The organism is Streptomyces sp. NPDC001514 (assembly GCF_053597075.1).
Genome location: NZ_JBSFHO010000003.1, coordinates 57,672 through 114,932 on the forward strand (window position 1 = coordinate 57,672; position 57,261 = coordinate 114,932).

General features: G+C 68.9%; 48 protein-coding genes, 1 tRNA gene and 5 pseudogenes (2 of these 54 running past the window's edge). 32 read left to right on the top strand and 22 right to left on the bottom strand.

Features of this window, described 5'->3' with window-relative positions:
* From ACWCXB_RS04830 to ACWCXB_RS04860, 7 genes are all read left to right on the top strand, one after another.
* Positions 1-918, top strand: the end of a protein-coding gene (locus ACWCXB_RS04830) for an anthranilate synthase family protein (RefSeq protein WP_450719039.1). It extends 948 nt beyond the left edge of the window; the window shows 918 of its 1,866 coding nt (coding positions 949-1,866); its start codon lies beyond the left edge, outside the window; the stop codon is at positions 916-918.
* Positions 915-1,268 carry a hypothetical protein gene (locus ACWCXB_RS04835; protein WP_450719041.1) on the top strand — a complete coding sequence of 118 codons (354 nt, stop codon included), beginning with the start codon at positions 915-917 and terminating at the stop codon, positions 1,266-1,268. The genes ACWCXB_RS04830 and ACWCXB_RS04835 overlap by 4 nt, the downstream gene beginning before the upstream one ends.
* Positions 1,269-1,279: 11 nt before the next feature.
* A complete protein-coding gene (locus ACWCXB_RS04840; RefSeq protein WP_450719043.1) occupies positions 1,280-2,101 on the top strand; it encodes a PhzF family phenazine biosynthesis protein in 822 nt (273 codons plus the stop codon).
* Positions 2,102-2,114: 13 nt separating this feature from the next.
* Positions 2,115-2,762 carry a phenazine biosynthesis FMN-dependent oxidase PhzG gene (gene phzG, locus ACWCXB_RS04845; RefSeq protein WP_450719045.1) on the top strand — a complete coding sequence of 216 codons (648 nt, stop codon included), beginning with the start codon at positions 2,115-2,117 and terminating at the stop codon, positions 2,760-2,762.
* 107 nt (positions 2,763-2,869) lie between these two features.
* The gene (locus ACWCXB_RS04850; protein WP_450719047.1) at positions 2,870-3,970 is read left to right on the top strand and encodes a phenazine antibiotic biosynthesis protein; all 1,101 of its coding nucleotides are present in this window, start codon (positions 2,870-2,872) and stop codon (positions 3,968-3,970) included.
* On the top strand, positions 3,970-5,334 hold the full coding sequence (locus tag ACWCXB_RS04855) for an aldehyde dehydrogenase family protein (RefSeq protein ID WP_450719049.1): 1,365 nt from the start codon (positions 3,970-3,972) through the stop codon (positions 5,332-5,334). The genes ACWCXB_RS04850 and ACWCXB_RS04855 overlap by 1 nt, the downstream gene beginning before the upstream one ends.
* Before the next feature lie 114 nt (positions 5,335-5,448).
* Complete coding sequence (locus ACWCXB_RS04860) at positions 5,449-6,963, top strand: GMC family oxidoreductase (RefSeq protein ID WP_450719051.1); 1,515 nt, start codon at positions 5,449-5,451, stop codon at positions 6,961-6,963.
* Positions 6,964-7,305: 342 nt separating this feature from the next.
* Here the strand turns inward: ACWCXB_RS04860 and ACWCXB_RS04865 are convergent, their stop codons facing one another.
* Positions 7,306-8,286 (bottom strand): Lrp/AsnC family transcriptional regulator, encoded by a 981-nt coding sequence (locus tag ACWCXB_RS04865; RefSeq protein WP_450719053.1) that lies wholly within the window; start codon positions 8,284-8,286, stop codon positions 7,306-7,308.
* Positions 8,287-8,563: 277 nt separating this feature from the next.
* Here ACWCXB_RS04865 and ACWCXB_RS04870 point away from each other — a divergent pair, with 277 nt between their 5' ends.
* Both ACWCXB_RS04870 and ACWCXB_RS04875 read left to right on the top strand, forming a co-directional pair.
* Positions 8,564-8,794, top strand: a complete 231-nt coding sequence (locus ACWCXB_RS04870; RefSeq protein WP_450719055.1) for a hypothetical protein — start codon at positions 8,564-8,566, stop codon at positions 8,792-8,794.
* A gap of 161 nt (positions 8,795-8,955) precedes the next feature.
* Entirely contained in the window at positions 8,956-10,614 is a 1,659-nt protein-coding gene (locus ACWCXB_RS04875) for an ISAzo13 family transposase (RefSeq protein ID WP_450719057.1), read from the top strand.
* 837 nt (positions 10,615-11,451) lie between these two features.
* Here ACWCXB_RS04875 and ACWCXB_RS04880 read toward each other — a convergent pair.
* Positions 11,452-12,006, bottom strand: a complete 555-nt coding sequence (locus ACWCXB_RS04880; RefSeq protein WP_450719059.1) for an NAD(P)H-dependent oxidoreductase — start codon at positions 12,004-12,006, stop codon at positions 11,452-11,454.
* A gap of 400 nt (positions 12,007-12,406) precedes the next feature.
* On the opposite strand from ACWCXB_RS04880, the gene ACWCXB_RS04885 reads away from it, so the two are divergent.
* Complete coding sequence (locus ACWCXB_RS04885) at positions 12,407-13,009, top strand: transposase family protein (RefSeq protein ID WP_450719061.1); 603 nt, start codon at positions 12,407-12,409, stop codon at positions 13,007-13,009.
* 33 nt (positions 13,010-13,042) lie between these two features.
* Here ACWCXB_RS04885 and ACWCXB_RS04890 read toward each other — a convergent pair whose 3' ends face one another.
* Complete coding sequence (locus ACWCXB_RS04890) at positions 13,043-13,573, bottom strand: SMI1/KNR4 family protein (protein ID WP_450719063.1); 531 nt, start codon at positions 13,571-13,573, stop codon at positions 13,043-13,045.
* Positions 13,574-13,901: 328 nt separating this feature from the next.
* Entirely contained in the window at positions 13,902-15,062 is a 1,161-nt protein-coding gene (locus ACWCXB_RS04895) for a magnesium and cobalt transport protein CorA (RefSeq protein WP_450719065.1), read from the bottom strand.
* 224 nt (positions 15,063-15,286) lie between these two features.
* Here ACWCXB_RS04895 and ACWCXB_RS04900 point away from each other — a divergent pair, with 224 nt between their 5' ends.
* A complete protein-coding gene (locus tag ACWCXB_RS04900) occupies positions 15,287-16,405 on the top strand; it encodes a winged helix DNA-binding domain-containing protein (RefSeq protein WP_450719067.1) in 1,119 nt (372 codons plus the stop codon).
* A gap of 30 nt (positions 16,406-16,435) precedes the next feature.
* Here ACWCXB_RS04900 and ACWCXB_RS04905 read toward each other — a convergent pair whose 3' ends face one another.
* The gene (locus ACWCXB_RS04905; protein ID WP_450719069.1) at positions 16,436-17,092 is read right to left on the bottom strand and encodes a LysE family translocator; all 657 of its coding nucleotides are present in this window, start codon (positions 17,090-17,092) and stop codon (positions 16,436-16,438) included.
* Between the two features lie 95 nt (positions 17,093-17,187).
* Complete coding sequence (locus ACWCXB_RS04910) at positions 17,188-18,021, bottom strand: response regulator transcription factor (protein WP_450719071.1); 834 nt, start codon at positions 18,019-18,021, stop codon at positions 17,188-17,190.
* A gap of 286 nt (positions 18,022-18,307) precedes the next feature.
* On the opposite strand from ACWCXB_RS04910, the gene ACWCXB_RS04915 reads away from it, so the two are divergent.
* A complete protein-coding gene (locus ACWCXB_RS04915; protein WP_450719073.1) occupies positions 18,308-19,849 on the top strand; it encodes an AMP-binding protein in 1,542 nt (513 codons plus the stop codon).
* A gap of 354 nt (positions 19,850-20,203) precedes the next feature.
* Here the strand turns inward: ACWCXB_RS04915 and ACWCXB_RS04920 are convergent, their stop codons facing one another.
* The 3 genes and pseudogenes from ACWCXB_RS04920 to ACWCXB_RS04930 form a co-directional block, all read right to left on the bottom strand.
* Positions 20,204-20,908, bottom strand: a complete 705-nt coding sequence (locus tag ACWCXB_RS04920; protein ID WP_450719513.1) for an MSCRAMM family protein — start codon at positions 20,906-20,908, stop codon at positions 20,204-20,206.
* Between the two features lie 3 nt (positions 20,909-20,911).
* Positions 20,912-23,128, bottom strand: a pseudogene (locus ACWCXB_RS04925) (MMPL family transporter); the annotation flags it as partial.
* Between the two features lie 111 nt (positions 23,129-23,239).
* Positions 23,240-23,830: a TetR/AcrR family transcriptional regulator gene (locus tag ACWCXB_RS04930; protein WP_450719075.1), complete on the bottom strand. Its 591-nt coding sequence runs from the start codon at positions 23,828-23,830 to the stop codon at positions 23,240-23,242.
* A 460-nt stretch (positions 23,831-24,290) separates the two neighbouring features.
* Here ACWCXB_RS04930 and ACWCXB_RS04935 point away from each other — a divergent pair, with 460 nt between their 5' ends.
* From ACWCXB_RS04935 to phaZ, 4 genes are all read left to right on the top strand, one after another.
* Positions 24,291-24,581, top strand: a complete 291-nt coding sequence (locus ACWCXB_RS04935; protein WP_450719077.1) for a hypothetical protein — start codon at positions 24,291-24,293, stop codon at positions 24,579-24,581.
* A gap of 268 nt (positions 24,582-24,849) precedes the next feature.
* The gene (locus tag ACWCXB_RS04940; RefSeq protein ID WP_450719079.1) at positions 24,850-25,302 is read left to right on the top strand and encodes an acyl-CoA dehydrogenase family protein; all 453 of its coding nucleotides are present in this window, start codon (positions 24,850-24,852) and stop codon (positions 25,300-25,302) included.
* Between the two features lie 27 nt (positions 25,303-25,329).
* Positions 25,330-27,051, top strand: coding sequence for a PHA/PHB synthase family protein (locus ACWCXB_RS04945; RefSeq protein WP_450719081.1), 1,722 nt, complete (start codon positions 25,330-25,332; stop codon positions 27,049-27,051).
* On the top strand, positions 27,051-27,914 hold the full coding sequence (gene phaZ / locus ACWCXB_RS04950; RefSeq protein ID WP_450719083.1) for a poly(3-hydroxyalkanoate) depolymerase: 864 nt from the start codon (positions 27,051-27,053) through the stop codon (positions 27,912-27,914). The genes ACWCXB_RS04945 and phaZ overlap by 1 nt, the downstream gene beginning before the upstream one ends.
* On the opposite strand, the gene ACWCXB_RS04955 is transcribed toward phaZ, so the two are convergent.
* Entirely contained in the window at positions 27,893-28,999 is a 1,107-nt protein-coding gene (locus ACWCXB_RS04955) for an AraC family transcriptional regulator (protein ID WP_450719085.1), read from the bottom strand. The genes phaZ and ACWCXB_RS04955 overlap by 22 nt on opposite strands.
* A gap of 221 nt (positions 29,000-29,220) precedes the next feature.
* On the opposite strand from ACWCXB_RS04955, the pseudogene ACWCXB_RS04960 reads away from it, so the two are divergent.
* The 3 genes and pseudogenes from ACWCXB_RS04960 to ACWCXB_RS04970 form a co-directional block, all read left to right on the top strand.
* A pseudogene (locus ACWCXB_RS04960) lies at positions 29,221-29,511 on the top strand (transposase); the annotation flags it as partial.
* Positions 29,512-29,646: 135 nt separating this feature from the next.
* A pseudogene (locus tag ACWCXB_RS04965) lies at positions 29,647-29,997 on the top strand (AMP-binding enzyme); the annotation flags it as partial.
* The gene (locus tag ACWCXB_RS04970; protein WP_450719087.1) at positions 29,994-31,607 is read left to right on the top strand and encodes an AMP-binding protein; all 1,614 of its coding nucleotides are present in this window, start codon (positions 29,994-29,996) and stop codon (positions 31,605-31,607) included. The pseudogene ACWCXB_RS04965 and the gene ACWCXB_RS04970, both read left to right, overlap by 4 nt.
* Here the strand turns inward: ACWCXB_RS04970 and ACWCXB_RS04975 are convergent.
* The 4 genes from ACWCXB_RS04975 to ACWCXB_RS04990 all read right to left on the bottom strand — a co-directional run bounded on the left by ACWCXB_RS04975 (position 31,598) and on the right by ACWCXB_RS04990 (position 34,866).
* Positions 31,598-32,113 (bottom strand): GNAT family N-acetyltransferase, encoded by a 516-nt coding sequence (locus ACWCXB_RS04975; protein ID WP_450719089.1) that lies wholly within the window; start codon positions 32,111-32,113, stop codon positions 31,598-31,600. The two genes, ACWCXB_RS04970 and ACWCXB_RS04975, sit on opposite strands and share 10 nt — an antisense overlap.
* 14 nt (positions 32,114-32,127) lie before the next feature.
* Positions 32,128-32,913: a TIGR04222 domain-containing membrane protein gene (locus ACWCXB_RS04980; RefSeq protein WP_450719091.1), complete on the bottom strand. Its 786-nt coding sequence runs from the start codon at positions 32,911-32,913 to the stop codon at positions 32,128-32,130.
* A gap of 64 nt (positions 32,914-32,977) precedes the next feature.
* On the bottom strand, positions 32,978-33,964 hold the full coding sequence (locus tag ACWCXB_RS04985; RefSeq protein ID WP_450719093.1) for a hypothetical protein: 987 nt from the start codon (positions 33,962-33,964) through the stop codon (positions 32,978-32,980).
* Between the two features lie 2 nt (positions 33,965-33,966).
* Positions 33,967-34,866, bottom strand: a complete 900-nt coding sequence (locus tag ACWCXB_RS04990; protein ID WP_450719095.1) for a hypothetical protein — start codon at positions 34,864-34,866, stop codon at positions 33,967-33,969.
* A gap of 248 nt (positions 34,867-35,114) precedes the next feature.
* On the opposite strand from ACWCXB_RS04990, the gene gcl reads away from it, so the two are divergent.
* A complete protein-coding gene (gene gcl, locus ACWCXB_RS04995) occupies positions 35,115-36,902 on the top strand; it encodes a glyoxylate carboligase (RefSeq protein ID WP_450719097.1) in 1,788 nt (595 codons plus the stop codon).
* Between the two features lie 201 nt (positions 36,903-37,103).
* Here gcl and ACWCXB_RS05000 read toward each other — a convergent pair whose 3' ends face one another.
* The 4 genes from ACWCXB_RS05000 to ACWCXB_RS05015 form a co-directional block, all read right to left on the bottom strand.
* Positions 37,104-38,732, bottom strand: a complete 1,629-nt coding sequence (locus tag ACWCXB_RS05000) for a TROVE domain-containing protein (RefSeq protein ID WP_450719099.1) — start codon at positions 38,730-38,732, stop codon at positions 37,104-37,106.
* A gap of 105 nt (positions 38,733-38,837) precedes the next feature.
* A tRNA-OTHER gene (locus ACWCXB_RS05005) sits at positions 38,838-38,907 on the bottom strand.
* A 659-nt stretch (positions 38,908-39,566) separates the two neighbouring features.
* Positions 39,567-39,938: a hypothetical protein gene (locus tag ACWCXB_RS05010; RefSeq protein WP_450719101.1), complete on the bottom strand. Its 372-nt coding sequence runs from the start codon at positions 39,936-39,938 to the stop codon at positions 39,567-39,569.
* A 304-nt stretch (positions 39,939-40,242) separates the two neighbouring features.
* Positions 40,243-40,851: a TetR/AcrR family transcriptional regulator gene (locus ACWCXB_RS05015; RefSeq protein WP_450719103.1), complete on the bottom strand. Its 609-nt coding sequence runs from the start codon at positions 40,849-40,851 to the stop codon at positions 40,243-40,245.
* 49 nt (positions 40,852-40,900) lie between these two features.
* Between ACWCXB_RS05015 and ACWCXB_RS05020 the strand changes: the two genes are divergently transcribed.
* The 4 genes from ACWCXB_RS05020 to ACWCXB_RS05035 all read left to right on the top strand — a co-directional run bounded on the left by ACWCXB_RS05020 (position 40,901) and on the right by ACWCXB_RS05035 (position 45,154).
* Complete coding sequence (locus ACWCXB_RS05020) at positions 40,901-41,548, top strand: DUF2867 domain-containing protein (protein WP_450719105.1); 648 nt, start codon at positions 40,901-40,903, stop codon at positions 41,546-41,548.
* A complete protein-coding gene (locus ACWCXB_RS05025; protein ID WP_450719107.1) occupies positions 41,545-42,000 on the top strand; it encodes a DUF6463 family protein in 456 nt (151 codons plus the stop codon). Before ACWCXB_RS05020 ends, ACWCXB_RS05025 begins: the two co-directional genes overlap by 4 nt.
* Before the next feature lie 81 nt (positions 42,001-42,081).
* Positions 42,082-42,282, top strand: coding sequence for a hypothetical protein (locus tag ACWCXB_RS05030; RefSeq protein ID WP_450719109.1), 201 nt, complete (start codon positions 42,082-42,084; stop codon positions 42,280-42,282).
* A gap of 283 nt (positions 42,283-42,565) precedes the next feature.
* Positions 42,566-45,154 carry a Pls/PosA family non-ribosomal peptide synthetase gene (locus ACWCXB_RS05035; RefSeq protein WP_450719111.1) on the top strand — a complete coding sequence of 863 codons (2,589 nt, stop codon included), beginning with the start codon at positions 42,566-42,568 and terminating at the stop codon, positions 45,152-45,154.
* Positions 45,155-45,212: 58 nt separating this feature from the next.
* Here ACWCXB_RS05035 and ACWCXB_RS05040 read toward each other — a convergent pair whose 3' ends face one another.
* Entirely contained in the window at positions 45,213-45,548 is a 336-nt protein-coding gene (locus ACWCXB_RS05040) for a hypothetical protein (RefSeq protein ID WP_450719113.1), read from the bottom strand.
* A gap of 635 nt (positions 45,549-46,183) precedes the next feature.
* Here ACWCXB_RS05040 and ACWCXB_RS05045 point away from each other — a divergent pair.
* From ACWCXB_RS05045 to ACWCXB_RS05060, 4 genes are all read left to right on the top strand, one after another.
* Complete coding sequence (locus ACWCXB_RS05045; RefSeq protein ID WP_450719115.1) at positions 46,184-48,247, top strand: CHAT domain-containing protein; 2,064 nt, start codon at positions 46,184-46,186, stop codon at positions 48,245-48,247.
* A gap of 11 nt (positions 48,248-48,258) precedes the next feature.
* Entirely contained in the window at positions 48,259-49,680 is a 1,422-nt protein-coding gene (locus ACWCXB_RS05050; RefSeq protein ID WP_450719117.1) for an alpha/beta fold hydrolase, read from the top strand.
* A gap of 239 nt (positions 49,681-49,919) precedes the next feature.
* Positions 49,920-51,254 (top strand): S8 family peptidase, encoded by a 1,335-nt coding sequence (locus ACWCXB_RS05055; protein WP_450719119.1) that lies wholly within the window; start codon positions 49,920-49,922, stop codon positions 51,252-51,254.
* Complete coding sequence (locus ACWCXB_RS05060; protein ID WP_450719121.1) at positions 51,251-51,499, top strand: hypothetical protein; 249 nt, start codon at positions 51,251-51,253, stop codon at positions 51,497-51,499. The genes ACWCXB_RS05055 and ACWCXB_RS05060 overlap by 4 nt, the downstream gene beginning before the upstream one ends.
* 267 nt (positions 51,500-51,766) lie before the next feature.
* On the opposite strand, the pseudogene ACWCXB_RS05065 reads toward ACWCXB_RS05060, so the two are convergent.
* Together ACWCXB_RS05065 and ACWCXB_RS05070 are read right to left on the bottom strand one after the other, a co-directional pair.
* Positions 51,767-51,955, bottom strand: a pseudogene (locus tag ACWCXB_RS05065) (hypothetical protein); the annotation flags it as partial.
* A 305-nt stretch (positions 51,956-52,260) separates the two neighbouring features.
* Positions 52,261-52,635: pseudogene (locus tag ACWCXB_RS05070) on the bottom strand (alcohol dehydrogenase catalytic domain-containing protein); the annotation flags it as partial.
* Between the two features lie 89 nt (positions 52,636-52,724).
* Between ACWCXB_RS05070 and ACWCXB_RS05075 the strand changes: the two are divergent.
* A complete protein-coding gene (locus ACWCXB_RS05075) occupies positions 52,725-53,660 on the top strand; it encodes a LysR family transcriptional regulator (protein ID WP_450719123.1) in 936 nt (311 codons plus the stop codon).
* 860 nt (positions 53,661-54,520) lie between these two features.
* Here ACWCXB_RS05075 and ACWCXB_RS05080 read toward each other — a convergent pair.
* A complete protein-coding gene (locus ACWCXB_RS05080) occupies positions 54,521-55,114 on the bottom strand; it encodes a TetR/AcrR family transcriptional regulator (RefSeq protein ID WP_450719125.1) in 594 nt (197 codons plus the stop codon).
* Positions 55,115-55,371: 257 nt separating this feature from the next.
* Here ACWCXB_RS05080 and ACWCXB_RS05085 point away from each other — a divergent pair, with 257 nt between their 5' ends.
* The 3 genes from ACWCXB_RS05085 to ACWCXB_RS05095 form a co-directional block, all read left to right on the top strand.
* On the top strand, positions 55,372-56,193 hold the full coding sequence (locus ACWCXB_RS05085) for a crotonase/enoyl-CoA hydratase family protein (RefSeq protein ID WP_450719127.1): 822 nt from the start codon (positions 55,372-55,374) through the stop codon (positions 56,191-56,193).
* 176 nt (positions 56,194-56,369) lie between these two features.
* On the top strand, positions 56,370-56,549 hold the full coding sequence (locus tag ACWCXB_RS05090) for a hypothetical protein (protein ID WP_450719129.1): 180 nt from the start codon (positions 56,370-56,372) through the stop codon (positions 56,547-56,549).
* Between the two features lie 20 nt (positions 56,550-56,569).
* Positions 56,570-57,261 carry the 5' portion of an SDR family NAD(P)-dependent oxidoreductase gene (locus ACWCXB_RS05095; protein WP_450719131.1) on the top strand. The gene runs 133 nt beyond the window's last position, so only the first 692 of its 825 coding nucleotides appear in the window; it begins with the start codon at positions 56,570-56,572; its stop codon lies off the right edge, out of view.

Sequence of the window (57,261 nt, forward strand, 5' to 3'; positions counted from 1 at the left end):
CGCGGCTACTACAGCGGGGTCGCCGCGCTGATCGGACGGGACGCGGCCGGACTGCAGACACTCGACTCGGCGATCTTGATCCGGACGGCCGACATCGATCCCGGCGGTCGGATGAACATTTCCGTGGGGGCCACACTGGTGCGCCACTCCGACCCGATGGCTGAGGCCGCCGAGACCCACATCAAGCTGGCGACCCTGCTCAACGCGCTCAAGTCCGACCGTTCGTCCGGCTACGCCGCCGACCCGGAGGTCCGCGCCGCCCTGGAGCGCCGCAACGAGGGGATCGCGGACTTCTGGCTCCGGGACAAGGACGACCGCCCGTCGGCCGGGGCCTCGCTGGACGGCATGACGGCACTGGTCGTGGACGCGGAGGACACCTTCACCGCGATGCTCGACCAGCAGTTGCGGTCTCTGGGGTTGTCCGTGGAGGTCCGCCGCTTCGACGAGCCGTACGACGTGGCGGCCTACGACCTGACGGTCTTCGGTCCCGGTCCGGGAGATCCGCGGATGACCTCCCACCCCAAGATCGCCAAGCTGCGGCAGTCGATCGACACCGCGCTGGCGACTGGCCGGCCGATGCTGGCCGTGTGCCTGAGCCATCAGGTGCTCAGCACGAAGCTCGGCTTCGAGCTGCACCGCCGCGAGGTGCCCAACCAGGGCATACAGCGTGAGGTCGAGCTGTTCGGCGTGCCCGAACGCGTGGGCTTCTACAACACGTTCGCCGCGCACAGCACGGTGAGCGAGCGAACCATCGAAGGGATCGGCGTGGTCCAGGTGAGCCGGGACCAGGAGACCGGCGAGGTGAACGCGCTGCGCGGGCCGGGCTTCGCCTCGATGCAGTTCCACGCCGAGTCGGTGCTCACCGTCGACGGCCCGCGCATCATCAGAGAGGCGATACAGGGGGTGCTCGGCCGATGAGAGTGGATGTCGTCTGGTGGGACCTGGCCAGGTCCCAGCAGACCATCGAATCCCTGGAGGAGGATCTTCGTGACGGCTCCGTCGAGCCGTGGCACGAGGTCAAGGGACTGCGCCTGAAGCTGTGGATCGCCGACCGTGAACGCGGCCGTTGGGGCGCGGTCATGTGGTGGGACTCGGACGTTCCGGCAGATCAGCAGCTGCCCCCCAACCGGGCGGCCGAGCTGATCGGGTACGCACCCGACCACCGCACCAGCTTCGACGTCGCAGCGGTGGCCGAGGGGATCGACTCGCTCGGCCTCGCCTTCTCCGCCGGGCCCTCGGTACCGGCACAAGCCCTGGAGCGCCGATAATGCGCCGATACATGGTCGTAGACGCCTTCGCCAGCGAGCCGCTGCTGGGCAACCCGGTCGCCGTCTTCTTCGACAGCGAGGACCTGACCGGTGAGACGATGCAACGCATCGCGAAGGAGATGAACCTCTCCGAGGTCACCTTCGTGCTGCCGGCCGAGCAAGGCGGCGACGCACGGATCAGGATCTTCACCCCGGTGAACGAACTGCCGTTCGCCGGGCACCCGATGCTCGGCACGGCCTTCGCGCTCGGTCGGACCTGGAGCCGCGACAGGCTGCAGCTGGAGACCGCGATGGGTGTCATCCCGTTCGAGCTGGGCACCCGCGACGGTGCCGCGTGGGTCCAGATGGAGCAGCCGGTTCCCACGTCGAAGCCCTACGATTTCGCCACGGAGCTCCTGGCCGCACTCGGGGTCGAGTCATCGACGGCCCCGGTCGAGATTTACCGCAACGGGCCGCGTCACGTGTTCGTGGGGTTGAGCGACGTCGAGGCGCTTTCCGCTCTCCACCCGGATCATCGCGCCCTCTCGCGCTTCCCCGACATGGCCGCCAACTGCTTCGCCCCGGCAGACGGGGGGTGGCGGACGCGGATGTTCTCCCCCGCCTACGGCGTGGTCGAGGACGCGGCGACCGGTTCCGCTGCCGGGCCTCTCGCGATCCACCTGGCCAGGCACGGGTTCGCCGAGTACGGGCAGGAGATCAAAATCACCCAGGGCGTGGAAATGGGACGCCCGTCGGTCATGAGGGCGACCGCCGAGGGGGTCGGCGAGTCAGTCCGCTCGGTCCACGTCGGCGGGCACGCCGTCATGGTCGCCGAGGGAACGATCAATGTCTAGCAAGGAGTCTTCCGTGGACCCAAGTGGATTCGAGTCCCTCAGCGGGAAGGTCGACCTCCCCTTCCCCGAGTACGACCAGCCGCCGGCGGAGCCTCTCAAGCTGGTGAGCAGCTGGCTTTCCCAGGCACGGGAAAGCGGAGTCCGCGAGCCCAGCGCGCTGGCGCTGGCCACTGCGGACTCCCGCGGCCGCGCCTCCAACCGGATAGTCGCCATCACCGATGTCACTGACCTGGGTCTGGTGTTCAGCAGCCACAGCTGCAGCCAGAAGGGACGTGAGATCGCCGCTACGGGTTGGGCGTCGGGCTTGCTGTACTGGAGGGAGACCGGTCAGCAGATCATTCTCTCCGGTCCAATCGCGCCACTGTCCGACGCCGAGTCGGACGCCCTGTGGTCCGCCCGGCCGATTCCGTTGCACGCCATGTCGACGGTCACCGAGCAGAGTGAGCCGCTGGAGGACCTGGAGCACGTCGAGGCTCTGCGCGCCAGGGCACGCGGCCTGGAACTGACCGGGGAGCCCCAGCCACGGCCGGAGTTCTTCGTCGGCTACCGGCTGCAGCCCGACGTCGTCGAATTCTGGTCCGCGAGCTCGAACCGGCTGCACCGCAGGCTGCGCTATGACCGCGACTCGCTCGAGTGGCGTACGAGCCGGCTGCAGCCGTAGTCCCCGCCTCCTTCGAGGAACCCTCCCGGCGCTCACCGCCTTTCACCGCTCCGGCGGCATCGTCGTCGTGCCCGGATACACCCGACCCTTCCCATGAGGGAGAGACAATGACTTTTACCGCAGAACAGATCCTGGATCTTCCGTTCGACGTCCAGCCCGACCCGGACGAGTTCATCCGCGCCGCCATGGAGTGGCACTTCAACCCCGAGACCGGCTGCAAGTTCTGGCTGGACCGGGCCGCTACCCTCGGCTTCGATCCGCGAGCCGATGTCAAGACGCACGAGGACCTCCGGCTTTTCCCGAACGTGGCCGCGGAGCTTCGCGACGTCCGTGGCGAGGACCTGATTCCCCGGGGATACGGAGACCAGCCCGACGTGGTCGGGTTCTTCGAAAGCGGCGGCACCACCGGCGCTCCGAAGCGGGTCGTTCTGATGCGGGACTGGCTTGACCGCATGGTGAGCTGGAGCAACGCGAACCTGGACCGCCACGGTGTGCCGCGCGGAGGGAACTGGCTGGGAGTCATCCCGACCGGGCCGCACGTCGTGGGCACCCTGTTCCGGCAGCACGCCGTGACGCACGGCCGCCATGGCTTCACGATCGACCTCGATCCGCGCTGGGTGAAGCGGCTCGTCGCCGAGGGTCAGTTCGGGCAGGTCGACGCCTACGCCCAGCACCTCATCGACCAGGCCGCCGACGTCCTGCGGACGCAGGACATCGGCCTGCTCACCATCACGCCCCCGCTGCTGGAACGGCTGGCCAGGGACGAGAAGCTGGTCGCCCTGGTGAACGAGCGGGTGAAGTGCATCAGGTGGGGAGGCACTCAGATGGACGCCGACTCCCGGCACCTGTTCAAGACCGAGGTGTTCCCCGAGGTCGCGCTGTGCGGCGAGTACGGAAGCACGATGATCATCGGGGTCGCGGGCGAGCGCGCCGGGATCTCCGTCGACGATCCGTGTGTCTTCGACTCGTTCTCCCCCTACGTGACCTTCACGGTCGTCGATCCGAAGAGCCTTGAGCCGGTGCCCTACGGAGAGCGGGGCCGGGTGCTGGTCAACCACGTCAGCAAGTCCTTCCTGCTGCCCAGCAACCTGGAACGTGACCTCGCCACTCGGATTCCTCAGGTGAACGGCTTGGTCGGGGACTCGGTCGCCGACATCTCCACGGTCGCGGTCTTCGAGGACGAGGACGTCATCGAGGGGGTTTACTGATGATCGACCTGCCCGCGCTCGGTGCAACGGGTGCCTACCGCTCCAGGAACATACAGACGGTCACCGATGTGGCAGGCACTGCCCTCGCGGAACTGAGCCTCGTGCCGCCGTTGTACGTCAACCGCACCATGGCGGCGCTGCGCCGGAGCAGCATCATGCCGGCCGACGAACGGGCCGACGCGATGATCCGTGCGGCCAAGCTCTTCGCGACCGCGACGATCGACGGCCTGACTGTCGAGGAGTACCAACACGCTGTCAGCAGGGTCGGTGGCGTCCCGATCTCCTCCGTCGTCACGGCGACCACGACGGTCGCCGAGCGGGTGGCGAAGGCTCATTCGAGCGTCCAGTACGCGCGCCCACAGGGGGCGGTCGACAACTGGCGCGATCCGCTGACGCGGACCGGGCGTTCGGTGTGGACACGGCGCGGAGACGTGTTCGCCGTGCACGCCGCGGGCAATCACCCCGGCACCCACAGCATCTGGCCGGAGGCACTGGCGCTGGGCTACCGCGTCGCGGTCCGCCCGTCGAGCCGCGATCCCTTCACCCCGCACCGGCTCGTGGCGGCACTGCGGAGCGCGGGATTCGCCGACGACCAGGTGGTGCTCCTGCCCACCGACCACGCCGGTGCCGACGCCATCCTGCACGGCGCCGACCTGGGGATGGTGTACGGCGGCGAAGAGGTGACCCGCAAGTACGGCGAGGCCGCGACGGTGCTGCCGCAGGGGCCGGGTCGGTCGAAGGTCCTCATCACGGCCGACGTGGACTGGCGCGACCACCTGGACGTGATCGTCTCATCCGTGAGCGGCCACGGCGGGACCGGATGCGTGAACACGACAGCCATCTTCGTGGAGGGCGACCCGACTCCGCTCGCCGAGGCGGTCGCGGCGCGGTTGTCCGCCGCGACCCCCTTGCCGCCCGAGGATGACAAGGCCGTACTCCCCGTACAGCCGGTCGCGGTCGCCAAGGCGATCGAAACGCACCTGCTCAAGAAGGCGGCCGGCGCCCGGCCCTGGCTCGGCGGCGACGGCGTCGTGGGCGAACTCGGGGACGGGAGCGCCGCGCTGCTGCCCGCCGTCTTCCAACTCGACGATCCGGCCGCTCCGCAGGCAGGCGTGGAACTACCGTTCCCTTGCGTGTGGATCGCGCCGTGGACACCCGAGGCCGGCACGGAACCGCTGAAGAACACGCTCGTGCTCAACGCGATGACCCACGACACCCAGCTCATCGACCGCCTGCTCGGCGAGCCGACCATCAGCAACCTGTACCTGGGAAGCCAGCACACCCACTGGATGGATCCCTCGGTACCGCACGACGGCTACCTGGCCGACTTCCTCATGCGGAACAAGGGTGTCATCCGGAACTGAAAGTGGTTCTGGCAACGCTCACGTTCGCACCGTGAGCGCGGTTCCGATGTCGCCCGCGGCAGCTCGCCACCGGGACGCTCCCTCCAACTCCAACGAGATCGAAAGGGTCCTACCTTGTCCCACTCCGTCGAACCGGCCGACGTCCTGATCGTCGGCGGCGGGTCGGCCGGCGCAGTGCTCGCCGCGCGCCTGAGCGAGAACCCCGCCCGGCGCGTCGTGCTGCTCGAGGCCGGGCCGGACTACGGCCCCACCCAGTTCCCCGACGCGCTGCTCGACGCCAACCGCATCGCCGATCTCGATCACGACTGGGGATACACCTCGCGGGGCGGGCGACTGAGCCCCTCGATGGTCGCCCTGCGCGGCAAGGTGATGGGCGGGAGTTCCGCCGTCAACGCCGGCGCCGCCCTCCGCGCCCGCGCCCGCGACTTCGCCTGCTGGGCCGAGAACGGGCTCGACGACTGGAGCTTCGCCGACGTCCTGCCGTACTTCCGCGCCCTGGAAAACACCCCCACCGGCGAGGACGAGTTTCACGGGCGAAGCGGGCCGATGCCCGTGCGCCAACTGACCGACTCCGAGCTGACCCCCGCGCATCGTGGCTTCATCGACGCCGCAGTCGCCCTTGGCCACAAGCGGATCACCGACTTCAACGGTGCCGAGCAGGACGGCGTCGGAGCCTTCGCGGTCAACGTCCTCGATGGGATCCGACAGAACACCGCACTGGTCTACCTCACCGCTGAGGTGCGCGCTCGCCCGAATCTCACGGTGCACGGTGCCGTCACCGTCGACCGGGTCCTGTTCCGCGGTGGCAGTGCGACCGGAGTGGTCACCGCCGACGGGACCGTGCACAATGCCGACGAGGTGATCCTCTCTGCCGGGACCTACGGAAGCGCGGCGATCCTGCTGCGCTCCGGCATCGGCCCCGCCGGCGAACTGGCGTCGCTCGGCATCGAGCCCCTCGCCGACCTACCCGTCGGACAACACCTGCAAGACCACCCTTTCTGCCCCGCGGTCTATGCACTCGGCCCGGGGCGAGGGGAGATGGCTCCGGCCCTCGGCGCACTGCTGTGGACCGCCTCCAGCGAGGCCGCGGACGGTGAACTCGACCTGAACGTCGTCGCCGTGCATCCCAACGGGGCTCCGTTCATGCCCGCCGGCGGCGTCATCGCCCTGTCCACGGCTCTCGTGCTCCCCGAGGCGCAGGGCACGGTGCGCCTCGCCAGCCGCGATCCGCTTGCCCAGCCCTTGATCGACCACAACTACCTCGGCACCGAGCGCGACCGCCGACGCATGCTCGAAGGCGTACGAATCGCCCGTGATCTGGCCCGTGACCCGGCACTCGCGCCGTCGCTCGCCGGGCTTCTGATGCCGCGCGAACTGCCCGACGACGCCGAGGAACTGATGCGGGTGATCGAATCCAGCCTCTCCATCTACGGTCACCCCACCTCCACCGCCCCCATGGGTGCCGCCGACTCGCCTCAGGCCGTCGTCGACTCCCGCGGAGCCGTGCACGGAATCGCCGCCCTGCGTGTCGTGGACGCCTCGATCATTCCGTACGTGCCCTCCAGCGTCACCAACCTCACCACGATCATGATCGCCGAACGCATCGCCCACCTCGTCTACAACCACTGATGACCCTAGGCTGCCGAGAGGCCGGCCACTCACCTTGATGATTCCGGGGCCGAGCCCCGGGCCCCGCGTTCCTGCACGTCACCGCCGCTTCCCCTGGCTGAACTCGGCGGGAGTTCAGCCAGGGAAGCTCGGCTCGGGGCGCGGCGAGCGCCGCATCCGACGGGTGCGGTGGTTCGGCGCACTTCACGCAGGCCAGGCCACGTCATCAGACCTCTGGTCGAGGAAACGAGGCTCACGCTACGGATCTGCGGGAGCCGGGGGTGAGATTCCCCCGGGCCACCCGACATTTCGCACGCTGCTGAAACCCTGGACTGATCGACTGATGGAGGCTCCGAACCCGCGTCAGGCTGAATTGCTACGTCTGGGGCTGCTGTGCAGGAACGGACTGCAGGTTTTCAGAGTCCTCTGGACAGGACTTGTTTCGAGCATGCGGATGGAGTCCAGCGCGCTGAGCCTATCGGCCAGGTAGTCATGCAGTTCACTGGGACTCTTGCACAAGACGAGGGCCACCAGGTTGGTTGGGCCGGTGGTAGAGGCCAGGAAGGCTAGTTCCCTGTGTTGGATCAGGGTGCTCGCTACCTGGTTCAGGTGCGCGGGGGCGACCGACATCCACAGCAGGGCTTGCGTGGTGATGCCGTATACCTCTGCACTGATCTCGACGTCGAAGGTGAGCATGCCGCTGGCCTGTAAAGCAGCGAGTCGGCGCGTAATGGTCGAGGAAGACTGGCCGGTCTCGGCGGCGAGGTCTGTGTAGCTGATGCGGCCGTTATTCTGCAACGCGGCCAGCAGGTGCCAGTCCGCCTGGGTCAGGGATGAGCGGAGCTTGGGCTCGTCAGCGTCATCTGACGAGTCGAGTGCTCGGCGCAGTTGTTCCTGCTGCTCGTTGGTGAGAGCCGTAGTGTGCCCCTGCCATGCGGTGGGACCGCCTAGATAGGTGTGCAGCAGGCGGTGCGCCGACACCTCGGCGATGTTGGCGACACGAGGGATCTCGCGGAACAGCAGCGTATGGTGCGCCGCGGAGTTCATGACGAAGCATATTTCGGTTCCCCCGGACACGAGCCGCACCCAGGTGGTGTCGTCCCGCCGAGCCAGGCCCTGCGCGACACTCTGAGCGGAGTTCGGGCTGGCCGTGAGCCTCAGAATCCACTTCCCACCTGACGGTTGCCGCGGGTTCACCACCCCGACAACGCGAAGCGACAGCTCGCTGCTCAGCCGCCCGTAGCGACGGGCGACTGTTTGCGTGGAGACGCCCAGAACCTCGGCGATCCGGCTGAACGGCGCCCGACCGTCGATACGCAGGGCATGAATAATACAGTGGTCCAATTCATCGACTGTGGGGACCGTTGGCTCAGAAATATCGCCCACTGGCCGTCTAGGACCAGGGGCGCTCAGCAAGGTTTGCGGCACCAGTTTTCCTCGGGTAGCCTGGAGGAGGGAGGCCCTCGTCAATGGACTTGGCTGTCGGAGACGGCGTTTTTCATCACCAGAGCCCCGGCGAGTTCCGTTCCACGGTGATGGTCAGCCAGTTCTCGTGATCGGTCATGCTTTGCCGGACTTGGCGCGCGGGCATGGAGTCGCACAATCGTGGTTTAAGGAATGCGTGTTCGGTATCACCAGCCTGCCGGCCTCGGACGCGAGACCCAGCGACCTGGCGGTCCGTCAACAGCTGCACTGGTCCGCCGAGTACCGGCACCACGTCCTGGATGACACCTTCGAGGAGGAGCGCCGCCAGGCCCGCACTGCACGCCTGCCTGGGAACCTCTCCACCCTGCACGACCTGGCATTCCAATGCAGCCGCTGCCACGACACCAGCCCCCCGACCAGCTCATGAACTACTACGGACCATGACCATCACCACGAAGTGGACATCATATCTTCGGGCGAGTGTACATGTTCTCGCTCTTCGTGGGTACGGCGGTCCGCCCAGCAGGGAGCTGACGATTAATAACTTCGTTGTTCTGTAGGGTGGTTGGGTCGTGGGATCCCGGTGTGATGGAGGGGATCGAGGCGGCGCTGGTGGAGAAGTTCGCACGGTTGCTGCCGCATCTGGATGAGCGACGTCGGCGTCTGGTACTCGGCGCGGGTGCGCGGGCGCTGGGACACGGCGGGATCCGTGTGGTGGCGCGTGCCGCAGGGGTTTCGGAGGACACCGTCTCGCGCGGGGCGGCTGAACTGGACGCAGGGATGTCGCCCTCGGTGCGCGTGCGTCGGCCCGGGGCGGGGCGCAAGCGGCTGCGCGAGCACGACCCCGGCCTGGTAGGCGCGCTCTTGGCGCTGGTGGAGCCCGGGAAGCGCGGAGATCCGGAGTCCCCCTTGCAGTGGACGACCAAGTCGACCCGCAAACTGGCCGCCGAGCTGTCGGCTCAGGGGTACCGCATCGGCGCGGACACCGTGGCCGCCATGCTGAAGGAGGAGGGCTTCTCCCTGCAGGCGACCTCGCGGACCACCGAGGGTGCCCGGCATCCCGACCGGGACGCCCAGTTCCGCTACATCAACGACAAGGTCTGCGAGTTCACGCAGGCAGGCGAGCCGGTGATCAGCGTGGACACCAAGAAGAAGGAGGTGCTCGGCGACTACGCCGTGGCCGGTCGCGAGTGGCACCACGCCGGTCAGCCCGTGCAGGTCCGCGCGCACGACTTCCCGGAGAAGGGCGCGCAGAAGGCGGTGCCCTACGGGATCTACGACCTGGCCGCGGACGCCGGGTGGGTCTCGGTGGGCTGCGACGGGGACACTGCGGCGTTCGCCGTGGCCACCCTGCGCCGCTGGTGGGAGGCGGAGGGACGGGCCCGCTACCCGGACGCGACCCGGCTGCTGATCACCGCGGACGCCGGCGGGGCGAACGGCTACCGGGTGCGGGCCTGGAAGAAGGAGCTCGCCGACTTCACCTACGCGGCCGGCCTGGAGGTCACGGTCTGCCACTTCCCTCCGGGGACATCGAAGTGGAACAAGATCGAGCACCGCCTGTTCTCCCGGATCAGCACCAACTGGCGCGGCAGGCCGCTCACCAGCCATGAAGTCGTCGTCAACGCCATCGGCGCGACCACGACCCGCACCGGGCTCACCGTCCGCGCCGAACTCGACCCCGGCGCCCACCCGACCGGCACCACCGTTCCCGACCACGTCATGGACCGGCTCCCCCTGGAGCCGCACGAGTGGCACGGCACCTGGAACTACAGCATCCGACCCGAACCGCTTGGCCCCGAACCCCCGTGCCCGTCACCGGAGTTCGGCCGCTTCCCCGCGGGGGACAAGGCCCCCGCATGGCTGCACCATCCCAGCCTGACCGGCATGGAGCCCGCCGCCTGGCAGACTCTGCTCGGCCGCTACCGCGACTACCTGGACGAGCACCCGCCGATCATGATCCCCGGCAAGAAGACCGGCCCCGGCACCGGCAGCCACTACCTCTCCATCGCCGACCGCCTCCTGGTCTGCGTCCTCAAGACCCGCTGGTCCCTGCCCCAGCCGCCGCTGGCGTCCCTCCTCAGCGTCTCCAAGGCCATGATCGGCGCCGCCGTCCGCGACGTCGGCCGCGACCTCGCGGCTCTCGGGCACACCGTACCCACTGGTGCCATCACCGTGACCACCGCCGAGCAACTCGCCGCCATCGCCGGACACACCCTCGTCCCGGAGAGCACCAAGATCCCGAAGTAATTTTCCGGCAGCTCCCTGGCCTCAGCCTGGGAACGCAGGAACGTAGCCCAACTCGGTCCGTTACGTCGTGGGGCCGGGTCGATACCGTGCCTCTTGAGGATCTCCCAGACGGTGGAGGGCGCCACCGTGATCCCGAGACCTGCCAACTCCCCGGTGATGCGGCGATACCCCCAGCCGTCGTTCTCGCGGGCCATGCGCAGCACGAGCCTCGTGATCGAGGGATGCCGGCGCGGACGCCCCGGGTTCTTGCGCCGCGATTTCTCCGCCCAGCGTCGTTTCACCAGGTCCCGGTGCCACTTGAGGATCGTCGCGGGGTTGACGGGAAGTCGCAGGCCCGCGTGCCGGGCTCGAGGTATCAGAGCCAGGAACGCGGCGAACAAACCCCGATCCGCCCATGTCAGCTTCGGGCGCGCGGTCACGCGACGCTCGAGCAGCGCGACCTGGTGGCGAAAGAGTAAGGATCTCCGCGTCTTTCCAGGCCGCCGAACGCCGTGAGAGCCGCAGCCACACGGGTACCCGCAGCGTCAGAAGAAACACGAATCGTAGACACACAGCCGGCGATCATCGCCGAACCGGCACGAAGATCGTAACCTGTGCCCTGCGGGTGACCTGCACGGACGGCATTAACGGCAAGCACAGGAGGAGTTGGTTCGGCCGCCGCCCGTAGGGTTTCAAGACTGCTTCACCGAGCCTGAGCCGAGCTTCCTTCGCTGAACTCCCGTCGAGTTCAGCGAAGGAAGCGGCGGTGACATGCAGGAACGCGCGGCCTGGGGCTGGGCCCCAGAGTAAACATCGTGATTGATCGTGAAAACTCGAAGAATTCACGAATAATCGAGGTCAGCCGACCGGCGTCTCACTGGTCGCGATGAGCCTGCGGTATTCCTTGGCGTTCAGGACGAGGTCCTCGTCCGACGGGTTGAAGATCATGCCGTAGACGGAGTGAAAACCCTGATAGTCAAGCTGGCAGAACTCCAGCGTTTGAGCGACCGGGGCGAGGTACTCCTCGAGAGTCCGTCGGGCGAGGCCTTCCGCGGCGTAGGTCTCCAGGGTGCTGCCGACCGTGACGGCCAGCCAAGCCTTCTTGCCCTGCAGCGCGGAGGCGGAACCGTCGAAGGTGAAGGCGAAACCGTGAACCAGCACCGCGTCGAACCAGGCCTTGAGCAGCGGGGTTACGTTGTACCAGTAGACCGGGAACTGGAGAACGACGGTGTCGTGCTCGCGCAGCAGCTGCTGCTCGCGTGCGGCATCGATCTTGAAATCGGGGTAAGTCTGGTAGAGGTCGTGGACGGTGACGTTGTCCAAGTCCTTGATCTCGGCGAGCCAGGTGGCGGTGCCACGGGATTCCGTGAGGTTCGGGTGGGCGACAATGACGAGGGTGCGATTGGTGGTCACTGACTGTTCCATTTCTCGTGCAGGACGCGAACCCGTGTGCGTCCTCACTGTCAATGTTGGCGAGCGGGTCGACCATGGCCGCGGTCATGCGTTCTTCTCGAGCGCTTTGAAAGGGCGATCGTTTCGGAACGAGCGGCTGTGTCTCTGTAAGTAAAGGCGGTCGGTGATCCGAGCGGCGTTTATCACGCAATATTGACGGACTCGTTCCACCGGCGACCGTCCGGGTGGTGGATATTCACGCGCACCCCCAACGCCCCAGGGGCGCTTCGAAGTCCCGGTGATCACGTGAGTCCGCAGGTCGCGGTGGTGCGAGAAGTGCGGGTCGGGCCGTCACGAATGCAACGAAGCTCCGGTTGAACGGGGTGACCTTCCCAAGTCGCCCTGAACAGCCGGAGCTTCGATGTGCCGCCAGTCTGCCACCGTCTGCCTGACCAAGTCGCCCGCTCTGGGCAGCGTGAAGGGATTGCCGCTGGTGGAGCGGTTGCGGGTGCTGCCCGATCCGCGGCGGCGTCGGGGGGTTCGTCACCCGTTCGTGGCGGTGCTGCTGGTCGCCGCCTCGGCGGTGCTTGCCGGCGCGCGCTCGTGCGCGGCCATCGGCCAGCGGTCCGGGAATGCTCCTCAGCACGCCCTGGCCCGCCTCGGTGCCCGGGTCGTCGGGGCGTTGGGTGTGCGGGTCGCACCGAGTGCCGCCACGATCCGGCGGGTTGTCGGCCTGGTCTGCCCCGGCGGCCTGGCCGACCTGACCGGCGCTGATCCTGCCGGATCAGTTGGTCCAGGGGCTGGCCCGAGAGGTGATCGGCGAGGTAGCCGACTGGCAGTCGCAGGATCAGTGGTGGGCGGCCCCTGCCGCCAGCAACGGAGCCAGGAGGTCGACGGATGCTCGAACGCGACAGAGGATCGTGGTGACTTGAGTGAGCGGCCCCCATTCCCCTGCCGTGGGGACCGTGCCGAAGCGGTGAGTTCGGCGGTGATCACTCGCGTCCGATCGAGGTTTGTCCAGTGATTCCGGCCGGTCGTGCAGGTGACGACGCTGGGTTCAGCGGCAGAGCTCCATGATGGTGTCGTCGAAGTCGGGGAACTCCTGGGCCGCTAGCTCGATCACGGCTGCCGCCGACCGGCGCTGGTTCGGTGCGAACCCTTCGGCGATGGATGCCAACTCCGGATTGGGGTGCGCCTTCCAGTCGGGCTCGTACGAGGTGGCGGCTTCCCAGGGGCCGAAGCCGTCGGCCAGTAGCCACAGGAAGTCGCCCAGGTCGCGGGCGACGACACCGGTCTTTCCCTCGGACCCGAGGAAGACGACGGGCTGCTCGGCCAGTGGTCGGCTCGGGCGGATGAGCCACAACGCCGCGTACCCGCCCGTGCCGTCCTGCCCGAACACGCGGAAGTCGCTGCCGTCCAGCTCGCTGTTCCCGGTCCACGCCTGGAACCAGTCGGCGGTCTCGGCAGCGGACAGGAAGGCCGGGAAGGGCTCGAAGTCGACCCCGGTCTTCCCGTCGGCATAGTCGAATCGAACGGCCATCGCAGTGGCCAGCGCGGCGGGGAACTGTCGGTCATCGGTGGGCGTCACGGGGACAGGCTAGCCAGGGGGTCGGACATCGACGCTCTACCGGCAAGGTTGTTGGACGACTGCCGGTGTAGTCGTCGGGCGAGACAGGACAGACCTGGTCGCGACAACGGGTGGCACAGCAGATGCTGTGCCACCCGCCTTCGTTACCCTCCGCAGCCGCGTGCAGTTGAAGGTGGTCGGCGGTGCGGGAGGGCCAGCCCCAAGGAGCGAGGGAGTACACCCGGCGTGGGCGGGCTGCGGATTCTCCCCAGATTCTCCCCAGGGGGCCCTGCAGGCCGTTTCTAGACGTTCGCAAGAGCTAAGTTGATCAACGGCGCTGCTCTGCGGTCTACAGCCAGTCGCGCTTCTTGAAGATGACGTAAAGGCTCACGCAGACCACTGCCATCAGCAGGATTGCGAAGGGGTAGCCGCCTGCCCACTTGAGTTCGGGCATGTTGTCGAAGTTCATGCCGTAGATGGTTCCCACGAGTGTGGGAGCAAAGAGAATCGCCGCCCATGCGGAAATCTTCTTGATCTCCTCGTTCTGCTCGAAGCCCGCCTCCGCCAGCGCCCGCATCTCCGCGTTCTGCTGCTCCGTAACCAAGGTCGCGTTGACCGTGAGGATGTCCGTCAGGGCCTGGCGGAAGCCGTCGACGCGCTCGCTGGTGTGGGTGACGTGGTCGGCGACGTCGCGGAGGTAGCGCTGGAGCTCCTCGTCCGTGCCGTACTTGGCGAATCCGGCCATCAGGCCGTGGAGCATGCCGACGAGGGGACGGGTCGCGCGCTGGAACTCGACCACTTCGCGGGAGAGTTCGTAGATACGGCGGGACACGGCCGGGTCACCGCTGAAGACCTCGGTCTCGATCTCGTCGATGTCGTTCTGCACGCCCGCGACGACCGGGGCGTACCCGTCGACGACGGCGTCGAGGATGGCGTACAGCACCGCCTCGGGGCCGAGGGCGAGGAGCTCGGGGGTCGACTCCATGCGGCGGCGGACCGCCGAGAGGTCGGGGGCCGCGCCGTGGCGGACCGTGATCAGGAAGTCGCTGCCGACGAAGACGTGGAGCTCGCCGAAGTCGACCTCCTCCTGGGCGTCGAGATAGCGGGCCGCACGCAGGACGACGAAGAGGGTTTCGCCGTAACGTTCCAGCTTTGGGCGCTGGTGGGCCTCCATCGCGTCCTCGACGGCGAGAGGGTGGAGGTCGAACTCCTCCGCCAGCGAGAGCAGTTCGGGCTCGGTCGGCCGGTGCAGACCGATCCAGGCCATACCGGCCGGCTCCTCGCGCAGCTGCCGGAAGGTCTCGGCCAGCGAGACGGGTGCGGAGACGCGGCGGCCGTCGCGGTACAGCGCGGCCTGGACGATGCTGCCCTGGTCCTTCTGGACGGGGGCGGAGGTCTCCGGTACTGCTGCAGAGCCCGGAGGAGGGGGCGGCGGGCCGGGCACGGACGGGCGGCGGCGCCAGGCGTGCTTCTTCGGGACCGGCGCGGGGCGCGCCCTTCGGTCGGACATCCTGGTCACCTCCCGTGGGGCGTTTCCTGCGGCCCTGCTCAACGGCCACGGGCAGGATATACGGGCTGAATTCCCCCGGCATCGCGGAACCGGGATCCGCGATGCCGACGGACCCTTGCGGACAGAAGGTGTCCGCAACGGCGAGTAGCGTGCCGCTCATGGCCTCGAAGACACGCCCGACGCAGCCGACGCAGCCGACGCACGGGACGAAGGGGGTGCAAAGGATGCCCGGCACGCCCCCCGTGCTCGGCCGCCGGGCCCTCAACCGCGCGACCCTGGCCCGTCAGCTCCTGCTGCGCCGCGACCCGGAGAACCGGATGTCCGCGAAGGCGGCCGTCGAGCACCTCGTCGGGCTCCAGGCGCAGAACGTCAAACCGCCGTACTACGCCCTCGCCGCCCGCCTGCACGGATTCCGCCCACAGGAACTCTCCGGGCTGATGGAGTCGCGCGAGGTCGGGCGACTGGTCACGCTGCGCTCCACCATCCACACCCACACCGCATCGGACTGTCTCGCCCTGCGCACGTTCGCGCAGGCCGGAGGGCCGGACCGGGAGCTGAGGATGTTCCTCAGGGGGCTCGACGGCGTCGACCTGGCCCGGCTCACCGCGCTCAGCCGCGAACTGCTCCAGGAGCGCCCCCGCCCGGTCAAGGAGCTCCGTGAGGCCCTGATCGCACAGTGGCCCGACGCCGATCCGCTCGCCCTCACCACCGCCGCGCGCTGCCTCCTGCCCCTGGTGCAGACCACGCCGCGCGGGCTGTGGGGCCGGAGCGGCCAGGTCACGCTGACCACCGCCGATGAGTGGTTCGGCCGGCCGGTGGAGCCCGCTCCCGCGCCCGACGCGATCGTACGGCGCTACCTCGCCGCATTCGGGCCCGCATCGGTGAAGGACATGCAGACCTGGTCCGGGCTGACCCGGCTCCGGGACGCCTTCGAACGGCTTCGCCCCGAGCTGCTCACCTTCCGCGACGAGAACGGTGTGGAGCTCTTCGACCTCCCGGACGCCCCGCACCCCGACCCGGACACCCCGGCGCCGCCGCGCTTCCTCCCCGAGTACGACAATCTGCTGCTGTCGCACGCCGACCGCAGCCGGGTCGTCGCCGAGGAACTCAAGGCACGTACCTGGAAGGGCAACCAATCCTTCTGCGTGTTCCTCGTCGACGGGTTCCTCGCCGGGCTGTGGCGGCTGGAGGAGACGAAGGAGACCGCGACCCTGACCGTCCAGCCGTTCGTGAGGCTTACGCGGGCGCAGCGCACCGCGGTGACCGAGGAGGGGGAGCACCTGCTCACCGCCATGACCTCGGCCATGGTGCGCGACGTGCGGTTCGGGGATGTCGCGGAGTAGGTGCCTCGCTTCGGGCCGCCCGGCCCCGGCTCAGTCCGCCCGCCCCGTCGCCGCCACCGTCACCCCGAGCCCGATCATCGCGAAGCCACCCGCGCCGCCGACCAGCGAGAGCCGCCGCTCCGAGTGGGCGAACCAGTTCCGGGCGGCCGCCGCGCCCAGGCCCCACAGGGTGTCCGTGACCAGGCCGATCCCGATCGGCACCAGCCCGAGCAGGAGCATCTGCGCGGGCACCTGGCCCAGCGAGTGGTCCACGAACTGGGGGAGTACGGCGGCGAAGAAGACGATGCCCTTGGGATTGGTGACCCCGACGACCACGCCGTCCACGACCGTCCGCAGATCGCCGCGGCCGGAAACGACCGGGACGCCCGACTCCGCAGGAGCCGCCGAGAGTCTCAGCTCCTTGCGGTGCCGGAATGCCTGAACGCCCAGGAACACCAGATACGCGGCCCCCGCGAGCTTCACCGCGACGAACACGGTCACGGATCTCTCGACGAGCGCCCCGATGCCGAGTGCGACGGCGACGACGAGGACGTACGAACCGATGACATTGCCGAGCACGGTCGCCAACGCGGTGCGCCGCCCGTGTGCCAGCGCCCGGCCGATCACGAACAGCACGCTCGGGCCCGGAATCACGATCACCAGCAGGGACATCGCCGCGAAGGCGAGCAGCCGGTCCGCCGATACCATCCGCTGTACCTCTTCCGTGTGAGGGAGCCGCCTTCTTCGTGTCAGGACAGCGGCCCCGCCTCAGGGCAGCAGCCCGGCCTCAGGGCCACCCCGCCTCAGGGCAGCAGCCCCGCCCGCCTCGCCGCCACCACCGCCTCCAGGCGCGTGTGCGCCCCCAGCTTGCGCATCGCGGCGCGCAGATAGCCCTTGACCGTCTCCGGGCGCAGGCCCAGGCGGTCGGCCGTGGCAGCGTTGGTGCAGCCGGTGGCGACACAGGCGAGGACGTCCAGCTCGCGCGGCGACAGGGTGATCGACACATCGCGGGCGGCCGGGGCGTTCGCGGTCGCGAGGCGGTCGCACAGGGCGAGCAGCTCCTCGCGGAGCGGGGCGTCGGGGATGCGAGGGGCGAGGGCGCGGAGCTCGGTGTGGGTGTCGCGGACAGTCTCCCAGGCGCCGGCCCTGTCGGCCGGCTCCGGTGTGCGGGCCGCGGTCAGCAGCCGCTGGACCTCGTCCCGGACGACCAAGCCCTGCTCGACGTCCCGCGTGACCGCGACCGCCGCGTCGAGGGTGCGGTCGCCCAGCGGCAGGGCCTGCCGCAGTGCCCCGTACAGCACGCCCCGTACTCTCCGGCGTACGACGATGGGCACGGCGACCACTGACCGCAGGCCCTCGGCCGCCACCGGCGTGTCGTACTCATGGCTGATGTGCCGGGCCGTCGCGTAGTCGGTCACCACGCACGGCCGCGACCGGGCGATCGCCTTGCCGCCGAGCCCATGGCCCGACCAGATCGCCAGCCCGCGCAGTGCGCCTGTCACCGCGCCGTTCAGTTCGGCGATCCGCATCTGACGTGGCTCGTGGAGCAGGCCGCCGAAGGCGATCTGCAACCCGGTGGCCCGGCGGAGCCGTGGCAGCGCCGCTCGTATCTCCACCGTCTCTGCCGCTGAGGTCATGAGTTCCGTCCTCCCGACAGAAATCGCCCCCGTACGGGGGTAGTGAGACCTGCGTCACTGATTACACGATCCTGGGCACCGGTCCCGCAACGAGGAGGACGCATGACGGCAGGCGCCGAGACGGACCTATGTCGGCCGCGCCGACGACGTCTTCAAGACGTCAAGATCAGGGGGCATTGCCTTTCGAATGCGGATTGCGGCGTGATGGACGGCGAGTCCTGACCGGCCTGCCGGCTCCAACAGCCTTAAGTAGCCAGCACGTTATATAGAGGAGTAGGGGAGAGCGATGCGCGTTCCGATGACGATTGCGGACTTCCTGGACCGTGCCGAGCTGGGCTTCGCCGCCAGTCCCGGGGTGATCGACGAGCCGAGCCAGCCCGCGCCGCCGGTGCCGGCGTCGACGTACGGGCGGGTCGGTGAGCGCGTGAGGGCTTGGCAGGCGGGCCTGGATGCGCTGGGCGTCGGGGAGGGCGAGCGGGTGGCGGTGGTCAGCCACAACTCGGCTCGTCTCCTGGAGTTGTTGTTCGCGGTGCCGATGAGCGGGCGGATCTGTGTGCCGGTCAACTTCCGTCTGAAGGCGGAGGAGATCGAGTACGTGGTCCGGCAGAGCGGGGCTTCGGTGCTGCTGGTCGATCCCGAGGTCCAGGACACGGTGGCGGACATCAAGTCGGATCACCGGTTCGTCCTGGGGGAGCAGACGGAGAGCGAGCTGATGCGGTTCGGCGTGGAGCCGCGCCCTTGGTCGAATCCTGACGAGGATGCCACCGCGACGATCAACTACACCTCAGGAACGACGGCTCGCCCCAAGGGGGTTCAGCTCACGCACCGCAACATCTGGGTGAACGGTCTGACCTTCGGTCTGCATACGCGGGTGTGGGAGCGGGACGTGTATATGCACACGCTGCCGATGTTCCACTGCAATGGCTGGGGGATGCCGTTCGTCATGGCCGGGCTCGGCGTGAAGCAGGTGGTGCTGCGCAAGGTCGATGGGGCGGAGATCTTGCGGCGGGTGGATGAGCACGGGGTGACGCTGATGTGCGGTGCGCCGGCGGTGTGGAACGCGGTGCTGGACGCGGCGACGGGCTGGGAGGGGGAGGTCCCGGGGCGTGATCGCGTACGGATCGTGTGTGCGGGGGCGCCGCCGCCCAGCCGGATGATCCAACGGGTGGAGGAGGAGCTGGGGTGGGAGTTCACGCAGATCTACGGTCTGACGGAGACGTCGCCGGTGCTGACGTTCAACCGGGCGCGGCCGGAAGATGCGGAGTTGCCGGCTGAGGAGCGGGCGCGCAAGCTGTCGCGGGCGGGGCTGCCCGCGCTGGGCGTGAAACTTCACGTCGCGGATTCGGGCGAGGTGTTGGCGCGGTCGAATGTGGTCCTGGACGGCTATTGGGAGAAGCCGGAGGAGACGGCGGCGGCGCTGGAGGGGGATTGGTTCCACACCGGGGACGGCGGTTCGATCGATGAGGCGGACGGGCATCTGACGATCTCCGACCGGAAGAAGGACGTGATCATCACGGGTGGTGAGAACGTGTCGTCGATCGAGGTGGAGGACACGATCTTCAGTCATCCGGCGGTGGCGGAGGTGGCGGTCATCGGGGTGCCGGATGCGAAGTGGGGCGAGACGATCAAGGCGTTGGTGGTGGTGGCCGAGGGGGCGGCGGTGAGTGAGGCGGAGATCATCGCGTACTGCAAGGGGCGGATGGCGGGGTACAAGGCGCCGACGAGTGTGGAGTTCCGGGACGCGATCCCGCGGACGGCGACGGGGAAGATCCAGAAGTTCAAGCTGCGGGAGCCGTACTGGGCCGGCCGCGGCCGGGGCGTCAGCTGATTCTCCACGTGTGCGCCGCCGATTTCGCTGCACAGATCCCGGCGTACAGCCCGACTCGTCTGCCATTGTGGCCCTGACCAGGGAAAACAATATGGCCAGGGCCACAATGTGTCTTATCGGAGTTCCCGCCCGTACTTTCGATCACGCACTGAGGCGGCGGACGGTGGAAGCACCGGAGTCGGACTCCGGGGCGGGGCCCGGACGTCCACGCGCGCGTGGGCCCGGCGGCAGCGCCGCTCGCGCTGCCGCCGGGCCCTACCCCTTGCGCCTGCCCCGTCCCCACGGGCGGCGCGCCCGGGTCCACCCCGCTCTCGGCGGACTCGGAGACCATGTGTCCTCAGGTGGTGAAGTGGACTACTCGTCCGCGTGGTGCATGCGGATGTCGAAGCCGTCCACTCCGGCCCCGTCGACCTGCAGCGCGCTCGCCACCGGCGGGTAGCCGCTGGCGACGATCGAGTATTCACCGGCGACCAGGTCGGTGAAGGCGTACGCGCCGCCCTCACCGGTGGTGGCGGTGGCGACCACATGACCCGCCGCGTCCACCAGCGTGACCCGTGCATCCGGCAGCGGCCGGCTCTCCGCGCCCGAGCCCGCACACACGATGCCCCGCACCGACACGCCCGCCGGACCGCTCGCCCCGGAGAGCACGATGTCGTGCAGCACCTCCCCGCCCACAGCGATCGTGGACGCGTGCGGCTGGTGCCCCTCGGCCGCCACGATCACCACGTAACTGCCGGACCCGGGGGCATTCACCGCGTACGAGCCGTCGGCCTGCGCCACAGAGCGGCCCAGCTGCCGTCCACTCGGCGAGATCAGCGTCACTGCGGCACCTGCGACGGCCACACCGCTCGCGTTGCGGACAGTGCCGCGAATGCCAGAGCCGTTCGACCCGTAAAGCCCCTCACCCGAACCGGCTGCCGTACTGGCCAGGGCCTGCCCCTGGAGCTCCTGCACCGGCGCGAGCCCGGCATCGGATCCGGACGCGGCCACCCCCACGGCCACCGGCTCGCGCACGGCGACGGGCACGGTGTCGGCGGAGGCCGGGAGGGCCGTACCCATGGGCTCCGGGTCGGGGTCCTTCGAGGTGTCGTGGGTGTCGCGCAGGCCCTCGCCCTCGACGTCGACGTTCGGCAGCGCGCGGTCGAGCCACTTCGGCAGCCACCAGGCCGCCCTGCCGAGCAGCGCCAGGACCGCCGGGACGATGGCCATCCGTACGATGAACGCGTCGAAGAAGACGGCGATCGCGAGACCGAAGCCGATCATCTTGACCATCGACTCGCTGGAGCCGATGAAGCCGGCGAACACCGCGATCATGATGACGGCCGCGGCGGTGACCACCCGGGCCCCGTGCCGGAATCCGGTCACGATGGCCTGACCGGGCCGCTCCCCGTGCACGTACGCCTCTCGCATACGCGTGACCAGGAAGACCTCGTAGTCCATCGCCAGGCCGAAGACGACGCCCACCATGAAGATCGGCATCGTCGACATCACCGGGCCGGTCTCCTCGACGCCCATGAGGTCGGCGAGCCAGCCCCACTGGAAGACCGCGACGACGGCGCCGAGCGCGCCCATCACGGAGAGCAGGAAGCCGAGCGCGGCCTTGAGCGGCACGAGAATCGAGCGGAAGACGACGATCAGCAGCACGAAGGCCAGACCGACGACCAGCGCCAGATACGGGAGCAGCGCGTCGTTGAGCTTCTGCGAGATGTCGATGTTCATCGCGGTGGAGCCGGTGACCAGCACCTTCGCGTCGGTGTCGGCCTTGATGTCCGTGCCCGCGTCGCGAATGGCGTGCACCAGGTCCTCGGTCTCGGCCGAGGACGGCTTGGAGTCCGGCACCACGGTGATCATCGCGGTGTCGCCGGCCTTGTTGTACTTCGCCGGGGTCACCGCGGCCACGCCGTCGAGGCCCTTGATGGTCGTGGCCACTTCCTTGACGGCCGTCTTCGGGGCGTCGCTGGACTTCGCGTCGACGACGACCAGCAGCGGCCCGTTGAAGCCGGGCCCGAACCCCTCGGAGAGCAGGTCGTACGCCTTGCGCTGCGTGGTGCTGGTCGGCTGCGACCCGTCGTCCGGCAGACCGAGCTCGAGCGAGGCGGCCGGGACCGCGGCGGCACCCAGGCCCACGACGCCGAGGAGCAGCACCGCGACGGGGCGGCGGACGACGAAGCGCGCCCACCGCGTGCCCATGTTGGGCTTCTCCGCGCTGTGCCCGCCGGACTCGCCCTTGGCCTTCTTGCGGCCGCCGCCGAGCAGCTTGCTCTTCACGCCTGCGGGCCGCACCGTCCTGCCCGCGTATCCGAGGAGCGCCGGGACGAGGGTGAGCGCGATGAGGACCGCGATGACGACGGTGCCGGCGGCCGCGATGCCCATCTTGGTGAGCACGGGGATGTTGACGACGGAGAGGCCCACCAGCGCGATCACGACTGTGAGACCGGCGAAGACCACCGCGGAGCCCGCGGTGCCGACGGCCCGTCCCGCCGCGTCCTCGCGCTCACGGCCCTCGGCGAGCTCGGCGCGGTAGCGGGAGACGATGAAGAGGGCGTAGTCGATGCCGACGGCGAGGCCGATCATCATCGCGAGGGTGGAGGTGGTGGAGCCCAGCTCGAGCGTGTTCGCCAGCGCGGTGATCGTGGAGATACCGATGCCGACGCCGATCAGTGCGGTGAGCAGCGGCAGTCCAGCCGCGATCAGCGAACCGAAGGTGATCACCAGCACGACCGCCGCGACGCCGATGCCGATGACCTCGGTGGCGCCCGTCTCGGGGGCCGCCTCGAGCGCGTCACCGCCGATCTCGACGGTCAGCCCCGCGTTCCGCGCTTCCTCTACCGTGTCCTCGAGCGCGTCACGCGAGGAGTCCTCCAGCTCCCTGCTGGAGACCTTGTACGACGCCTGCGCATACGCGGTCGTACCGTCCTGGCTGACTCCCTTGACCTGGAACGGGTCGGTGACGGCGGCGACCTCGGAGCCCGAGCCGAGCTCCTTGACAGCCTCCTTGACGACGGCCTTGTTGTCGGAGGAGGTGATCTTCTCGCCGTCTGGCGCCTTGAAGACGACGCGCGCGGTGGCTCCGTCGGCGCTGGCGCTGGGGAAACGATCCTCCAGTAGCTCGAAGGCCTTCTGCGCCTCAGTGCCGGGGATCGAGAAGGAGGTGGAGCCCGCCGCGGGCGCCTGTGCAGCGCCCACACCCGCAAGGGTCAGCAGAGCCACCCAGACGAGGGCGATGAAATGTCGCCGCCGGAAGGAGAGCCGGCCCAGTTTGTAGAGCAATGTGGCCACGAGGAAGTACTCCCGGGTCAGGTCGTGGGGTCTTATGGGGCAGGTGTCATCGGCCGACGACGTGAGCGGCCGCGTCAGGTGCTGCGAGAGGGGTGCGGGGCCCCCGGGGTGTCAGGCGCCGAGGACGGGGAGGACCACGGCGTCGATGTACGAGGTGAGGAAGGCCTTCGTGGGCGGCTGGTTGTCGATCAGCCCCCGGACGACAAGAGCGCCGACCAGCATGTGCGGTACGTACTCCAGCGCGGGGTTGTCCGCGCGGATCTCGCCCCGCTCCACGGCCCGCCGCAGCATCCGGTCGAGGCCGGTCATCTCCGGCTCGAACAGCAGCTCACGCAGGGCGCGCAGAAGATCGGCGTTCTCGCGCACCGCCATGGCAAGGCCCCGCATCAGCGAGGTGTCCCGCTCCATCTGGCAGTCGTCGGACTGCGAGACCATCGCGTGGAAGTCGCCGGGCAGGCTCCCGGTGTCGATCTCGCCTATCGTCACCGGCTTCTGGTGCCTGAGCGCCTTGACGACCAGCTCCGGCTTGCTCCCCCACTGGCGGTAGAGGGTGGCCTTGCTGGACCGGGTGCGGGCGGCCACGGCGTCCATCGTCAGGGCGTCGTAGCCGACCTCCCGAAGCAGATCGAGCACGGCCGCGTAGAGCTCGGCCTCGCGCTCGGGCGTGATCCGGCTGCGGCGCCCCGTTGCGGCATCAGCCATGCTCATCCACTCCCATCGAACGAAACGGTTTCGTACACCGGTGAGCTTAGGTCCTAGGGTCTATCAAAACGAAACCGTTTCGTACGTGTTCCAGGTCGCATCTACCCTCGAAGCTCCCGAGTCGCCGCCCAGAAGTCCGCCCGGGAAGGGGCCATCTCTCACCCCGTGGCCCGGGTTTCCGGCACTCAAACCTCGCGCTTTTGATCAGCTGACCATCCGGGGTCACGCTGCGCGGCTACAGCGGCACGGACCGCCCCGAGGCGGCACAGCGGTGCCGTTGGCCGAATCCAGTAACTGTTCGGCCTGTGCTCACATGTACCGAGCCTTCACCCCCTCCTACCTTCTGGGCAGGTGACAGGCATGCGATGCGGGCGGGGCCGGCTCACGGTGAACAGCGCCGGATCCTGCCTGCCCAAGCCCGTCTGATTGGTCAGCGTGGGCTCTTCGGTGAGGTGGGTACGTGAGGATCGGTTATGTGCCGTGGCACCGGCCGCCCGAGGTGCACGCCCGGGCCTGCATACGCGACGGCCAGGTCGAGTTGACGTACGCGGAGGCGGCCCACCGGGTCGCCGAGCAGTTCGCCGCGGCCGGCATCGGCGCCGGTGACGTGGTCGCCGTCTCGACCGGCCGGCCCAAGGGCGTACGGCTTGACCACGCGAACCTCGTCGCCATGGGCGCCTCGATCGGCGAGACGATGAAGCTCACCGGCGACGACGCACCTCGGCCCGCCGCGAGGGCGATGCATACGTGATCAACGGGCACAAGAGGTGGATCGGCACCGGCACCATCGCCGACGTTGTGGTGCTGTGGACCAGCGACGAAGCCGACCGGCAGGTCAAGGGGCTCCTGGTGGGCACGCCCGGCTATGACGCGCGGGCGATCGGGAGCAAGGGCTCGGTGCGCGCCGTACGGCCGGCCGACATCGACCTGACCGGCGTGCGGATACCGACGGAGAACCAGCTGCCCGGGGCCCGGTCGTTCACCGACACCGCGGCTGCACTGACCACCCCCCCCGGGCCGTGTGCGCCTGGGCGGCGCTCGGGCACGCGGTCGCCGGCTACGACGCCGCCCTCAGCTGTGCGGGGCGCCGGGTGCAATGCGGAAAGCCGCTGGTCAGCTTCCGGCTCGCGCAGGACCGGCCCGCACCGGCGCCTTCGTGCGCGTCTGGTCAAGATGCCGGCCAAGGTCACCGCGATACACCTGCACAGCCGTCGGCTCGCCGAACCGACCTCGCCGCAGGCGGGCGGCCGGAACCGACGCTCGCGGGCCTGGCGAAGGCACACAACACCGCAACCGCGCGGCACGTGCTCGCCGAGGCCCGCGACCTGCTGGGCGGCAACGGCATCCTGCTCGACTTCCACGTCGCCCGGCATATGGCCGATATCGAAGCCATCCACACCTTCGAAGGGACCGAGACCATCCAGAACCTGATCGTCGGCCGCCACATCACCGGCTTCTCGGCGTTCGTCTGACGCTCGACACCAAACGGAGGCGTACCCATGAAAGCCGCTCGCACGTACCCTGACCCGTCGGCCATACCGCTCGACGACGAGGCCGTCGAGGTCGCCGGTGCACTCGACCTGATGCTCACCGGCGCGGCGCTGGGCGTGCACCGCCGCTTCCTGCCCGGTGCTTCCACCGCCCGGTTCGCCGGCGCACTCGCCAGCCGCCCGCGGCGGGTGGCCAGCCGGGTGGGCGGTCTGGCCGTCGAGTACGGCAGAATCGCCTACGGCTCGTCAAGCATTGCTCCGTCCACCCGCGACCGCCGGTTCGCCGACCCGGCCTGGACGCAAAACCCCCTGTTGCGCAGGGCGGTTCAGGCCTACTTGGCGACTTCGACCCTGGTCGAGGGACTGGTGCAGGACGTGCCACTGGAGTGGCAGGACCGCGAGCGGGTCTCGTTCCTGGCGTCCAACCTTCTCGAAGCGGCGTCGCCATCGAACAATCCGCTGCTGTCCCCGGTGGCCTGGAAGGCGATGATCGACAGCGGCGGCGCCAGCGCCGTGCGGGGGCTGCGCAACCTGCTCGGCGATCTGGCCGGGGCCCCCCGCGTGCCGACCATGGTGCCGCCCGACGCCTACGAGGTCGGCAGCGACCTCGCCGTGACGCCCGGCGCGGTGGTGCTGCGTACACCGATGTTCGAGCTCATCCAGTACCAGCCGCAGACCGAGACGGTGTACTCGACACCGCTGCTGATCGTCCCACCCACGATCAACAAGTTCTACATCATGGACATCGCCCCGCAGCGCAGCCTGATCGAGTACTTCGTCGGCCAGGGTGTACAGGTGTTCCTCATGTCGTGGCGCAATCCGGACGCCCGGCACAGCAAGTGGGGCCTGGACGCGTACGCGGGGGCCGTGCTCGAGGCGCTGGACACCACCCGTACGATCACCGCGGCCGGCTCGGCACACCTGCTCGGCGCGTGCTCGGGCGGCATCCTCAGCGCCCTGGTGGCCGCGCACCTCGCCGCCGGCGGCCGCCAGGACCAACTGACCTCGCTGACCCTGATGGTCACCCTGCTCGACCAGGCCAGGGCAGGCACAGCAGGGGCGATCGTCGACGAGAACATCGCCAAGGCGGCGATAGCCACGTCTCGGGCACGCGGCTACCTGGACGGTAAGCAACTGGCCGAGGTGTTCGCCTGGCTGCGCCCGAGCGACCTGGTCTGGAACTACTGGGTCAACAACTACCTGCAGGGTCGCAGGCCCCCGGCATTCGACATCCTCTACTGGAATGCCGACACCACCAGGATGCCCTCCAAACTGCACCGCGACTTCCTCACGCTCGCCATGGCCAACGCCCTGACCCGGCCTGGCGGCGCCACCCTGCTCGGCAGCGAAATCGACCTCAGCCAGGTGCAGCTCGACTCCTACGTCGTCGCCGGCATCGCCGACCACATCTGCCCGTGGCGCAACTGCTACGCCAGCACCCAACTGCTGGGTGGCAAGAGCCGGTTCGTCCTGTCCACCAACGGGCACATCGCTTCACTGGTCAACCCGCCGGGCAACAAGAAGTCCAGCTACCAGGTCGCCGAGGACACCCCGGCCAGTGCCGACGACTGGGCGGCCGGCGCGACCACCACGGCCGGCTCGTGGTGGCCGGACTACATCCGCTGGCTCGGTGAGCGCTCCGGCGAGCGGGTGCCGGCGCCCGAGTCGCCCGGCGGCGGGCAGTTCCAGGTGCGAGGCGATGCCCCCGGCAGCTACGTCCTGGACCACTGATGGGCGGTTCCGTACATTTCGTCATGGTCGGACGGCGGCGACTGCGCGTCGCCGTCCGGCCCGGCACCGACGCTGACCGGCCGCCGTTGCTGCTGTGCAACGGGATCGGCGCCAGCCTGGATCTGCTCGACCCGTTCGTGGACGCGCTCGACCCGGCGATCGAGGTGATCCGGTTCGACCCGCCCGGGGTCGGCGGCTCGCCCGTGCCGCAGCTGCCCTACCCGTTTCCGGCACTGGCCAGGCTGGTCGGCCGACTGCTCGACACACTCGGCCACGACCGGTTCGACGTGCTCGGCATCTCCTGGGGCGGCGGCCTGGCCCAGCAGCTTGCCTTGCAGAATCCGCGCCGCTGTCGGCAGCTGGTGCTCGTGTCCACCGCCACCGGCTGGATGATGGTGCCGGCCCACCCCAGGGTGCTCGGGCACATGGCCACCCCGAGGCGGTACTGGGACGCCGACTACGTGCGGGCCATCGCCGGCCGGATCTACGGCGGCCGCCTGCGCGACCAACCGGATCTGGTGCAGAAGCTGCTGCTGGACTTCGAACGCAAGCTCTCCGCCCGCGGCTACCTCTACCAGCTCGCCTCCGGCGCCGGCTGGACCAGCACCCCGTTCCTGCCGCTGATCCGTCAGCCCACCCTCATCCTCGCAGGCGACGACGACCCGATCATCCCGCTGGTCAACGCCCGGATGATGGCCCGCCTGATCCCGCGCGCCCAGCTGCACGTCTACCCCGACGGCCACCTCGGGCTGCTCACCATGAGAGACGAACTGGCCGCCGTGGTCGCCGAGTTCCTCGGCGTCACCCCCGGGACGACCGTCGGCCGGCGGCGGCGCAGGACTCAGCGCCGGGGCGCCGGCTGACGCGACCGGAACTCGCGCGGCCCCACGCCCTTCCACCGCCGGAACGCCTGCGAGAAGCTCGACACCTCCACGTACCCCAGACGGTGCGCCACCTCCGCGACCGGCAGCCCGTCGGTGACCAGCAGCTCCTCGGCCAGCTGCTCGCGGATCTCGTCCAGCAGCCTGCGGAAGGACACCCCTTCCCGGGCCAGCCGCCGGCGCAGCGTGCGCTCGCTCATGTGCAGTGCGGCCGCCACCCGTTCGACATCGGGCGGGGCCGCCGTCCGGGTCAGCAGGTGGTCGCGTACGCGTCCGGCCAGCCCGGTGCGCGCATGCCGGCCGGCCAGCAGATGGCGGCACTGCTCCCGGGCGAGCGCGGTGGTGAACTCGTCGGACTGCGGCAGCGGCAGATCCAGGATCCCCGACGGGATGCCCACCGCGCTCTCGGCCGCGCCGAACATCGGCTCCACACCGAAGATCTCGACGTACCGCTGCGCGCCCGACGCCGGCGGCGGGAACGCGTAGCTGATGTCCCGGATATGCATCGGTGAGGCGAACAGCTCGCGCTGGATGGTCTGGATTGCCGCGCTGTCGCGCTCCATCACGAACCGCTGCAAGTCCCGTGGGATGTCCGGTGTGTCCAGCACCAGATGAAACTCGTCGCCGCGATCCCGTGCCTGGATGCTGGTGAACGCGAACGTCAGGTCCAGGTAGCGCAGGCCCGCCTCGATCGCACTGCGCCAGCTGGGGCTGCTGATCATCGCGAAACCCCAGATGCCGTACGTGGTCAGGTGATACCTGACGCCGGCTTCCAAGCCCAGACCCGGCGGATCCCCCAGCGCGCGCAGCAAGTTGGCGATCACGGTCAGCTCCTGACGAGCGCTGACAGTCGCGGAAGGATCACGCAGGACCGACTCCTGCATTCCGGTGTTCTCCAGACACACCTGCGGCGGTAAACCGTGCTCGGCGCCCAGCCGGGTGAGCAGTCGCACGCTCGCGGGCGATCGTGCGACATCCCACTGCACCATGACCACCCTCCGCATCCGTGCGAAGACGACGAACCGTGGTGGGTGAATGTAGTAACTGGCCAGTCGGCTGTCACCCATCAATCCGCGCCTTGGACTGCTGCCTGAGCAGGGTCGGGGACTGGCGCGGTGGCTTCCGCTCCGTTTCCAGCCCCCGCCGCTTCAAGTGAAGCGTGCGGTTTTCCTGCACACGGCCTTCCGACATCGTTCACCGACTGGCATGCGCCGTCGCCCCCGCAGGGACGCCGGGAGCGGCAGCGCGGAAGCGCACGTTTCCGGTGAGGTGGTAGACCCCGAACCGGGTGATCCATCCGCTACGCTGCCCAGCTCCGCAATACGGGGTTGAGATCAGCGACCACGGCAGACACCGGCCGTTCGGTCTTCGAGCGGGCGGTGGCCCCTTGACAGTCGAAGCCTGGGCACAGGTCGAGCCGATCTTCGCCGCACGCAAGGGTAGGCGTCCAAAGGACAGCCGAGGCATGCTGGGTGCCATGCTTCAGAAGGCGATCACAGGGTGCGCGTGGGACGACGTGCCGTTCCCCCGAGGGAGTCTTGCCAGCTCGTGGCAGCGCTGGCCGACCACGGGTCTCTGGGAGCAGCTCATGGACGCACTCGTCGACATGCGGGGGGAAGTCCTCCCGGAGGGAGGGGTCGTGCTCCCGCCGCTTGAAGTGCGGGGACAGGCCGATCCCCGGCTCTCCCTGTTCCTGGATCCGTCACCCGACGGCGATGCCATGTTCAAGGCGTCCGACTACACGATCTCGCCGTTCGAGCTGGAGAGCGCACTGCTGGAACACGAGGCGGTCGCGGAGGCCGCGGTCGTGCCGTCGCCCGATCCGGTGCGCCTGGCCGTCCCCAAGGCGTACGTGGTGCTCGCGGAGGGCTGGGAGCCGAACGACGACGCCGCGCGGCAGATCTTCGCGCACTCGCGCGCGGTCCTCGCACCGTACAAGCGCATCCGCAAGCTCGAGTTCGGTGAGCTGCCCAAGACCGTCTCCGGCAAGATCCGCCGCATCGAGCTGCGCGAGGCCACGGCCGCCGGCTCCACGGCCGAGTACGACGAAGGGGACCTGCGATGACGACCTCGACCGCACTCTCGTACACGCACGGCACGGGTACGGTTCCGCTGCTCGGCGACACGATCGGCCGCAATCTGGACCGGGCGGTCGAGGCCCACCCCGGGCGGGAGGCGCTCGTCGACGTCCCGTCCGGGCGGCGCTGGACGTACGCGGAATTCGGGGCGGACGTCGACGAGCTGGCGCGGGCGCTCCTCGCACGCGGGGTCGCCAAGGGCGACCGGGTCGGCATCTGGGCGGTGAACTGCCCGGAGTGGGTGCTCGTGCAGTACGCCACCGCCCGCATCGGCGCGATCATGGTGAACATCAATCCGGCGTACCGGGCGCACGAGCTGGAGTACGTCCTGAACCAGGCCGGGATCACGCTGCTGGTCGCCTCGCTTGCCCACAAGACGAGCGACTACCGGGCACTCGTCCAGCAGGTCCGCGGCAACTGTCCCGCCCTGGGGTCCGTGCACTACATCGGCGACGACAGCTGGACCGAACTCCTGGCGGCGGCCGCATTCGTGGGACCGGACGAACTCGCCGCCCGTGAGGCGCAGTTGTCCTGCGACGACCCCGTCAACATCCAGTACACCTCCGGCACCACCGGATTCCCCAAGGGTGCCACCCTCTCCCACCACAACATTCTCAACAACGGCTATTTCGTGGGGGAGCTGATCGCCTACACGGAGCAGGACCGGGTCTGCATTCCCGTCCCGTTCTACCACTGCTTCGGCATGGTCATGGGCAATCTCGCGGCCACCTCGCACGGCGCCTGCATGGTGATCCCGGCCCCGTCCTTCGAACCGGCCGCCACGCTGCGGGCCGTGCAGCAGGAGCGCTGCACCTCGCTCTACGGCGTCCCGACGATGTTCATCGCCGAGCTGAACCTCCCCGACTTCGGGACGTACGACCTGAGTTCGCTCCGCACCGGCATCATGGCGGGCTCGCCCTGCCCGGTGGAGGTGATGAAGCGGGTCGTCGCCGAGATGAACATGGCGGAGGTATCGATCTGTTACGGGATGACGGAGACCTCTCCGGTCTCCACCCAGACCCGGCGCGAGGACGACCTGGAGCGCCGCACCGGCACCGTCGGCCGGGTGCTCCCGCACGTCGAGGTCAAGGTCACCGACCCGGTCACCGGCGTGACGCTTCCGCGTGGTGAGGCGGGCGAGCTGTGCACCCGCGGCTACAGCGTGATGCTCGGCTACTGGAACGAGCCGGAGAAGACCGCCGAGGCCATCGACCAGGGCCGCTGGATGCACACGGGCGACCTCGCCGTCATCCGGGAGGACGGCTACGTCCGGATCGTCGGCCGCATCAAGGACATGATCATCCGTGGCGGCGAGAACGTGTACCCGCGCGAGATCGAGGAGTTCCTGTACGCCCATCCGAAGATCGCCGACGTCCAGGTCGTCGGCGTACCGGACGAGAAGTACGGAGAGGAGATCCTGGCCTGCGTCATCCCCCGCGACCCGGCAGATCCGCCGACGCTGGAGGACCTCACCGCGTTCTGCCGCGAACAGCTCGCGCACTACAAGGTCCCGCGGCGGCTGGAAGTCCTCGACGCCTTTCCGATGACCGTGAGCGGGAAGGTGCGGAAGGTGGAGCTGCGGGAGCGCTACGGCTGAGCCACGTCCCGGCGCATGCACACCCGTGGCCAGCGGTCCAGGCCGTGCTCCGCCTCGGCACGGCGGATCTCCCGCAACCCGTCGGTGAGTTCGTCCTCGCCGAGCGCACGGAAGCCGAGGCGCGCGTAGTACGGCGCGTTCCACGGAACGTCGGCGAACGTCGTGAGCGTGAGGGCGGTCAGGCCCTGGGCCACGGACATCGCGGCCAGATGGTCGATCAGGCCGCGGCCGAGACCGCGGCGCGCGACGGCCGGGTGGACGGACAGCTGCTCGATATGGGCGGCTCCGTCCACCGCTTCGCTGAGCAGATACGCCACGGGCCGGTCGTCCGCGTCCGCCGTCACCCAGGCGTGGCCGGCCCGCCGGTACCGCTCCAGGAGGTCGAGCGGTGGTGGCTCGTCGTCCGCGATCGCGGCCATGCCGAGGGAACGGAAGGGCTCGCCGGCGGCCCTCTCGATGTCCTGCAGGAGGGGGAGTTCGGCGTGAACGGCCGGTCGGATCTGCATACGGCGAGTATGGCTCAGGGGCCCGACCAGTCGCCGTCCAATTCGCGGGCCGCGTAGTCCCGGGAGTCGCCGTGGTCCAGGCTGCCCGCGCCGAGCAGCCCGCCGTCCCGGGCGAAGTGCGGGACGAACAGCATGAGCGCAGGCTCCCCGTACAGGGCGACGGCCAGCTGGACCTGCCCCGGCGGGCAGCCGTGCCGGGAGGCCGGCAGCGGGTGGCGTTCCCGGAGCGACGCGAGCAGGCGTCGGCCCGAGCGTGTGCGGCGCGGCACGCACCACAACCCCGCCGCCCCGAGCACCGGGAGCGCCGCGATCCCCCACTGGGCAGGGGCCCACAGCGGAGGGGGCGCCGTCGACAGCCCGGCGGCCATGGTCGCGGGCACGGCGACGAGCAGGGCGCGAGCGGTGCGCCACCGACCGCGCGTCCGCAGCAGCCCGAGGCGTGCCGGCTCGTCCTCCACGTCGTCGATCGCGCGTTGTACGAGCGCGTGGGAGGCCAGCATCCGTACACCGACCGGCCAGGGGAGCGCGCGGAGGACGGCCCGCTGGAGCGGGTCGCGGGTGCCGCCCCGGCCGGCGCCGTCCTTCTGCACCGTTCCCCGGCGGCCGGGCGCGACCGCGCCCCGCTGGTGCAGCGCGACGAGCGCGACCGTGAGGGCCGCCCGACGCCCGCCCCGCAGCAGGGCGACAGCCTGCTGCGACAGCTCGGGCAGGTCCTCCGGCGTGCGGCTGCGCAGGAGAGCCGCCGCCGCTGCCAGGAGCACCGCGGACGTTCCGGCGAACCACCATGTTTCTGCCTGCATCGCGCCCACCTCCTGCCCGCTTGGTGCCCTGCGGGAGATACGCGCGAAGCCTCGACGGCCGTGTTCAGAGCTTCATTTGAGCTTCGTACTCGCGGGCCACGGCGTGGAACGCCTCTTTCGTCTCCCACTCCTCGGGCGCATCGGGCGACGCGCCGACGACGCCGAAGCCGGCCATGTCGAGGTCGTAGCGGGGATCCGTACGGTGCGGGAAGTCCGGCGCGACGAAGGTGAAGACGAAACAGCCGTGGACGCCCTCCGCCGCGTACAGCCCGATCAGCTCGGCGAGGTACGCGGCCTGGGTGGACTCGTCGCGTACGTACCCGTCCCTGATCCGCGGGCGCCCGGCGAACCACTTCACGATCCGAAAACCGCCGGGCCCTGCCTTCTCGGCCCCCACATGGGCGCCGCAGCCGAACTCCGTGACGACCACCGGCCTCCCCGCCGCCCGCCGCACCACATCGCGCACGAGTTCCGGATAGCGCCCCTCGTTGGCGGCGAAGCGGTAGAGGTTCACCCCGACCGAGTCGTAGCCGGACCAGTCCACGTCCTCCCAGAGGGCCGCGGCGTACGTGACAGGGCCGCGAAAGGACGCCCGCGCGGTCGCCAGGGCCTCGCCCAGCATCCCGGCCAGCCTCTTCGTCACCCGCTGGTGCAGCCTTCCCCGCCGGCGCAGCAGCGGCAGCATCCGCAGCCGTACGAGCACGTGCGGGCCGGGGATGATGCCGCGGGAGATCAGCGAGTACTCGCAGCCCGCGACGAGCGTCACCCGGCCCGGACGGCCGGCCCGCAGCCGCTCGGCGGCCTCCGCGGCCCGGGCGAGGTGCGAGAGGATCTCGCGGCGCGGGGCATTGGCGCCGGGGCGGGGCAGGAACCAGACGTCGAGGCCGATGTCCAGCGCGTATGCGGCGGCCTCGCTCAGCCGGGCGATGTCGGCTCCGCGGACCTGGACCGCCGTGCAGTGCAGCTCCTCGCGGATGGCGCGCAGATCGCGGCGTACGGACTCGCGTGTCCACCCGCCGTCGGTGTCGTACGAGATGCCGCGGACGTCCACGGTCAGGCGCCGGACGACAGGAGCTCGTCCGCGGGACCGTTCACCGGCTGCGGGGTGCCCGTGAGGTCCATGACGAACAGCGGGACGCCGAGGTCGTCGGCGCGGGCCCGGGCGTCGTCCGCGTAACCCGCGAGCGAGAAGAAGACGCTCACCGACGACGAACTCAGCCCGTTCAGCCAGAGGCATTCGACGGCGCGCAGGGTGGCCGGGCGGGTGGTGGGGTCGACCTGGGCGACGAGCCCCGGTCCGCGCAGGTCGATCCCGGAGGCGGGCCGCTCCTCCGGCTGGACGACCTCCTGGAACCCGAGCCACCGCAGATACAGGGCGGCGGCCGCCACGGCGTCGCGGGCGGTGCGGATCGTGACGGGGTGGAAGGCGGGGCGGGGGACGGGGGCCGTGCGCGGCAGCGGTATGTGCGCGGGGCGTCCCGGGGTGGACGGCGATGCGGGAGACGAGCCGGGAGACGAGCCCGCAGGTGATCCCGGCGGCGATCCCGGCGGCCCGGACGGCGGAACGGACCCGGCGGACCCCGCGGACCCCACGGATCCCGACGCGGCGGAAGCTGCGGTACGGGAAGACGAGGAGGCGGAGGACGAGGAGGCGGAGGACGAGGCGGACGCCGACGACGTCGGAACCGCGGTCACCGGCCGGACCGGTACCCGCAGGACCGTGCCGCAGGGGCAGCCGAGCTCGGGCTGCGGCCACTGGTCCTGCCGCCCGCAGGCCTGGCAGCGGACGGTGACCCAGTCGTCGGTCCAGGTGCGGTGCCGGATCGGCTCCGCGGGCGCGCCGCGCAGGAGCGGAGGGGCGAGCGGCGCCCCGCACGCGCACGGGTAGACGGGCGCGGCGAATGTGTGCGTACGGCGGCAGACCGGGCAGCGGACCGGCACCTGATCTCCCATGTCTGACCCCCTTCGGCGCTGTGGACACGCCTCGTGGTCCATCGTCCACCACCCGCGACCCCTTGGGGAGGGACTTCGGCCATCCCCCGTCCGGGTGCCGGCCGCCCTCCCTTGACGTCGCAGACCACGCGCTTTAGATTGCTTCCGTATAGCAGAACTAAACTTCCGCATGTCGGAAATCAACTCGGAATCGACGCTCTCAGGTGGCGCGACAGAGCCCGATCCTCCAGGCCGAAGCAGGAGCACCCATGCCTCGTATGACCGCCGCCCGAGCGGCAGTTGAGATCCTCAAGCGCGAAGGCGTCACCCACGCATTCGGTGTGCCGGGCGCGGCGATCAACCCCTTCTACAAGGCCCTCAAGGAGGGTGGCGGCATCGACCACACCCTCGCGCGCCACGTCGAGGGCGCCTCGCACATGGCCGAGGGATACACCAGGACCAACCCCGGCAACATCGGTGTCTGCATCGGCACGTCCGGCCCCGCCGGCACCGACATGATCACCGGCCTCTACTCCGCCATCGGTGACTCGATTCCGATCCTGTGCATCACCGGCCAGGCGCCGACCAGCGTGATCCACAAAGAGGACTTCCAGGCCGTCGACATCGCCTCGATCGCCAAGCCGGTCACCAAGGCCGCCACGACCGTTCTCGAAGCCGCACAGGTCCCCGGCGTCTTCCAGCAGGCCTTCCACCTGATGCGCTCCGGGCGGCCAGGACCGGTCCTCATCGACCTGCCGATCGACGTCCAGCTGACCGAGATCGAGTTCGACCCCGACACGTACGAGCCGCTGCCGGTCTACAAGCCGTCCGCGACCCGCGCCCAGATCGAGAAGGCGATCTCCTTCCTGCTGGAGTCCGAGCGCCCGGTGATCGTCGCGGGCGGCGGCATCATCAGCGCCGACGCCTGCGACCTGCTGGTCGAGTTCGCCGAGATCACCGGCACCCCGGTCATCCCCACCCTGATGGGCTGGGGCACGCTGCCCGACGACCACGAGCTGAACGCCGGCATGGTCGGCGTCCAGACCTCGCACCGCTACGGCAACGCGAACTTCCTGGAGTCCGACTTCGTCCTCGGCATCGGCAACCGCTGGGCCAACCGCCACACCGGCTACAAGCTGGACGTGTACACCAAGGGCCGCAAGTTCGTCCACGTGGACATCGAGCCCACCCAGATCGGCAAGATCTTCGCCCCGGACTACGGCATCGCCTCGGACGCCAAGGCCGCCCTGGAGCTCTTCGTCGAGGTCGCCAAGGAGCTGAAGGCCGCAGGCAAACTGCCCGACCGCAGCGAGTGGATCGCCTCCACGCAGGAGCGCAGGGCCACCCTGCAGCGCCGCACGCACTTCGACAACGTGCCGCTGAAGCCGCAGCGCGTGTACGAGGAGATGAACAAGGCCTTCGGCCCGGAGACGCGCTACGTCACCACCATCGGCCTCTCCCAGATCGCCGGCGCGCAGATGCTGCACGTCTACAAGCCGCGCCACTGGATCAACTGCGGCCAGGCGGGCCCGCTCGGCTGGACCATTCCGGCCGCGCTCGGTGTCGCCACCGCCGACCCGGAGGCCCAGGTCGTCGCGCTCTCCGGCGACTACGACTTCCAGTTCATGATCGAGGAGCTGGCGGTCGGCGCCCAGCACCGCATCCCGTACGTCCACGTCCTCGTGAACAACTCCTACCTGGGCCTGATCCGTCAGGCGCAGATCGGCCTGGACATCAACTTCCAGGTCAACCTGGAGTTCGAGAACATCAACGCGCCGGAGCTCGGCGTCTACGGCGTCGACCACGTCAAGGTCGCCGAGGGCCTGGGCTGCAAGGCCATCCGGGTCACCGAGCCGGACCAGCTGCTGCCCGCCTTCGAGGAGGCGAAGAAGCTCGCCGCCGAGTACCGGGTGCCGGTCGTCGTCGAGGCGATCCTGGAGCGGATCACCAACATCTCGATGAGCCGCACCATGGACATCAGCGACATCTCCGAGTTCGAGGAGCTCGCCACCGAGCCGGGCCACGCGCCCACCGCGATCCGGCAGCTCAGGGTCTGACGCACGGCCTTCACGAGCTGACGCGCGACCTTCACGAGCTGACGCACGACCTTCAGAGCTGACGTACGACGTTCAAGAGCTGACGCACGACGCGAGGTCACGAGGGGCGGTCCACCGTGGGGGTGGACCGCCCCTTCGCGCCCCTGTCCCGGCCGTCGGGCCGCCCGCGGCGGCCCGCGTGAGTGTCCCGCCCGTGGCGTGCTACTCCCAGGGCCACTGCGCGTTCCGCCCCGCGTCCAGCAGCGGGATCGTGGCGAACGCCGAATCCGTCAGGCCGCCCATCGCATGCCGGTTCCCACCCCCGGTGGGCATCGCGCCCGCCTTGTAGCCGGCCATGTTCCACATGTAGACCGGCACATGCATCGGGATCAGATCGTCGATCCGGGTCTCCGGCATGCCGCCCCAGTGGCCGTGGCAGTTCGACGGCAGCCAGCCCGGACGGGTCTGCTCATCGGTCACGATGACCACCCGGTCGTGACCGTCGTAGTGCTTCTTGACCGCGGTGGGGATGTCGGTGCCGTTGATCCGGTCGAACTTCTCGATCAGCCGCAGCACACTGCCGCCCTTCGGCACGTCCACCACGTTGCTGCTCATGCCGAACTCGACCAGCGTGGGGGCGGCCGCGCGGACCGCCAGCGCCGAGCCGAACACCGCGGCCTGCTCGGCGAGCGGGATGTCCGACCGGTTCGGCGTCGAGTAGCCGTAGCCCGGGAACATCGACGGCGAGCGGTCCACGAGAATCAGCGTCCGGCCGCTCAGGGCAGGCACGTTGGACAGCGAGTGCCCGAGGGCACGCTCCAGCGCGTGGGCCCACCGCAGCGACGGCGCGTGCTTGTACGCCGACCAGAAGCGGAACGGGAAGACCCGCGAGCGGCGCACCTCCTCCGCGTCGGAGATCCGGGCCGCGACCTGGGCGGCCACCGCGTCCGATACCCCGGCCTCGTCGAAGTTCCGCAGATTCCGGATGAGCGCCATCAGTCCCATGGAGGGAATCACGGCCTCCCACGCCGCGGCGTCCATCGGCCCCTGGAGCCAGCCGGCCAGCCGCTCCCACGTGAAGCCCGCGCCCGCCAGGCCCCCGGGCGAGGTCACCAGATCCGGGTCGAGCACGTACGCACGGCGGTCGGCGACGGGGAGCGCGGACAGGGTCCGGCTCGCCCGGAGCAGCGGCAGGGTGTCCGGGATGCCGTTGTCGTTGCCGTGGCGGCGGTCCAGGGCGTGCCGGAACAGGTCGCCCTGCCAGGACTTCGCCGGGTCGGGCGAGGCGTGAACGACGTTGAGCACGTCGCCGAACCGGTAGCCCTTGGAGTCGGTGTCGTACTTCAGGAGCGACCGCTCGGTGTACAGCCGTCGCACGGCGTCGGCGATGCCCCGCTTCACCGGCTTCGGGATGTTCCGGCCGTAGCGTGAGGTCCAGTAGCCCAGCAGCTCGCCGGGCTCATCGGCACGCCGGAGGACGGATGCGACGACCTGCCGCGAGTGGCCGGGAGCCTTCCGGAGGAGCCGCTCGGCGGTGAACTCGGCCGCGCCGACGAGTGCCGCGGTGCGCATGTTGCCCTCGCTGCGCAGCCAGCCGAGCATGGCCGCGGTCCAGTCGGGGTCCTCGATCGCGAGCCGGCGGACGAGGCGCTCGAAGCGGTCGTCCCGCTCGGCGCCCTTCTCGTAGAAGGTGTCGGTGCCGACGAGGTTGCTGACCGCGAGGAGGAAAAGCTCGCTCTTCGCGTCCCGCACATGGCCGGTCGCGCCCTCGTAGGTCCGGATGGTCTGCCCGGTGGTGGTCAAGGGCGAGCTGCCGGCCGGGCGGGCGGTGCGGGTGTTGAAGCGTGCCATGGGAATGTCCCTCACTGCGGAGGGGAGGCTCAGCACCGGGCGCCCGAGATCGAGGTCGGCGACGGAGACGTAAGCGTCCTGGGCCGCTGGACGACACCGGCATGACGCCGGCGGCGGGATTCGAACCCGCGTCGCTCTCTTGGGAGGAGAAGTAACCGTTGCCTGCGCACCGGGCGCCCCGGTGCCTGTGCCTCCCGAGATCAAGAACGGCGTGCGGCGTGGTTTCACCCGAAGAAGGAGCCGCGTGCCTGCGCACCGGGAGGTGCACGTTCTGAAGTTGTGTGCCCAGAGGTCAAGTTCGGTGCAGGTGACAAGGTGCTCTGCCGATTGAGCTACGGCAGCCTTCCGGCCGCCGGTGGGACTCGAACCCACAACCACCCCATTAACAGTGGAAGTAACCCGCTCCTTCGCACCTGGGCGAGATCACTGTAGGCAGCCGGCCTGATCGGAGTCGCGCGATTTTTCGCGGTCATGCAGGCGGGGCCCGCCTCTCCGGGCGGGCCCCGCTCTCGCTCGCGTCCACGTGCCGCGGAGTGCAGTCGCCGCCGCGTCGTGCCGGCGCGCCGCCACCAGCCCGATCGCCTCCTGCTCCAGGCGTCGCCGCACCTGGAACACCGCCTTTGCCTCAGCGGCATGCGGGTTCGCCACCATCGCGGACTTGGCCTTGCCCGTCTCGACAGTCCCGCGTTGACCAGCCGGGCCAGGACGGCGCGGACGAGGGTCCTGCTGACCCCGTACTGCGTGGCCAGGGCGTCCTTCTTCCGACACGGCGCCTCTGCAGTACGACCCGGGCGACCCCCGTCCTCAGCCCTGGGCGTGCCGTGACGAGAGGATTCAGCGCACGAGATAGAGGGTGAAGGCTCCGCCTGTCTCAGAGATGCGGGCGATGTGGCCGTAGCCGCGGGAAGTGGCGTACGCGCCGGTGCCGCCGGTGACGGCGACGTCGAAGTCGCTGGGCGGGGTGCCGACAGGGGTGGTCTGCAGGTGCTGCCACGACACCTGCCCCCGGGGAAGGCTGAACGTGCCTGTGCAGAAACTGGTTTGCGCCCCCACTCGAGTGCACACCGCCCCCTCGGTGCCATAGCCGACACCTCTGCGGAAGAGGTTCGCGGTGAGGATGATCTGGTCACCGACCCCTCGTCCGGGTGCCCCGTTGTCGACCAGCGTGGTGCCCGTGCCCGTCGACGTCAGGCTGATGACCTCCACGCGCTTGACAGCCCTGCCCCGATCCAGGGGGTCGTAGGACGCAGAGGCGGAACCCGCGAGAGTTGCGAGCGACAACGCAGTTGCCGCCACCACTCCCCACTTCGAAATGGAAAGCATCATTCCTCGCCCGATGTCCGAATTCTATGTGCGCCTAAGAATTCTCATTGCGCGAGTAGTGTCAATTCTCAAACTCGTCAAAAGCGCCGGGTTCATCCATCCGGCGGCATCTCCACAACACTTCGACCATCGGGCCGGCCTGCCGTGGTGGGGCTCCGGCGGTTCAGAACCTCGGTCTGCTCACCCATCAGTGCACGGGTCCAGGCTCCCTGAGGTCTCGTGCAGCGCCGCGCAAGAGGTGTTCTCCGGCAAGGTGGATGGCTTCGCGTTTGGTGTACCCGGGGTGGTCCGCGACGATGAAGTGGCGGCCGATCGCGAGCGCGAACGCCAGGGTGCTGCGTGCCTCGATCTCGTCGGGGTCGGTGAGGAAGGAGCCGAACACCTTCCGCAGGAACTCCATGCGCTCGTTGTCGATACGCCGCAGGCGCGTCGCGACGGACTGGTCGTGGCGGGCCCAGACCCGGACCGCAAGATCAATCCGGTGAAGGTCTTCCGAGAAGGTCAGTTGACCGACGCGCCTGAAGCTCTCGGCGGCGTCGCCACCTTCGGCGTCGACCTGGGCGAGGACCTCTTTGGTGCAGCGGCGTTCCCACTCGTCGAGCATCTCCGCGAGCAACGCGGGACGGCCGTCGAAGTACCCGTAGAACCCGCCCTTCGTCACGCCGAGTTCGGCGGCGAGCGTCTCGACGCGGACCGCGTCGGGTCCTCCCTGGGCGAGGGCTTCGAGGCCCGCCTCGATCCAGCGGCCTCGTGGTGTGCGGGGGACGGCAGGAATCTGGCCACCTCCATTGATCACGTTCGAAGTTGTACGTTACCGTACATATGAACTGTACGGTCCCGTATAGATGAGAGGTCGAACCGTGCCACGACTCGCAGAGACCACCTACACCGAACAGCCGTGGCGCATCCACGAACTCACGAGTGACTTCTCCGTCGAGGACGTGTGGTCGTTCCGCACACCCGGAGCCGAGCCCGACGACTTCCCGACGATGCTTGCAGCGATGCGAGCTGCCGGCGGACCCGTGAAGCAGCCCTGGCCGGTGAGGTTCTTGTTCGCCGTACGGTGGAAGCTCGGCGCACTCCTCGGCTGGGACAAACCATCAGCGGGCGTCGGTGCACGGGTTGCCTCGCTCCGCGACCGCCTGCCCAGCGACCTCCGCGACGCTTCCCGCGGCCCGGACAACGACAGCATGCCCCTCAAAGCGATCTACGAGCTCGACACGGACTCCGCTCGCGAGCTGGCGAACAAGACCGTGCACACCGTGATGCATCTGGGCTGGGTCCAAGGAGCGAACGGCGACTATGAGTTGCGGATGGCCGTTCTCGTCAAACCCAACGGATGGTTCGGGCGGCTCTACATGGCCGCCATCGCACCTTTCCGATACCTCATCGTCTACCCAGCCATGACCCGGCAATGGGAACGAGCCTGGCGCGACCGCAACCATGCGGAGGCGGAGGCGGAGGCGGAGTATGGAGAAGGGAGTTCACGATGAACTCCGGAAAGCGACTGCTCCGCTGGGCGAGCGGGATCATGCTCGTGTTGGGAACAGGGCACCTGTCCCTGCTGGCCCTCGTCGCCTGGGAGGACATCTCCGGCTGGGTGGATCGGGGGATGTGGGCAGCCGTCCCGCTCGTGCTCGCGGACGGGGGCGCCGATCGGACGGTGCAGTCCCTTCAGAACGAGGTCACCTTCTGGGCCGGTCCGGGAACCTTCGCCGTGCCCCTGATTCTCCTGGGTTGCCTGATATGGCACCTCGCTGGACGCGGGGTGGCTGTGCCCGCCGGGATCGGCTGGGGCCTCGCGACGTGGTGTGTATTGGGCGGCGTCCTCCTTGTGCCGTCCCCGTTCTTCGCCGGGATCATCTCCGGGGCACTCATCATCGTGGCGGCACGGAAGGAAGATCGGTCGGAAACAGACCGAGACCGGGAGACAGGCCTGGCATGATTCGTCCCCGCCGGCGGCGGCGGTGAGGGCTGTCGTGGGCCGTTAGGCTCACCCCTCGGTGGGGGGAGAGACAGAGTCGCTGTGGCGCTCGCCTGGCTGGTGCTGCCGCTGGCGTCGGTGCTGGTGCCGCTGTTCGCCCTGGTGCGGGTGCCGCTGAAGCAGCGGATATCACCGGACCTCTCCGAGGGGGACGGCTGCAAGGAGTACGTGGAGGCGGGTGACGCCCTCACCGTGCGCTACGACCCGGAAGGCGCGGCCGCTTCTGTCACGGAGGGCGTGTGAGTCTGCCGAGTCACTCGTTCGGCGGAAGGCGTCCAGCGCCAGGACCGGGGCATGTCGACACCGGTGCTTACGGGCTCTTTTCCGGGGCCGCGCCGTGCCGGCAGGGCCGGTTCCAGTGGCACCTCGGCGGGGGGCGGCGGACAGTGGCAGTCCTGGCCGTGTGACCAGGTGTAGGGAGCGCACAAGCCCGTGGCTTCCGGGTTGCCGGCTCCGGCCGGCGCCGAGCCGGCATTGGCACCCGGCGCCCGGCCCAGGGTGGCCGACGTATCCGCAAGGAGCTCGCATGGTGGAGAAGTCTGTCGAGGTGTTGACGCCCGAGCCCGATGAACCTGCGCTCTCCAAGCGCAGCGACGTCGGCCCGGTGACGGACACCGGGACGAATCTCGCGGAGGTTCTGGCCGACGTCATGGGTGTCGAGCGGGTGTCGGTCGACGGCCATTTCTTCGACGACCTCGGGGCCAACTCGCTGCTGATGGCCCAGTTCTGCGCCCGGGTCAGGAAGCGGACAGACCTGCCGTCGGTGTCGATGAAGGACATCTACCGGTACCCGACGCTCCGGAGCCTGGCGACGGCTCTTGCGGACGCGGCCCCTTCCCCTGCCGCCCAGCCACCGGTTCCGGCCGAGCTGTCGGTCTCGGAAGTGCCGGCGGCGGTACCTACCAGCACCTTGCGGTACGTCCTCTCCGGCGCGGCACAGCTCCTGGTCTTCCTCGGCTACTCCTCGGTCGCCGGATTCGTCGCCGTGCGGGGCTATGTATGGGTCGCTGACGGTTCGGGCCTGGTCGACTTCTATCTGCGGTCCGCTCTCTTCGGCAGCGCGGGCGTGCTGGCCATGTGCACGTTCCCGATCGCGGCCAAGTGGATCCTCATCGGCCGGTGGAAACCCTGCGAGTTCCCGGTGTGGGGTCTGACCTATCTGCGCTTCTGGACCGTCAAGGTGCTGATCCACGCCAATCCGATGGTCCTTTTCACCGGTAATCCGCTGTACGTGCTGTATCTGCGGGCCCTCGGCGCACGTATCGGCAAGGGGGTCACGATCCTGTCCCACTCCGTGCCAATCTGCACCGATCTGCTCACGATCGGCGCCGGCACGGTGATCCGCAAGGAAGCGGTCCTCCAGTGCTACCGGGCGCATGCCGGACGTATCCAGACCGGTGGGATCACCATCGGCCAGGACGCCTTCATCGGCGAGAAGACCGTGCTCGACATCGACACATCGATGGGTGACGGCTCACAACTCGGCCACACCTCCGCGCTGTACAGCGGTCAGGCGGTACCGGCCGGTGAACGGTGGCACGGATCCCCGGCGCAGCGCACAGAGCTCGATTACGTACGGGTCGAGCCGAGGGCCTGCGGCACACTGCGCCGGGCCGGCTATGCCCTCACCACCGTGCTCCAGACGTTCTTCCTGTACACGCCGTTGACCATCGGCCTCGTGTACATGGTGCTGACCGAGCTTCCGGCGGTCGCAAGGGTGCTGGCTCCGGGCAGGGTGAGCCTCACCTCTGCCGGGATCTACGTCGACGCGCTGCTTGTTTCCGCCGTGTTCTTCTTCGGAGCCGTCGTCCTGGGCCTGGCCGTGCTGTACACCGTTCCCCGACTGCTGAACCTGGTGGTCCAACCGGACAAGGTCTATCCACTCTACGGACTGCACTACTCGGTGCACCGCGCGATCGCCCGCATGACCAACGTCAAGTTCTTCACCTGGCTGTTCGGGGACAGCTCCTACATCGTCCACTACTTGCGAGGCCTCGGATACGACCTGTCCGGGGTCGAGCAGACCGGATCCAATTTCGGCACCGAAGTGCAGCACGAGACGCCGTATCTGAGCTCCATCGGCAGCGGGACGATGATCGCGGACGGTCTCTCGATCATGAACGCGGACTTCTCGAGCACGTCCTTCCGTGTCTCGCGGACATCGATCGGTGCACACAACTTCCTCGGGAACAACATCGCCTATCCCTCGGGGGCCAGGACGGGCGAGAACTGCCTCCTCGCCACGAAGGTGATGGTTCCGCTGGACGGCGAGGTGCGTGAGGGTGTGGGACTGCTCGGCTCGCCCTGCTTCGAGATACCCAGGTCGGTCGAGCGCGACAACCGCTTCGACCACTTCAGGACCGGAGACGAACTGCGCCGCAATCTGGCGGCGAAGAACCGCTACAACATCCGCTCGATGGTGTTGCACCTGTTCCTGCGCTGGCTGTTCGTGTTCGTACTCACCGCGACAGGCCTCGTGACCGTCGACTTCTACGGCATTCTCGGGGCAGCGGTGATCGCCGCGTACCTGGTGATCTCACTCGCGTTCTCCGCCCTCTACTACGTCCTGGTGGAGCGTGGCATCGCGGGCTTCCGCGCGCTGCGACCGCAGCTGTGCTCCATCTACGAGCCGTACTTCTGGTGGCACGAGCGCCTCTGGAAGGTCCCCGACGAATACCTCAACATCTTCAACGGCACCCCGTTCAAGAACGTGATCTGGCGGCTCCTGGGGGTCCGGATCGGCCGCAGAGTGTTCGACGACGGCTGCTATCTGACGGAACGGACCCTGACCACCCTCGGCGACGACTGCACGCTCAACGCGGGGAGCAAGATCCAGTGCCACTCCCAGGAGGACGGCACCTTCAAGTCCGACTACAGCACCATCGGCGACCAGTGCACCCTCGGCGTCGGCGCCCACGTCCATTACGGCGTGACGATGGGCGACGGCGCGGTACTGGCCCCGGACTCCTTCCTGATGAAGGGCGAGGAGGTCCCCGCGCGCGCCCGGTGGGGCGGAAACCCCGCGGTGGAGGAGATCCCCACCACGAACCCGCCGCGACGCGCCGACGCTGAGACCGCTGAGGCGACTGGGGCGACGAACGTGGCGATCACATAGCGGCCGAACGAACGGGATTGACCCCTCCGGCAGGGACGCGGCGGGTGCCGACAAGGAGTCAGCTTTCGCGGGGTTCGGTGTGGCCGGCGGTCCGGGCGCCTGAGTCCTTGCGTTCCGCGAGCAGGAACAGGACTGCGGCGGCGGCGGGGCAGCCGAAGCCCACGGTCATACAGGCCGTAACCGTCTCGTCGGAGGCGTCGGCGATCCGGGGGATGCCGTTGAGGGGCATCAGGGCGTAGATGCACAGGAAGCCGTAGGCGCGAAGCCGCATCCCTGCCTGTCGCTTCCGCATCCACGGTGGTGTCCAGCCGGACAGCATCGCCACCGGCAGCGGCAGCATGATCGCCGTCGACACAGCGAGGGCGATCCAGTAGTGGAGCGGATTGCCGTTCATCCCGGCCCTTTCGTCGGCGACCAGACTGGAGACAGTTGACGGCGCCCGCCCATGCGGTTCCCGGCAGCATCGGGCGGGTTCACTGCGCGGCGGGGCCGCCGGAACAGGGACAGGGAGCCAAGGGTATGTCAGGAAGTCGCCCAAGCCTTGTAAGGTCCCCAGCGGAGTGCCGGAATGCGTGGTCGGCGCTGTCACCGTCGCCGTCGAGGGCTCCCGCTTCCGGATCCTCCATTGCACGAACTCGCCGTCCGGCCCGCAAGAACCCCGGACCAAACGTCGCGATGCACTTCTACTGGCGGATCTTGTCGATGCCGTCGGGCTGACGACCGCGCTCGCCCCATCTCGGTGGCCACTGCGGTCGCGCGGGACCTGTCACGATCCATGGCCTGCGACTTTCCCATGGCTGCGACGAAAATGGGGGCAGTCGGCATCTGTGAACGTTCAAAGGCGAGGCGTCGGCGTCTGTGAACGTTCAAAGGCGGGGGTGGCTTGACCGGATGCTCACGAGGAACCCTGTTGACAGGTGCACGCGTCCGTGAGTCACTAAGCATGTCTGATATGTGCTTAATTGCCCTGCTGTGACGATGCATCGTAGCGTGGGGTGAGGGGCTTTTCAGCCATCCAAGGGAGCTCTGATGAGCCACCCCGAGATCGGTATCAGCGACCTGCTCGAACGCGGACCGGCGCCTGGCAATGTGCTCTCATCACGTCGCGAGGGGCTGGAACAAGATGTGGGCCTGGAAGGGCCCGGTCTTACGGTGAGTGTGGCGTGGGGCGACCTCGTCGAGGTTCAGGCCGACTTGCATGCGACCGGGCACTACCAGGGCGTCACGCCCAGTGCCGCGGAGCGCGCCCTGGACCGGGCCATCTCGTCCAGCGGCCGGCAGGTGATCGCGGAGCACAATCGGCGCGGCTGGATCGACGCCAAGCTGGGGAAGGTGTCGTACTTCCCTTGCAAGGCCGGCCCGGTCCGCTCTGCCGCAGTCGTTGGTATGGGGCGAATGGGCAGCTTTACGGAACGGCGCGCGGCGCGGCTGTACGAGTCTCTGCTCGGCGAACTGCTCTCCCTGGACCACGTCAGCAAAGCGGCAATCGTGCTCATCGGTTCAGGTGCTGGGAATCTTCAGGTGAGACAGGCCGCACAAGCCCTCATCCGTGGATTCGATGCGGCGCTGAAAGCCGTCTCGGTGCCACCGGGCCAATCCGTGCCGATCGACGTTGTGGTCGTCGAGATCGATCGATTGCGAGCGGACAAGGTCCACCGTGCCCTACGTGAGTCGGTCGAAGGCGTTCCTCGGATCCAAGTTGCGAACGACCTGCTCCAGGCCGGCGGCGGAAAGGTCGGGCGAGCCTCCGCGGCGGTGTTCGCGGTCGTCGAGCTCGCCAGACTGGCTCGGTCAAGCGCATCACCGGCAGGAGATGACGGCCGAACAGGCGACCCGGCCGACGAAGGCGTTCTGGGGGAAGTGCTTGCGAACATCGGTGATGAGGGCGTTCGTGACAGGGTCAGGGAGAAGCTCGCCGAGATCGCTGATATCGACCCCACTGATCTCTCGGTAATTACTCATGTGAACCCGGACCCGGCGCAGGAGTCATTGCCTGTCAATATCTCGGTCCTTCGCTCGGACAAGGGGCTGCGCTGGGCTGCTCTGGCGGAGCGCGCCACGGTGCCGGAACGGGAGGTCAGAATCGATCAGGACCTGCTCCGCCAGCTGGTGGAGCGGCTCACCGAGCCGAGCATCGAGGACGCGCGTGAACTCCCTGACCTGCTCTCGCGGCTGGTGGTGCCCCTTGAGTTCCAGTGGCTGGTCTCGGATGAGGCACCCGTGGTCCTGGAGCTTGATCGGACTACGGCTATCGTCCCGTGGGAATTCCTCGCCGACATCCAACAGGACGTGGGTCGTCAACAATCCCCGCTGGCTGTGCGAACCCCCATCTCGCGAAACCTCCGAACGCAGTACTCGTCCGTCAATGTCGCCGAAGAACTGAGTGGTGGGCCGCCGCAAGCACTGATCATCGCTGACCCCGGAGATCCGGCGCAGGGTATGGATCTCGAGGGGGCACGCGACGAGGCTCGAGCGGTCAAGAATGTGTTGTGCCGCAACGGAGTGAACGTCAGAGCACTCATTGGGGCGCCGAACTTTGACAAGAGGGAGGCAGACGAAGATCCAGCGACCCGAATTGACGTGCTACGTGCCCTGCTCAGCGGTCGATACCACATCGTCCACTACTGTGGGCATGGGACATTCGACGACTCCGGGCCTTCTGGCTGGGTCTTCGCAGACGGTCTGCTGACAGCCCAGGAGCTGGCGCAACTCGCACGGCCACCGAGAATAGTGGTTGCCAACGCCTGCTACTCGGCGAAGGTGAAGCCCGCAGTGGAGGGTGTGTTCAAGGTCGCTGACGAGTTCCTGCGCGCGGGAGTGGTGCACTACGTCGGAGCGGCGTGGCGGATACCCGACGCGCAGGGCCGGGCATTCGCCCAGTCTTTTTACGAAACGCTGCTCGACAGTGCTCATACGGTGGGCGACGCCGTCCAGGCTGCTCGCCGGAGGACGTTCAATGCGCGCAGCGGCCGTCAGATGGGCACCGGGTTCGATGAAGCCAAGTCGCTCGACCATCATCGTTGGAACGCGTGGGCCGCCTACCAGCATTACGGTGACCCGACGGATCGGTTCCGGGGGACCACTGAGGACTAGGAGGTCCGAGCATGAGCAAGATTCCGATGGCCGATGTCGTCGTGCTCTTGCCTGGCATCACTGGAAGCGTGCTCACCAAGGACGGCAAGGATGTGTGGGCCCCCTCGGCCGGCGCCCTGCTCAACGCACTGGCATCTCTCGGCCGGTCAGTGCACTCGTTGGCATTGCAGAATGACGACTGGCACGCTCCCGATCTCGGCGACGGCATTATCGCTGAGCGTCTGGTATCGGACATCCACACCCTCCCGGGGCTGTGGAAGATCGACGGCTACACCGCAATCGAGAAGTTCCTGCTGGAGCAGTTCGACCTCGAGAAAGGTCAGAACTACTTCCCGTTCCCGTACGACTGGCGCCGCGACAACCGCGCAGCCGCATCTCGGCTGGCCGAGCAGAGTCGAACGTGGCTCAAGAACTGGCGACAGGGGCACGGCAACGACCAGGCGCAACTGGTTCTGGTCGGGCACTCCATGGGAGGCCTGGTCGCCCGTTACTTCGTCGAAGTACTCGGCGGCTGGGAGAACACCCGGGCTGTCGTGACCTTTGGCACGCCCTTCTACGGGTCGCTCAATGCAGTCGATTTCCTCGTCAACGGCTTTCGCAAGCGGCTCGGTCCGTTCGTGCAGGATCTCACCACCTTGCTGCGCTCGTTCACCTCCGTGCACCAACTGGTCCCCGACTACCGATGCATCTACGGCCCTGACGGCCAGGCCGTAACCCCTGCCAATGCCGGTCTACCAGGATGGAAGACCGGCTGGGACGACCATGCAAGGAGCTTCCGCGCCGAGATGGACGATGCTGCCACTGAAAATCGTGCCTCCAGCATGTGGAAGACCAATCCGGTCTCCTACATCCCGATCGTGGGAATCGACCAGCCCACCCGGCAGTCGGCCCGCCTGAAAGAGCGGAAGCTGGAGGTCCTCATGGACCGGGAAGGATATGACGAAGCAGGCGACGGCACGGTACCCAGGATCTCCGCCTACCTCGACGGTACGCAGAATGCCCGTACCTTCACGCCGCAGTTGCACGCAAGTCTGCAGAACCAGGACTCGATGCTTGACCACCTCAAGGGTGTGCTGCAAACCCTGGATGAGCCGTCGGCAACGGATTTGCGTGCCGCAGTGACCACGTTTTTCAGCTACAGCGGTGACGACTTCTATTTGCCGGACGAGCCCGTCTCCATGGAACTTGGCGCCATCAGCAGGCTCAGCGAGAGCCAGCTCCCGCAGATCGATGCGAAGATCACGGTAATGGACCGGGGAACGCAGGCCAACGTGATCAACCGTTCGGTGCAGCTGGCGCGACATCGGCAGAGGCTCGACTTGGGACCTCTCGGGGCCGGAACGTACGAGATTCGCATCACCGGTGACAGGAACACCGCGCCGCTGTCCGACGTATTCCTCGTAGCCGGTTCAGACAGCGCCAGTGGCTACTGAGCGTGCGTGAACCCCACCGACACCGCCTGGCGCAGCGACGCCGTGTTGCGGGCCTCTGTCCCCAGTGCGACGGTGTTCGAGGGGCCAATGCCGACGGCCTGGCGAGGGACAGCCTTGCAGGCGACGGCACTACGCGTCGATACACGACTGAACCGCGCCCCACCCACTTGACGCCTGACACTCCGTGAATCGGCGCGCGTCCACGAACCGGGGAAAGCGCACAGAAGGCGGGAAATTCAATGGCGAACGGACCCATGGACAGGCGCGCCTTCGGCGAGCAGCCCGATCGGCCCAATGGCCCCGTCACCGGCCTGGGTGCGGAGTACACCGGCCGGTACGTGGTCCTGCTCGACCCGAGAGACCAGGAGAGCGGACTGAACGCACTGCGTTCCTCCGCCGACATCGCGTCCGTCGAACGTGTCCGAGGAACCGAGACCGCGAACGTGGCCGAACTCCTTGAGCGCCCCGACGTCTCGGTGCTCTTCGAGGAACTCGGCGCCGCCGTCGTCGAGGTGCGGCCCGAGCAGCGCCACGCGCTGGTGACCACTGCCGAGGCGGAATCCTCGATCATCGCGGCGGAGCCGGAGCGCATGGTCTACGCCTTGCCGATCACCGCCCCGCAGCAGGCGCCGACCGAGTTCTTCCCGGCCTACCGCAGCGACGAGGAAGTAGTCGCCCGCCACACCAGGGCCGAAATCGCCGCAGCCCAGGGCCCGGCCTGGGACGAGCAGAACTGGACCTGGGGCCTGCAGGCGATCCGGGCCAACCTGTCCAGCCTGACCGGACGCGATGTGAAGATCGCCGTCCTCGACACCGGCGTGGACACCGACCACCCGGACCTGGTCGGGCGCATCGAGGCGACGACCTCCTTCGTGCCCGGCGAGGTCGTCGAGGACGGCAATGGCCACGGCACGCACTGCATCGGCACCGCCGCCGGTTCGGCCAACCCCCAGCAGGGACCCCGCTACGGCGTGGCCTGCGACGCCCGGATCCTCGCGGCGAAGGTGCTCAGCAACGCGGGCAGCGGCCCCGACGGCCAGATCCTGGCAGGCATGGCCTGGGCCGTCGCCCGCGGCGCGCGGGTGATCTCCATGTCGCTCGGTGCTCGGGTCCGACCGGGTGAGCTCTTCCCGCAGACCTACGAGAAGCTGGCCCAACGCGCGCTCGAGCGCGGGACGGTGATCGTCGCTGCCGCGGGCAACGACAGCGGTCGGCCCCCGCGCATCGAGCCCGTCAGCCGGCCCGCCAACTGCCCCTCCATCGTCGCGGTGAGCGCGCTCGACAAGGCACTCACGCCGTCGTTCTTCTCCAACGGCGGCATCAACGGCCAGGGCGGCGAGATCAACATCGCCGCGCCCGGCAGGGACGTGCGCTCGGCCGCCCCTGGCGGCGGGTACCAGAGCTTGAGCGGCACCAGCATGGCCACGCCACACGTCGCGGGTGTCCTCGCACTGCTCGCCCAGGGGAACCCCAACGCTTCCGCGGCCGACCTCAAGGCCAGTCTGCTGTCCGGTGCGTTCCCGCTGACGCAGCCCGTCGGGGACATCGGCTCGGGTCTGCTCCAGGCGCCGTGAGCGAGTCTTCCCATTCCGCGCCGGTCGGGGTCATCCTCGCGGTCGATCCCGACCGGTTCGCGGAAGTGGTCGAGGCCTTGCGGCGGGCCGGGCTGACGGTCACGGGCGAGCAACCGCTCCTCGGCACGCTCTCCGGCACCGTCGCGGAGGACCGGATACCAGCCCTGGAGGCGGTCGACGGCGTCGAATCCGTCGACCGGGAGCGCACCATCCAACTCCCCCCGCGCGACTCCCCGATCCAGTGAGCCCGACAAACGCCGCAGACCTGAGTCCGGGGCCTCCCTCCAAGCCGGCGCCGTCTTCGTGCCACCGCACCGGCCGGCGCCGCAGGTCTGTCCCCGTCGGTACCCGTGAGCCGGTCCCTCGCTGGGCGCGCGCGAGCATGCCGCCCCACCCGGCGTCGTGAAGGTACCGCCGTTCATACAGTGACCGGCTTCCGGTCGCTCCTCCGGCCACACGGTCCGCAGCACAGGGAACGAGGAGATCTCACCAAGCGCCGTCACCCGGTGCGTACGACCAACCGCCTGCTCATCGGAGGCCTCTGCGACACGTACGGTGTCGTTCTCCCACACCTCTGGGGTAGCCAGCGGCAGTAGCATCCGGTACCCGGCACGGACCTCCTCCATCCACGCGCCCTCATTGCCCCCGCGGCTACGGATGTGCTTCTGGTGCCTGTACAAACCGGCGGCGCCGGTGTACACCTCGGCGGGATTGGCAGGGAGACGTCCTCATCTGGGCCGTCGATGATGCGGTTGTTGCCGTAGAAGCTGCGCAGGATGTTGTCGGCCGCGCCGTTGTCCGCTTCAGCGATCGGTTGAGCTTCGTTGCCGTCCACCCGGAGCCGTACCGGCATGTGGCCTCGACAGCCGGGGCGGGGCAGCCACTTGGCTGGATCCTGGTCAGCTTTGGACCGGTTGGAGCTGCCGGTGACGGCGATCAGCGACCGATCGTCCCTGAGGTCGTTGGCGTACGCCTCACGTCGCTCCGGGGCCCACTGGGAGGCCCCCAGCAGCCGGAGGGCGGTGATCCCGGCCAGGGGCAGGGCTGCCGCCCGTACGCTGTCGATGCTGTCCGGGAGCACCGCGAGAGAGTCAGTGGGCACGGCGGCGTACTCGGCCCAGCCGCCCTGCGCCGGATGCCCGACCACGCGGGTGCCGATGCCGGGGCCCGAGCCGTCCGCGGCGGCCTGCACGACGAACCCCGCGATGTCCTTGCCGGGCAGCAGCCCCGGCCGGGGGTGTTCGAGGAGGAACGTCTCGCCCCGGTTCGGCGCGAACGCCTCGACCTTGATCATTGCCTCATCGGGCTCCGGGACGGGCTGGGGAACCTCGGCGAACTCGACCGGACGCGCGGCTTCCCCCGTGGGAATCAGTCTTTGCATGCTGAGGATGCAACCTCCGCAGCCACCCCGCGATCCAACAACGAACCGGCACGACCGACAACCTTCGGTTGTCACCTATGGTGGGAGGCATGGATCTCGACGTCGCGCAGGTACGCGCCTTCGTTCGCGCAGCCGAGGAACTGCACTTCGGGCGGGCGGCCGGGACGCTCGCCATCTCCCAGCAGGCGCTGTCCAAGCGGATCGCGCGGCTGGAATCCCTGCTCGGCATCGCACTGTTCCAGCGCGGCGGCACCGGGGTACGCCTCACCGAGGCCGGACAGCGTTTTCTCCAACCAGCCCGGCACACCGTGGCCGCCGCCGACGCCGCGGTCGTGGCGGCGGTCGGGAAGGACCGTCCGCTGCGCGTGGACGTTTGGGGGCACCTCTACGCGCCGATGCGGACGCTGGCCCAGGTCGCCGGACGGGCTGGGGAGTTGGTGTTGGGGCACGGGCGCGACCTGCCGTCGGTGACGGATGCACTGATGCACGGCGACATCGACGCGGCCTTCGGCCGGGTCCACCCCCCGCTGCGCGCAGGGTTGGCACACCGCCTCGTCCGCCTCGAACCGGTGGACGCCGTACTGAGTGCGGACCACCCGCTCGCAGCCGAGCCGGCACTGCGGCCGGACCAGCTGCGCGGCAGCGTGCTGTGGTCACCCGGTGCGCTGGACCGGCTCGACTTCCTGCACCAGTTCGCCGACCGATTCGACATCCAGAACAGGGCCGCGGGCGTCAACCTGGGGCTCGTCCACTTCCTCGCCGAGGTGGCGGAAGACCCGAACCGCTTTTCGCTGCTGCCCGCCGACGTGCCCCTGCCGGAGGTCCCCGGGCTGCGCTCCGTCCCGCTGGTCAATCCCACACCGCTGTACGCCTGGTCGCTGCTGTGGCGCACCGGAAACGGGCACCCCGGGCTGAACAGCCTCAGCGCCGTCTGCGCCGCGGAAGCAGGGCAAAGCCGATGGCTGGAGTACAACCCGGCTCGTGACTGGCTGCCCGAACCGCCAACACGCAGTGCGGGACCGTAACCAGATTCTTGACCCGGGGACTCGATCGTCAGCAGCAGCCGCATCCGCGCCCCGCGGCGAACATGTCGCCGTATGGCTTCCCATCCGCGAAGCGGTCGTGCTCCACTACGGAGCATGCTGGCGGGCTGGCGTCCGTCACGGCGAACCCGCACTGCGCAAGGCTGAGTTGGCCTGCGGTACAGCACCAGTCCGCCCTCCAGCGCGGCAAGAGCCGCGGCACCCACGGCGGTCCACGGCATGCCAGGGGCGGTGGACGGCCGTGGGTGCGGGCCTGGCCCCACCCGCCTCCCGCTCGACCTCCGTCCCCGCGGGGAGGACGTCCATGTTGCTGGTGCACACTGCCGGGGCGGCCGCGCTCAGCGGCTGGCGCGGTACCTGCGCGAGGGCGCCCTGCATTCCGCTACAGCTGGGTGGACCGCGAGCACTACTACGAGATCACCGGCCCCGATCAGCCGTCCCCCGGCAGACACACCCTGCGCTACCGCTTCACCGACGGCGGCGGCAAGGGTGGCGTGGGCGAGCTGTTCGTCGAGACAAGCCGGCCGGCTCAGCGCGGCTCGACCACACGGTCCTGTTCATCTGCCACGCCACCGACTGGCGCTGGAGCGGCTGCGGCGACCCGTCGGGCTCGGCCGGCGCGGTGGTGGCGCCCCGGCGGTGCGGGACTCAACCTCGTGCGGCATGTCGATGGTTCATCAACGGCCTGAGCCCTGATGGTGGTGGGGTGGGGGAGTGGCGCCGCTCACCGCCATTGCCGAGGGCCCGAAGGTCGGCTTTGCCCTCTGAGGCCAATAATTTGCCCGTACGTGACACACTCGCGCGCACTGTTTACTGCGTCCTGGTGGCCGGGCGCACCGGGCTCACGGCTGAGCTTTGCCCAGGAAGCGCAGCGCCCACAGGCGGAGCAGCTCGTCGTCGAAGGCCGGGTCCTCGCGGAGCACGCTGGTGAGTGCGAGGCCCCGGTGGAGTACGAGGAGCGATTCGCAGAGCAGGGCGAAGTCCTCGCGAGCCGTGACGTCCGGTCCGAGGATGTCGGAGATAACGGCGCGTTGGGCCGCACCCACCTCCCGTTCCGCGGGCAGCAGGGCCGCCTTGAGGTCGGGGTCGGTACGGGCGGCCAGCCACAGCTCGAGCCCGGCGAGGAAGTGCGGGCCGGACATGGCGGCGCGGAGCAGGGCGAGCCCCTTCTCGGGGCTCTGTGTGCCGCCGCTCGTCTCGGTGCGGATGTGTGCGAGGCGGAGTTCGGCGACGTGGTGGGTGGCGGCGGCCAGCAGGTCGGCCTTGGAGGCGAAGTGGTGCAGCAGGGCGCCTCGCGAGACTCCGGCCCGCTCCTGTACCCGCTGGGTGGTGGTGTGGGCGAAGCCGTACTCGACCAGGCAGTCGATGGTGGCGTCGAGGAGACGTTGCCGGGTCTCCTCCCGGCGTTCCTGCTGGGTGCGTCGAGTGGGAGGCATGGGGCGAGCGTACGGTACGGAAGATCGGCGAACATACCGTCTGGACGGACTGTATGTTCAGGGTTTAGCGTGCCTCCTGTGCCTGCCGTAGACCGTCCGCCGAGGCGCCGCACGCTTCGCGGGACGTACTGGCGTTCGTTTCGAAGACTGAAGCCTCACTTGCGTGGAGGTCGAAGAGGCCCTCGACCGGTCGGCGCATGTGCCGGTGGGCAAGTTCCTGTGCCGGGCCCTACGTGACCCCTGTGGGAGGGACAACGATGAGTAAGACCCCTGTCCGGATCGAGACGCCTGTCCGGGTCGAGCGCGACGGCCCCGTGTGGACGGTCATCCTCAGTCGGCCCGAGGTCCGCAACGCCGTCGACGGCCCGACTGCAGCCCAGCTTGCGGATGTCTTTCGGGAGTTCGACTCCGATCCGGACGCGGCCGTTGCCGTGCTGTGGGGCGAGGGCGGCACCTTCTGTGCCGGCGCCGACCTCAAGGCCGTCGGCACCGAGCGCGGCAACAAGGTGGTGGACGAGGGCGACGGGCCGATGGGCCCCACCCGGATGCGGCTGAGCAAGCCCGTGATCGCGGCGATCGCCGGACACGCGGTGGCCGGCGGACTCGAGCTGGCCCTCTGGTGCGATCTGCGAGTCGCCGAGGAAGACGCCGTCTTCGGGGTCTTCTGCCGTCGCTGGGGCGTGCCCCTGATCGATGGCGGCACGGTACGGCTGCCACGCCTGATCGGCGAGAGCCGCGCCATGGACCTGATCCTCACGGGCCGGCCCGTCCCGGCCGCCGAGGCGTACGACATCGGGCTCGCCAACCGGCTCGTCCCGGTCGGCGACGCCCGCAACGCGGCCGAGCGACTCGCGCGCGAGATCGCCGCCTTCCCGCAGCTGTGCCTGCGCCACGACCGGCTCTCCGTACGCGAGCAGCACGGTCTGAGCGAGGCGGACGCCCTGGCCGTCGAGTACCGGCACGGCATGGTCCCGCTGACCGCAGGTGAGACCCAGGCCGGCGCCGACCGGTTCGCGGGAGGCGCAGGCCGCCACGGATCTTTCGCGGACGTAACCGATGTAACCGACGTAACCGACTGAGCCGACGCAGTGGCCTGAGCCGACTCGACCGACGGCACCAACCGAGCCGGAGGACCGCTCGGCGGCCGGTTCACCGGCTCGCGCTCGCCGTCCCACCCTTCCTGCCCTTCCTGACTTCACCGAGCCGCCCCCGGCCGACCAACTGGGCCCCGCAGGAGAACATCCGCTCCTTCGGCGTGCGCTTCGCGGCCATCACTCCGGTCGGTGCCCGGCCCACCTGCTCCGGCCGGGTCACCCGCATCGACGAGGCGGACGGCGAGATCCGCGCCCACCTCGACCTGACGGTCTCGCTCGCGGACGGCACCGTCACCCTCCTCGGCAACGCCGAGATCGCACCCCCACCCCCACCCCCCTGACACCTGAGGAAAGATCCACCATGGGCAACCTGGACGGCAAAGTCGCACTTGTCTCCGGCTCCGGCCGGGGCATCGGCCGGCAGATCGCACTGAAGCTCGCCCGCGAGGGCGCCGCCGTGGTCGTCAACGACCTCGACGAGGCACCCGCGAAGGAGACGGTCGACGAGATCACCGCCGCCGGCGGGCGGGCGACCGCAGCCATCGGCAGCGTCACCGACCCGGACTTCGCGGAGGACTTCGTCGCCGCCGCGGCCAACACCTTCGGCGGGCTGCACATCATCGTCAACAACGCCGGCTACACCTGGGACAACGTCGTCCAGAAGACGACCGACGAGCAGTGGCACGCCATGCTGGACGTCCACCTCTCCGCCCCGTTCCGGATCCTGCGCGCGGCCCAGCCGGTGATCAGCGCCGCGGTCAAGCAGGAGCGCGCCGAGGGGATCTCCGTCTGCCGCAAGGTCGTCAACGTCTCCTCCATCGCGGGTCTGGTCGGCAATCCCGGGCAGGCCGGTTACGCCGCTGCCAAGGCCGGGATCATCGGTCTGACCAAGACCATGGCCAAGGAGTGGGGCCGCTACAACGTCACCGCCAACACCGTGGCCTTCGGGCTGATCGCCACCCGGCTCACCGAGTCCACCGCCGCCGACACCACGATCGACGTGGCCGGCCGGCAGATCAAGGTGGGCGTCAACCCCGGCCTGCTCCAGGCCGC

Bases quoted from the DNA above. Each gene is read 5' to 3' on its own strand.
- gcl (WP_450719097.1), top strand. From the start codon at position 35,115: ATGCCTCGTATGACCGCCGCCCGAGCGGCAGTTGAGATCCTCAAGCGC.
- ACWCXB_RS04895 (WP_450719065.1), bottom strand. From the start codon at position 15,062: ATGTCCGACCGAAGGGCGCGCCCCGCGCCGGTCCCGAAGAAGCACGCC.
- ACWCXB_RS05020 (WP_450719105.1), top strand. From the start codon at position 40,901: ATGAGAGGTCGAACCGTGCCACGACTCGCAGAGACCACCTACACCGAA.
- ACWCXB_RS04885 (WP_450719061.1), top strand. From the start codon at position 12,407: ATGTGCCGCCAGTCTGCCACCGTCTGCCTGACCAAGTCGCCCGCTCTG.
- ACWCXB_RS05055 (WP_450719119.1), top strand. From the start codon at position 49,920: ATGGCGAACGGACCCATGGACAGGCGCGCCTTCGGCGAGCAGCCCGAT.
- ACWCXB_RS05000 (WP_450719099.1), bottom strand. From the start codon at position 38,732: ATGGCACGCTTCAACACCCGCACCGCCCGCCCGGCCGGCAGCTCGCCC.
- ACWCXB_RS04905 (WP_450719069.1), bottom strand. From the start codon at position 17,092: ATGGTATCGGCGGACCGGCTGCTCGCCTTCGCGGCGATGTCCCTGCTG.
- ACWCXB_RS05050 (WP_450719117.1), top strand. From the start codon at position 48,259: ATGAGCAAGATTCCGATGGCCGATGTCGTCGTGCTCTTGCCTGGCATC.
- ACWCXB_RS04980 (WP_450719091.1), bottom strand. From the start codon at position 32,913: ATGCAGGCAGAAACATGGTGGTTCGCCGGAACGTCCGCGGTGCTCCTG.
- ACWCXB_RS04910 (WP_450719071.1), bottom strand. From the start codon at position 18,021: ATGACCTCAGCGGCAGAGACGGTGGAGATACGAGCGGCGCTGCCACGG.
- ACWCXB_RS04835 (WP_450719041.1), top strand. From the start codon at position 915: ATGAGAGTGGATGTCGTCTGGTGGGACCTGGCCAGGTCCCAGCAGACC.
- ACWCXB_RS04945 (WP_450719081.1), top strand. From the start codon at position 25,330: ATGAAAGCCGCTCGCACGTACCCTGACCCGTCGGCCATACCGCTCGAC.
- ACWCXB_RS05045 (WP_450719115.1), top strand. From the start codon at position 46,184: ATGAGCCACCCCGAGATCGGTATCAGCGACCTGCTCGAACGCGGACCG.
- ACWCXB_RS04990 (WP_450719095.1), bottom strand. From the start codon at position 34,866: ATGGGAGATCAGGTGCCGGTCCGCTGCCCGGTCTGCCGCCGTACGCAC.
- ACWCXB_RS05040 (WP_450719113.1), bottom strand. From the start codon at position 45,548: ATGAACGGCAATCCGCTCCACTACTGGATCGCCCTCGCTGTGTCGACG.
- ACWCXB_RS05085 (WP_450719127.1), top strand. From the start codon at position 55,372: ATGAGTAAGACCCCTGTCCGGATCGAGACGCCTGTCCGGGTCGAGCGC.
- ACWCXB_RS05080 (WP_450719125.1), bottom strand. From the start codon at position 55,114: ATGCCTCCCACTCGACGCACCCAGCAGGAACGCCGGGAGGAGACCCGG.
- ACWCXB_RS05075 (WP_450719123.1), top strand. From the start codon at position 52,725: ATGGATCTCGACGTCGCGCAGGTACGCGCCTTCGTTCGCGCAGCCGAG.
- ACWCXB_RS04900 (WP_450719067.1), top strand. From the start codon at position 15,287: ATGCCCGGCACGCCCCCCGTGCTCGGCCGCCGGGCCCTCAACCGCGCG.
- ACWCXB_RS05035 (WP_450719111.1), top strand. From the start codon at position 42,566: ATGGTGGAGAAGTCTGTCGAGGTGTTGACGCCCGAGCCCGATGAACCT.
- ACWCXB_RS04920 (WP_450719513.1), bottom strand. From the start codon at position 20,908: ATGGGTACGGCCCTCCCGGCCTCCGCCGACACCGTGCCCGTCGCCGTG.
- ACWCXB_RS04975 (WP_450719089.1), bottom strand. From the start codon at position 32,113: ATGCAGATCCGACCGGCCGTTCACGCCGAACTCCCCCTCCTGCAGGAC.
- ACWCXB_RS04875 (WP_450719057.1), top strand. From the start codon at position 8,956: ATGGAGGGGATCGAGGCGGCGCTGGTGGAGAAGTTCGCACGGTTGCTG.
- ACWCXB_RS04930 (WP_450719075.1), bottom strand. From the start codon at position 23,830: ATGGCTGATGCCGCAACGGGGCGCCGCAGCCGGATCACGCCCGAGCGC.
- ACWCXB_RS04915 (WP_450719073.1), top strand. From the start codon at position 18,308: ATGCGCGTTCCGATGACGATTGCGGACTTCCTGGACCGTGCCGAGCTG.
- ACWCXB_RS04955 (WP_450719085.1), bottom strand. From the start codon at position 28,999: ATGGGTGACAGCCGACTGGCCAGTTACTACATTCACCCACCACGGTTC.
- ACWCXB_RS04840 (WP_450719043.1), top strand. From the start codon at position 1,280: ATGGTCGTAGACGCCTTCGCCAGCGAGCCGCTGCTGGGCAACCCGGTC.
- ACWCXB_RS05025 (WP_450719107.1), top strand. From the start codon at position 41,545: ATGAACTCCGGAAAGCGACTGCTCCGCTGGGCGAGCGGGATCATGCTC.
- phaZ (WP_450719083.1), top strand. From the start codon at position 27,051: ATGGGCGGTTCCGTACATTTCGTCATGGTCGGACGGCGGCGACTGCGC.
- ACWCXB_RS04855 (WP_450719049.1), top strand. From the start codon at position 3,970: ATGATCGACCTGCCCGCGCTCGGTGCAACGGGTGCCTACCGCTCCAGG.
- ACWCXB_RS04970 (WP_450719087.1), top strand. From the start codon at position 29,994: ATGACGACCTCGACCGCACTCTCGTACACGCACGGCACGGGTACGGTT.
- ACWCXB_RS04850 (WP_450719047.1), top strand. From the start codon at position 2,870: ATGACTTTTACCGCAGAACAGATCCTGGATCTTCCGTTCGACGTCCAG.